This window comes from Thioalkalivibrio sp. ALJT, assembly GCF_000381825.1.
Lineage (GTDB): Bacteria > Pseudomonadota > Gammaproteobacteria > Ectothiorhodospirales > Ectothiorhodospiraceae > Thioalkalivibrio.
On sequence record NZ_KB907125.1, the window covers coordinates 114,753 to 172,423 of the forward strand.

The 57,671-nt window shown below is 66.5% G+C and carries 46 protein-coding genes, 1 tRNA gene and 2 pseudogenes (2 of these 49 cut by a window edge); 26 read left to right on the plus strand and 23 right to left on the minus strand.

Annotated features, from left to right (window positions below; translation table 11 throughout):
* The 5 genes and pseudogenes from G332_RS0107350 to G332_RS0107370 all read right to left on the minus strand — a co-directional run.
* A protein-coding gene (locus tag G332_RS0107350; protein WP_038059626.1) for a DNA translocase FtsK crosses the window boundary here: on the minus strand, positions 1-2,258 show its 5' portion. Its footprint begins 76 nt before the window's first position; only the first 2,258 of its 2,334 coding nucleotides appear in the window; its start codon is at positions 2,256-2,258; its stop codon lies off the left edge, out of view.
* Between the two features lie 60 nt (positions 2,259-2,318).
* Positions 2,319-3,074, minus strand: a complete 756-nt coding sequence (locus G332_RS0107355) for a DUF429 domain-containing protein (protein WP_019626351.1) — start codon at positions 3,072-3,074, stop codon at positions 2,319-2,321.
* Positions 3,071-3,918 (minus strand): annotated as a pseudogene (locus G332_RS12750) (methyltransferase domain-containing protein). The gene G332_RS0107355 and the pseudogene G332_RS12750 overlap by 4 nt, the downstream one beginning before the upstream one ends.
* A 45-nt stretch (positions 3,919-3,963) precedes the next feature.
* The gene (locus G332_RS0107365) at positions 3,964-5,508 is read right to left on the minus strand and encodes a BCCT family transporter (RefSeq protein ID WP_019626354.1); all 1,545 of its coding nucleotides are present in this window, start codon (positions 5,506-5,508) and stop codon (positions 3,964-3,966) included.
* A 24-nt stretch (positions 5,509-5,532) separates the two neighbouring features.
* The gene (locus G332_RS0107370) at positions 5,533-5,964 is read right to left on the minus strand and encodes a YbhB/YbcL family Raf kinase inhibitor-like protein (protein WP_019626355.1); all 432 of its coding nucleotides are present in this window, start codon (positions 5,962-5,964) and stop codon (positions 5,533-5,535) included.
* Positions 5,965-6,178: 214 nt separating this feature from the next.
* On the opposite strand from G332_RS0107370, the gene G332_RS0107375 reads away from it, so the two are divergent.
* The 3 genes from G332_RS0107375 to G332_RS0107385 are packed head-to-tail and all read left to right on the plus strand — an operon-like array spanning position 6,179 to position 10,383.
* A complete protein-coding gene (locus tag G332_RS0107375; protein ID WP_019626356.1) occupies positions 6,179-7,579 on the plus strand; it encodes an MBL fold metallo-hydrolase RNA specificity domain-containing protein in 1,401 nt (466 codons plus the stop codon).
* Positions 7,580-7,600: 21 nt separating this feature from the next.
* Positions 7,601-9,283, plus strand: a complete 1,683-nt coding sequence (locus tag G332_RS0107380) for a Na/Pi cotransporter family protein (RefSeq protein WP_019626357.1) — start codon at positions 7,601-7,603, stop codon at positions 9,281-9,283.
* Entirely contained in the window at positions 9,280-10,383 is a 1,104-nt protein-coding gene (locus G332_RS0107385; protein WP_019626358.1) for an RNA ligase, read from the plus strand. The genes G332_RS0107380 and G332_RS0107385 overlap by 4 nt, the downstream gene beginning before the upstream one ends.
* Before the next feature lie 88 nt (positions 10,384-10,471).
* Here G332_RS0107385 and G332_RS0107390 read toward each other — a convergent pair whose 3' ends face one another.
* Positions 10,472-11,071, minus strand: coding sequence for an RNA ligase partner protein (locus G332_RS0107390; protein WP_019626359.1), 600 nt, complete (start codon positions 11,069-11,071; stop codon positions 10,472-10,474).
* A gap of 128 nt (positions 11,072-11,199) precedes the next feature.
* Between G332_RS0107390 and G332_RS0107395 the strand changes: the two genes are divergently transcribed.
* Entirely contained in the window at positions 11,200-12,051 is an 852-nt protein-coding gene (locus tag G332_RS0107395) for an HDOD domain-containing protein (RefSeq protein WP_019626360.1), read from the plus strand.
* Between the two features lie 54 nt (positions 12,052-12,105).
* Positions 12,106-12,369, plus strand: a pseudogene (locus G332_RS13510) (BLUF domain-containing protein); the annotation flags it as partial.
* A gap of 65 nt (positions 12,370-12,434) precedes the next feature.
* Here the strand turns inward: G332_RS13510 and G332_RS0107405 are convergent.
* The 6 genes from G332_RS0107405 to guaB all read right to left on the minus strand — a co-directional run bounded on the left by G332_RS0107405 (position 12,435) and on the right by guaB (position 24,579).
* On the minus strand, positions 12,435-14,117 hold the full coding sequence (locus G332_RS0107405; protein ID WP_019626362.1) for a diguanylate cyclase: 1,683 nt from the start codon (positions 14,115-14,117) through the stop codon (positions 12,435-12,437).
* Positions 14,114-14,497, minus strand: coding sequence for a response regulator (locus tag G332_RS0107410; RefSeq protein WP_019626363.1), 384 nt, complete (start codon positions 14,495-14,497; stop codon positions 14,114-14,116). The genes G332_RS0107405 and G332_RS0107410 overlap by 4 nt, the downstream gene beginning before the upstream one ends.
* A 60-nt stretch (positions 14,498-14,557) precedes the next feature.
* Positions 14,558-17,596: an ABC transporter substrate-binding protein gene (locus G332_RS12760; RefSeq protein ID WP_081619777.1), complete on the minus strand. Its 3,039-nt coding sequence runs from the start codon at positions 17,594-17,596 to the stop codon at positions 14,558-14,560.
* A gap of 2 nt (positions 17,597-17,598) precedes the next feature.
* Positions 17,599-21,324: a PAS domain S-box protein gene (locus G332_RS0107420; RefSeq protein ID WP_081619782.1), complete on the minus strand. Its 3,726-nt coding sequence runs from the start codon at positions 21,322-21,324 to the stop codon at positions 17,599-17,601.
* Positions 21,325-21,477: 153 nt separating this feature from the next.
* On the minus strand, positions 21,478-23,055 hold the full coding sequence (gene guaA, locus G332_RS0107425; protein WP_019626366.1) for a glutamine-hydrolyzing GMP synthase: 1,578 nt from the start codon (positions 23,053-23,055) through the stop codon (positions 21,478-21,480).
* A 63-nt stretch (positions 23,056-23,118) separates the two neighbouring features.
* The gene (gene guaB / locus G332_RS0107430) at positions 23,119-24,579 is read right to left on the minus strand and encodes an IMP dehydrogenase (RefSeq protein ID WP_019626367.1); all 1,461 of its coding nucleotides are present in this window, start codon (positions 24,577-24,579) and stop codon (positions 23,119-23,121) included.
* A 191-nt stretch (positions 24,580-24,770) separates the two neighbouring features.
* Between guaB and G332_RS0107435 the strand changes: the two genes are divergently transcribed.
* Both G332_RS0107435 and xseA read left to right on the plus strand, forming a co-directional pair.
* Entirely contained in the window at positions 24,771-25,541 is a 771-nt protein-coding gene (locus G332_RS0107435; protein ID WP_019626368.1) for a DUF4197 domain-containing protein, read from the plus strand.
* A 7-nt stretch (positions 25,542-25,548) separates the two neighbouring features.
* Positions 25,549-26,958 (plus strand): exodeoxyribonuclease VII large subunit, encoded by a 1,410-nt coding sequence (xseA, locus tag G332_RS0107440; protein WP_019626369.1) that lies wholly within the window; start codon positions 25,549-25,551, stop codon positions 26,956-26,958.
* 304 nt (positions 26,959-27,262) lie between these two features.
* Here xseA and proB read toward each other — a convergent pair whose 3' ends face one another.
* The 4 genes from proB to rplU all read right to left on the minus strand — a co-directional run bounded on the left by proB (position 27,263) and on the right by rplU (position 30,448).
* Complete coding sequence (proB, locus tag G332_RS0107445) at positions 27,263-28,402, minus strand: glutamate 5-kinase (RefSeq protein WP_019626370.1); 1,140 nt, start codon at positions 28,400-28,402, stop codon at positions 27,263-27,265.
* Positions 28,396-29,469, minus strand: coding sequence for an Obg family GTPase CgtA (cgtA, locus tag G332_RS0107450; protein ID WP_019626371.1), 1,074 nt, complete (start codon positions 29,467-29,469; stop codon positions 28,396-28,398). Before cgtA ends, proB begins: the two co-directional genes overlap by 7 nt.
* A gap of 377 nt (positions 29,470-29,846) precedes the next feature.
* Positions 29,847-30,107: a 50S ribosomal protein L27 gene (rpmA, locus tag G332_RS0107455; RefSeq protein WP_018872320.1), complete on the minus strand. Its 261-nt coding sequence runs from the start codon at positions 30,105-30,107 to the stop codon at positions 29,847-29,849.
* 29 nt (positions 30,108-30,136) lie between these two features.
* Positions 30,137-30,448 (minus strand): 50S ribosomal protein L21, encoded by a 312-nt coding sequence (rplU, locus tag G332_RS0107460; RefSeq protein WP_017941885.1) that lies wholly within the window; start codon positions 30,446-30,448, stop codon positions 30,137-30,139.
* 242 nt (positions 30,449-30,690) lie between these two features.
* On the opposite strand from rplU, the gene ispB reads away from it, so the two are divergent.
* The 6 genes from ispB (at position 30,691) to G332_RS0107490 (ending at position 35,790) form a co-directional block, all read left to right on the plus strand.
* On the plus strand, positions 30,691-31,659 hold the full coding sequence (gene ispB / locus G332_RS0107465) for an octaprenyl diphosphate synthase (protein WP_019626372.1): 969 nt from the start codon (positions 30,691-30,693) through the stop codon (positions 31,657-31,659).
* Between the two features lie 101 nt (positions 31,660-31,760).
* A tRNA-Pro gene (locus G332_RS0107470) sits at positions 31,761-31,837 on the plus strand.
* A gap of 105 nt (positions 31,838-31,942) precedes the next feature.
* Positions 31,943-32,593 carry a guanylate kinase gene (gene gmk, locus G332_RS0107475; protein WP_019626373.1) on the plus strand — a complete coding sequence of 217 codons (651 nt, stop codon included), beginning with the start codon at positions 31,943-31,945 and terminating at the stop codon, positions 32,591-32,593.
* A 37-nt stretch (positions 32,594-32,630) separates the two neighbouring features.
* Positions 32,631-32,906: a DNA-directed RNA polymerase subunit omega gene (gene rpoZ / locus G332_RS0107480; protein WP_019626374.1), complete on the plus strand. Its 276-nt coding sequence runs from the start codon at positions 32,631-32,633 to the stop codon at positions 32,904-32,906.
* Between the two features lie 13 nt (positions 32,907-32,919).
* Positions 32,920-35,091 (plus strand): bifunctional GTP diphosphokinase/guanosine-3',5'-bis pyrophosphate 3'-pyrophosphohydrolase, encoded by a 2,172-nt coding sequence (gene spoT, locus G332_RS0107485; RefSeq protein ID WP_019626375.1) that lies wholly within the window; start codon positions 32,920-32,922, stop codon positions 35,089-35,091.
* 36 nt (positions 35,092-35,127) lie between these two features.
* Positions 35,128-35,790 carry a class I SAM-dependent methyltransferase gene (locus G332_RS0107490; RefSeq protein ID WP_019626376.1) on the plus strand — a complete coding sequence of 221 codons (663 nt, stop codon included), beginning with the start codon at positions 35,128-35,130 and terminating at the stop codon, positions 35,788-35,790.
* Between the two features lie 180 nt (positions 35,791-35,970).
* On the opposite strand, the gene G332_RS12765 is transcribed toward G332_RS0107490, so the two are convergent.
* Positions 35,971-36,363, minus strand: a complete 393-nt coding sequence (locus G332_RS12765) for a hypothetical protein (RefSeq protein ID WP_019626377.1) — start codon at positions 36,361-36,363, stop codon at positions 35,971-35,973.
* 318 nt (positions 36,364-36,681) lie between these two features.
* On the opposite strand from G332_RS12765, the gene G332_RS0107500 reads away from it, so the two are divergent.
* Positions 36,682-37,221, plus strand: a complete 540-nt coding sequence (locus G332_RS0107500) for a hypothetical protein (protein ID WP_019626378.1) — start codon at positions 36,682-36,684, stop codon at positions 37,219-37,221.
* Positions 37,221-37,736 carry a cytochrome c gene (locus G332_RS0107505; protein WP_019626379.1) on the plus strand — a complete coding sequence of 172 codons (516 nt, stop codon included), beginning with the start codon at positions 37,221-37,223 and terminating at the stop codon, positions 37,734-37,736. Before G332_RS0107500 ends, G332_RS0107505 begins: the two co-directional genes overlap by 1 nt.
* A 22-nt stretch (positions 37,737-37,758) precedes the next feature.
* On the opposite strand, the gene G332_RS0107510 is transcribed toward G332_RS0107505, so the two are convergent.
* Positions 37,759-40,509 carry a cation-transporting P-type ATPase gene (locus tag G332_RS0107510; protein WP_019626380.1) on the minus strand — a complete coding sequence of 917 codons (2,751 nt, stop codon included), beginning with the start codon at positions 40,507-40,509 and terminating at the stop codon, positions 37,759-37,761.
* 305 nt (positions 40,510-40,814) lie between these two features.
* Between G332_RS0107510 and G332_RS0107515 the strand changes: the two genes are divergently transcribed.
* On the plus strand, positions 40,815-41,129 hold the full coding sequence (locus G332_RS0107515) for a high-potential iron-sulfur protein (protein ID WP_019626381.1): 315 nt from the start codon (positions 40,815-40,817) through the stop codon (positions 41,127-41,129).
* A gap of 426 nt (positions 41,130-41,555) precedes the next feature.
* On the opposite strand, the gene G332_RS0107520 is transcribed toward G332_RS0107515, so the two are convergent.
* The gene (locus G332_RS0107520) at positions 41,556-42,284 is read right to left on the minus strand and encodes a hypothetical protein (protein WP_019626382.1); all 729 of its coding nucleotides are present in this window, start codon (positions 42,282-42,284) and stop codon (positions 41,556-41,558) included.
* A 64-nt stretch (positions 42,285-42,348) separates the two neighbouring features.
* On the opposite strand from G332_RS0107520, the gene G332_RS0107525 reads away from it, so the two are divergent.
* From G332_RS0107525 to G332_RS0107535, 3 genes are all read left to right on the plus strand, one after another.
* Entirely contained in the window at positions 42,349-42,990 is a 642-nt protein-coding gene (locus G332_RS0107525) for a TetR/AcrR family transcriptional regulator (RefSeq protein ID WP_019626383.1), read from the plus strand.
* Positions 42,980-43,540 carry a carboxymuconolactone decarboxylase family protein gene (locus G332_RS0107530; protein ID WP_019626384.1) on the plus strand — a complete coding sequence of 187 codons (561 nt, stop codon included), beginning with the start codon at positions 42,980-42,982 and terminating at the stop codon, positions 43,538-43,540. The genes G332_RS0107525 and G332_RS0107530 overlap by 11 nt, the downstream gene beginning before the upstream one ends.
* An 83-nt stretch (positions 43,541-43,623) precedes the next feature.
* Positions 43,624-44,094, plus strand: a complete 471-nt coding sequence (locus G332_RS0107535; RefSeq protein WP_019626385.1) for a DsrE/DsrF/DrsH-like family protein — start codon at positions 43,624-43,626, stop codon at positions 44,092-44,094.
* Between the two features lie 219 nt (positions 44,095-44,313).
* Here G332_RS0107535 and mltF read toward each other — a convergent pair whose 3' ends face one another.
* On the minus strand, positions 44,314-45,786 hold the full coding sequence (gene mltF, locus G332_RS0107540) for a membrane-bound lytic murein transglycosylase MltF (protein ID WP_081619778.1): 1,473 nt from the start codon (positions 45,784-45,786) through the stop codon (positions 44,314-44,316).
* 236 nt (positions 45,787-46,022) lie between these two features.
* Here mltF and G332_RS0107545 point away from each other — a divergent pair, with 236 nt between their 5' ends.
* The 3 genes from G332_RS0107545 (at position 46,023) to G332_RS0107555 (ending at position 48,131) form a co-directional block, all read left to right on the plus strand.
* On the plus strand, positions 46,023-46,274 hold the full coding sequence (locus G332_RS0107545; protein WP_019626387.1) for a GlsB/YeaQ/YmgE family stress response membrane protein: 252 nt from the start codon (positions 46,023-46,025) through the stop codon (positions 46,272-46,274).
* Positions 46,275-46,278: 4 nt separating this feature from the next.
* On the plus strand, positions 46,279-46,467 hold the full coding sequence (locus G332_RS0107550) for a DUF3185 family protein (protein WP_019626388.1): 189 nt from the start codon (positions 46,279-46,281) through the stop codon (positions 46,465-46,467).
* A gap of 365 nt (positions 46,468-46,832) precedes the next feature.
* Positions 46,833-48,131 carry an OmpP1/FadL family transporter gene (locus G332_RS0107555; RefSeq protein WP_019626389.1) on the plus strand — a complete coding sequence of 433 codons (1,299 nt, stop codon included), beginning with the start codon at positions 46,833-46,835 and terminating at the stop codon, positions 48,129-48,131.
* 46 nt (positions 48,132-48,177) lie between these two features.
* Here the strand turns inward: G332_RS0107555 and G332_RS0107560 are convergent, their stop codons facing one another.
* Positions 48,178-49,134 (minus strand): matrixin family metalloprotease, encoded by a 957-nt coding sequence (locus G332_RS0107560; protein ID WP_026340696.1) that lies wholly within the window; start codon positions 49,132-49,134, stop codon positions 48,178-48,180.
* Positions 49,135-49,313: 179 nt separating this feature from the next.
* Between G332_RS0107560 and G332_RS0107565 the strand changes: the two genes are divergently transcribed.
* On the plus strand, positions 49,314-49,739 hold the full coding sequence (locus G332_RS0107565) for a DUF3617 family protein (protein WP_019626391.1): 426 nt from the start codon (positions 49,314-49,316) through the stop codon (positions 49,737-49,739).
* A 190-nt stretch (positions 49,740-49,929) separates the two neighbouring features.
* Here the strand turns inward: G332_RS0107565 and G332_RS0107570 are convergent, their stop codons facing one another.
* Positions 49,930-50,529, minus strand: coding sequence for a DUF938 domain-containing protein (locus G332_RS0107570; protein WP_019626392.1), 600 nt, complete (start codon positions 50,527-50,529; stop codon positions 49,930-49,932).
* A 96-nt stretch (positions 50,530-50,625) separates the two neighbouring features.
* On the opposite strand from G332_RS0107570, the gene G332_RS0107575 reads away from it, so the two are divergent.
* Positions 50,626-51,468 carry a bifunctional nuclease domain-containing protein gene (locus tag G332_RS0107575; protein WP_026340697.1) on the plus strand — a complete coding sequence of 281 codons (843 nt, stop codon included), beginning with the start codon at positions 50,626-50,628 and terminating at the stop codon, positions 51,466-51,468.
* A gap of 36 nt (positions 51,469-51,504) precedes the next feature.
* Here G332_RS0107575 and pgi read toward each other — a convergent pair whose 3' ends face one another.
* Positions 51,505-53,178 carry a glucose-6-phosphate isomerase gene (gene pgi, locus G332_RS0107580; RefSeq protein ID WP_019626394.1) on the minus strand — a complete coding sequence of 558 codons (1,674 nt, stop codon included), beginning with the start codon at positions 53,176-53,178 and terminating at the stop codon, positions 51,505-51,507.
* Positions 53,179-53,331: 153 nt separating this feature from the next.
* Here pgi and glgA point away from each other — a divergent pair, with 153 nt between their 5' ends.
* Together glgA and ppc are read left to right on the plus strand one after the other, a co-directional pair.
* Positions 53,332-54,819, plus strand: coding sequence for a glycogen synthase GlgA (glgA, locus tag G332_RS0107585; RefSeq protein ID WP_026340698.1), 1,488 nt, complete (start codon positions 53,332-53,334; stop codon positions 54,817-54,819).
* 84 nt (positions 54,820-54,903) lie between these two features.
* Positions 54,904-57,671, plus strand: partial view of a phosphoenolpyruvate carboxylase gene (ppc, locus tag G332_RS0107590; RefSeq protein WP_019626396.1) — the 5' portion only. Its footprint extends 73 nt past the window's final position; only the first 2,768 of its 2,841 coding nucleotides appear in the window; the start codon lies at positions 54,904-54,906; the stop codon falls past the right edge of the window.

The following is a 57,671-nucleotide window of genomic DNA, read 5'->3' on the forward strand; positions in this document are numbered from 1 at the left end:
ATGTCCTCGACCATGCGGGCGGCCCGGTTGTAACCGATCTTGAGCCGGCGCTGGACAAACGAGATCGAGGCCTTGCGCGACTCGATGACCACCTGCACCGCCTGATCGTACAGTGGATCGGTCTCCGCCCCCGCCTCGCCCGGCGCCTCCAGGCCCGGGATCGCAGCGGCCCCGGCGTCCGGCTCGTCAAGGATCGCCTCGTTGTAATCCGGCTCGCCGGTGGATTTCAGGTATTCCACCACCTGGTGGACCTCGTGATCGGCCACGAAGGCGCCGTGCACGCGCTCCGGCATTGCCTTGCCCGGCGGCAGGTAGAGCATGTCCCCGTGTCCCAGCAGATGCTCCGCTCCCATCTGATCGAGGATGGTGCGCGAGTCCACGCGCGAGGAGACCTGGAAGGCGATACGGGTCGGGATATTGGCCTTGATCAGACCGGTGATCACATCCACCGACGGACGCTGAGTCGCCAGCACCAGGTGGATACCGGCCGCACGCGCCTTCTGCGCCAGACGCGCAATCAGCTCCTCCACCTTCTTGCCCACCACCATCATCATGTCGGCGAACTCGTCGACCACCACCACAATGAACGGCAACGGCTCCAGCTCCGGTGCCTCGGTCTCGGTCACCGCCTGCGCCGGGTCGAACAACGGGTCCTTCAACGGCTCGCCGGCGGCTTGCGCCTCCCGCACCTTCTTGTTGAAGCCGCCGATATTGCGCACGCCCATTGCCGACATCAGCTTGTAGCGCCGCTCCATCTCCGCCACCGCCCAGCGCAACGCGTTGGATGCATCCTTCATGTCGGTCACGACTTCGCACAAAAGGTGCGGGATGCCGTCGTAAACCGACAATTCCAGCATCTTCGGGTCGATCAGGATCAGACGCACCTCTTCCGGCGTCGACTTGTACAAGAGCGACAGCAGCATCGCGTTCACGCCCACCGACTTCCCGGAGCCCGTGGTACCCGCCACCAGCAGGTGCGGCATCCTTGCCAGATCCGCAATCACCGGCGACCCGCCGATATCCTTGCCCAGCGCCATGGTCAGCGGCGACTTGTTCGTATCGAACAGCTCCGAGCGCAGGATCTCCGAGAGCGCGACGATCTCGCGGTTCTCGTTCGGGATCTCCAGCCCCACGGTGGACTTGCCGGGAATGACCTCGACGATGCGGACCGCCATCACCGACAGCGAACGCGCCAGGTCGGTGGAGAGCCCGGAGATGCGCGAGGCCTTGACCCCCGCCGCCGGCTGCAACTCGAAACGCGTGATCACCGGCCCCGGCTGCACTGCGACCACCTCGACCTCCACGCCGAAGTCCTTCAGCTTCAGCTCGACCAGACGCGACAGCGCCTGCAGCGACTCCTCGGAGAAGCCGTCCGGCGGGGGCGGCGGCTCATCCAGCAGCCCCAGCGGCGGGTGCGGATCCGCTCCCGACCCTTCAGTGAACAACGGGACCTGGCGCTCCTTCTGAACGCGCGGGCTGGGGGCCGGTGCCTGGATACGCGGTTCCACGCGCGAGGGGGCCCGCTTTTCGGTGCGCTTGCGTTCCTTTTCCACCCGCGTCTCGCGCTCGATCCGCTCGCGCACGCCGATACGGCGATCCCGCGCCGAGTCTAGTGCCGTGCGGCCACGCTCCCAGCCCCGTACCGCCAGGCGGCCAAGCCGATCCATCAGCAGGAACCAGGACAGCCCCGTGAACAGCGTCACTGCCGCCAGGAACAACGCGAAAAGCACCAGCGTGCCGCCCACCAGGCTCAATCCGGCAACCGCCCAGCCCGCGAACAGGTCCCCTAGAATCCCGCCCGCATGCACCGGCATCGCGCCGGGCAGCAGGTGCAGCGCAGCCAGCGCAGCACCCGAGATCAGCGCCACCACCAGCGCCAGGCCGCGCACGGTCAGCTCCATCGGACTGGCGATCCGGGCCTCGCGGCGATGCCGGAACAGCCACCAGCCGATGCCGGCAACCGCCAGCGGGATCAGATAGGCCAGGTAGCCCAGCAGATGAAACACGATGTCGGCAAACCAGGCGCCGGTCGTACCACCCAGGTTACGCAGGACCTGACCGTCACCGGTGGTGGACCAGGCGGCATCGCCCGGGTGATAACTCACCAGGGCGACCAGCAGATAAAGCGCCAGCATGCCGAAGATCAGCAGCGCACCCTCGCGCAGCCCGCGCAGCAGCTGCCCGCTCAGGCTCGACGGTGCCACCGGCTCCGCCGCCTTCTTGCCCTTGCCCCCGGTCTTGGCCTTGCTTGCGGCCATGCGCTCCCCACTGGTCAGGCCCGCGCCGCGGGCAACTTGAATCATCGCGCAGTTTACCGGTTAAACCAGCGTTCGTGGGCGTGCCCGGCCCGGGCTGCGAACCGGTTCCGGGTCGGCGGACCAGATCCAGCCCTCGCGCGCGGCGATCGCGGCCTCGTCTGCCGTCGGCGCAACCGCCTGCCCGTCCAGAAAATCGGCCCCGGCGAGCACGCACAGCACGGCATCCAGCACATCGTCAGTGGCAGCATCCAGATCCGGCACGGGCGCCTCGAAGGCCCCCGGCAGCCGGGCTCGGACGTCGACCCGAGTCTCCCAGCCTCGGACCTTGCGCAAGGCGGCCGGATAGACCTCGATCGCGGACGAATCGGCAATCGGCCCGGCTACCCTGGGCAGCGGCAACGACTGTCCGCTGTGGTCGCGCAGCGCCTGCAGCAGATTGACCGCCGCCAGCGCGGTGCGCGCGATGAAATTCGCCCCCACCTCCAGTGGGCGTTTGCCAAGGCGCTCCCGGATCACCCGGTCCGTATGACGGTGGAACATTGCATCGGCGTGCGCCGCGATGCCCGCCCCGGCTTGGTGCCCGGCCAGCTCGCTTGCCAGGGCCGAGGGCCAGCCAAGCGGCGCATCCAGGCACAGCAGAACGGGTTCCGGCGTATCCATCCAGTCGCCCAGAATCACGACCGCCGGCTCGCTTGGATGCGCGCGCCGTGCCTGCTCCAAACGCAGGCCCCCGCCAGACCAGCGGGCCAGGGCCAGTCCCGTCTTGCGCGGCTGGGTCGCACAATCGACGCCGATGATGCGGACGGTGCCGCTCACGGCCGCCGCCCCCAGACCGCGAACACCGGATCGGCATGCTCCAGTCGCCCGGCATACGGGTCGTCCGGGGGCCGCGGCAGCCCACGCAGGGAGAAGGTCGCCAGATCCACGAAGCCGGCGCGCAGAAAGACATCCAGCACCAGCCCCATGCGCTCGAAGTCGTACAGCGGCTCCCAGGCCGCGATCGCCTGGGTCGGAAAGCAGCGATCGGAGAACGTGACCATGAACACCTCGTCCGGGCGCAGTACCGCGCGGAACACCGCCTCGGGCTGCGTCAGGTACTCAACCGACGCGGTACAGACCACGGCGTCGAAGCTCGCCGCCGCATACGGCAGTTCCGGGCGGAGGTTCAGGTCGTGCACCCGGGATGACGTCAGCCGAGGGTTGTCCGCCAGCTCCTCGGCGTTCATGCCCGGGCCCATCACGGCTTCCGGGCCTCGACCCGGAACAACTCGCGATCCCCGGCCTCGATCCCCGCATGACCGGCAAGGAACGCACGCGGGTAGAAACACCCCGCACGGGGCTCCAACCGGCGGTGCCGGCGCAGGCCCCGGTTAAACGCCGACGCCGGGAGTTCCAGCACACGGTCGGTCTCCTCATGCGGAACCAGGGCCGCAGCGGTCTCGCGGGAAGCCTCGTGCGCCGCCCCCGCGCCCAGCCCGCGCAGGCCGGCACCGAGACTGCCCGGCCAGCGGTCCCGTTCCGGCTCCAGCCACGGCAGGAACAGACATTCCCGGTGACGGGCCTCGGCACTCGCCCAGTCCAGCGTGAAGCCAACATCCACCGCCACCCCCTGCGTCGGTCGCGCTTCACTGTTATTCGGATCGGCGAATGGATCCCGCATGAACACCCTCCGGGAGCGATTCCCAAGGGAAACACTGAACGCAGCTCAACGCCAGGGCGGGTCTACGCCCTCGACGCGATACTCACGGCTCAACGCGCGCAGCAGGCTGAAGCAGCAGAAGACCAGGATGATCGCGACCGGCAGCCCGGCGGTCAGCGATCCGGTCTGCAGGCTGTCCAGCGCGCGCTCGCCGCCGACGATCAGCAGCGTCGCGGCCACCGCCCCCTCGGTAATCCCCCAGATCACCCGCTGGCGCTTCGGCGAGTGCTTCGAGCCGCGCGAGATCAGTGCATCCACCACGTAGGTGCCGGAGGCCGACGAGGTGATGAAGTAGGTCGCGATCAGCAGGGTCGCCACGCCGGAGGCGATCGTGGTCCAGGGCAGCTGGGCAAGGGTTGCGTACAGGGCCACGGTGGTATCCTCGGCGACCGCCGCAGCGATGCCCGCGCCGTCGTCGAATAGCTCCATGTGCAACGCGGTGCCGCCGAAGATCGCCATCCAGGCGAACACGAACAGGCTGGGCAGCGCGAGCACGCCGACGATGAACTCGCGGATGGTGCGCCCGCGCGAGATGCGCGCGATGAAGATGCCGACGAACGGCGACCAGGCGATCCACCACGCCCAGTAGAACATGGTCCAATCCTTCTGCCACTGCGAGCCGCCGATGGCGTCGGTGTGCAGGCTGAGCTGGATGATCTGCTGCAGATAGCCGCCGGTGGAGTCGAGGAAGAAGCGCAGGATGAACAATGTGGGCCCGGCGATCAGCACGAACAGCATGAAGCTGACCGCCAGCACCAGGTTGAACACGCTGACCCACTTCAGCCCGCGATCGAGCCCGGAGATCACCGACAGCACCGCCACCGCGGTGATCGCGGTGATGATGCCCACCTGCCACCAGTGCGAAACCGGCATATCGACCAGGACGTTGAGCCCGGTGTTCAGCTGCATCGCCCCGAAACCCAGCGAGGTGGCCAGCCCGAACAGGGTGCCGAACACCGCGAGGATGTCGATCACATGCCCGATCGGGCCGTAGATGCGATCCCCCAGCAGCGGGTAGAAGATCGAGCGGATGGTCAGCGGAAGGCGGTGACGGAAGCTGAAATAGGCCACGGACAGCCCCAGCACCACGTACACCGCCCAGGCGTGCAGCCCCCAGTGGAAGAAGGTGTAGACCATCGCCTGGCGTGCGGCCGCGTCGGTCTCGCCATCGCCGGTCGGCGGGTGCTGGTAGTGCAGGATCGGCTCGGCCACACTCCAGAACACGAGGCCAATCCCCATACCGGCGGAGAACAGCATCGCGAACCAGGCGGCAAAGCCGAACTCCGGCCGGTCGTCCGGCTGCCCCAGCCGGATCACGCCATAGCGGCTGAAACCCAGCCAGATCAGGAAGCCGAGGAAAAAGGTCACCACCAGCAGGTAGCCCCAGCCGAGATACTCGGTGATGAAGCCGTGGATGCTGGCGAACACCTCGCTGGCCGTGGCGGGGAAGATCACCCCGAAGGCGACGAACACCACCACCATGATCGCGGAGGCGGTGAACACCGTCGGGTTCACCGTGGCGAAGAAGGCCTCCGGGCGATAGTGGCTCATGCCGCGGCCTCCCCGCGGGCCGGATCAGCCCGGCGCATCGGGATCCGTGCCCTCGTCGGCGGAGCACAGCGCCCCGGTGAGATCCGCCTGGTCCAGTACGTGCCCCTCGGCCGAGGCATCGAACTGGCTGCGGGTCGCCCCCGCCTCCAGCTCCAGGTCGGCATCCAGCGCCAGCAGGCGGAAGCGGTAGTGATGACACCCCTCCGGCGGCACCGGGCCGAGATAGCCAACCTTGCCAAAGGCATCCATCCCCACACGCCCCTCGCGGGGCAGGTGCAGGGCATCCACACAATGCGTATCCGGTGGCAGGTTCCAGACCAGCCAGTGTGTAACCGCCCCCAGCGGCGAGTCCAGGTCCTCCAGGATCAGCGCAAGGCTGCGCGCGCCCGCCGGCACCTCGCGGATCTCCAGCGGCGGAAGCTCGTTGGCGTCCCGCGCCGAGACCTCGATCGGCATCCGTTCTCCATCGGCAAACGCCGGACTGCTCAATCGCATGGCCCGCATCCTCCTCCATTACCTGATGACAGGCTGGCTCGCGGTGGCAGGCGGGTCAACCCGCCCCGGTCCCGGAAACCCCGGGCCAGACAGCCCGGGCGAACTCTGTTCGGCATATCCATCAATCCGGTTTTCGCTTGCCCATTACACCTGCGTCAGGCATACACTTCAGCGTATGGCACAACTGACCTTTCAGGGGGCGACCGGCGAGGTCACCGGATCGCGTTATCTCCTCGAGACCGACGACGCCCGCATTTTGCTGGAATGCGGCATGCACCAGGGCAACAGCGATGCGGACGCGGCGAACCGCGCACCGCTCGCCGAACTGGCGGAAAGCCTCGACGCGGTGGTGCTGTCGCACGGCCACCTCGACCACTCGGGGCTCCTGCCCAAGCTGGTGCGCGACGGGTACCGCGGTCCGATCTACTGCACGCCGGGCACCGAGGAGCTGCTCGAGATCATGCTCGAGGATGCCGCGTTCGTGATGAGCAAGGACATCGAGTGGGAGAACAAGTGGCGCCGGCGTGCGGACAAGCCGCTGGTGGAGCCGGTCTACGACATCGATGATGTCGCCACCACCCTCGGGCTGTGCGAGGCCGTGCCCTACGGCCAGGCGCGCAAGATCGCGGGCGGAATCGGCCTGACCTTCCGCGATGCCGGGCACATCCTCGGTTCCGCGATCGTGGATCTGATCGTGCCCTCCGGCGGGCGCGACCGTCACCTGGTGTTCTCGGGCGATCTCGGCAATGACGACGCCGTGCTGATGCACGAGCCCGCGCGCCCGGAACACGCCGACCACGTGCTGCTGGAAAGCACCTACGGCGACCGCGACCACCGCCCGATGGAAGAAACGGTCGAGGAGTTCGCGCAGGTGCTGGCCGAGGCCGACGAGAGCGGCGGCAACGTGCTGATCCCGGCCTTTGCGGTCGGTCGCACCCAGGAGATCCTCTACCACCTGAGCATGCTGCACCACGCCGGGCGCCTGCCCCAGCAAAAGGTCTTCCTCGACAGCCCGATGGCGATCAAGGTCACCGAGCTGTACGCCCGCCTGCGCCGCACGCTGGACCCGGAGGACATGGACCGGCTGCACCAGGCCGCGAACGGGGACCCGGCTGCGTACCTGCCCGGGCTGCAGGTCTGCCGCTCGGTGGAAGAGTCCATGGCGATCAACCGCATCACCGGCGGCGCGATCATCATCGCCGGCTCCGGCATGTGCAATGGCGGGCGCATCCGCCACCACATGAAGTACAACCTGTGGCGGCGCGAGGCCCATCTGGTGATCGTCGGCTTCCAGGCCGCCGGCACCCTGGGGCGGCGCCTGGTCGACGGCGCCGAACGGGTCAAACTGCTGGGCGACGAGGTCGCGGTGAATGCCAGGCTCCACACCCTGGGCGGCTTTTCCGCCCATGCCGGGCGCAGCCAGCTGCTCGACTGGGCACGCGGATTTCAGGACCAGCCGGTGTTCCATCTGGTCCACGGCGAGCCGGAGGCGCGCGAGGCCCTGGCCGCCGGGCTGCGCGACGAGCTGGGGGCCGAGGCGCATGTGCCGGCCTTCGGTGAGACCATCACCCTGTAACGCCGAACCCCCACAGCCGCGATGCCGGAGGCCGAAGCCGTCAGCACCTATGCCCTGATCGCCGGCTTCCTCGGCGGTCTCGGGCTGTTCCTGCTCGGGATGACGCTGCTGACCGACGGCCTGAAGACCGCTGGCGGCAAGGCCCTGCAACATATCCTGGGGCAGTGGACCCGCACCCGGCCGCGCGCCCTCGCCTCGGGCATGGGCGTGACCGCGCTGGTGCAGTCCTCCAGCGCGGTCACGGTCGCCACCATCGGCTTCGCCAACGCCGGCCTGCTGACGCTGGGCCAGTCGGTCTGGGTAATCTTCGGCTCCAACGTCGGCACCACCATGACCGGCTGGCTGGTCGCGCTGATCGGCTTCAATATCCGTATCGAGGCCTTCGCCCTGCCGGCGATCGGCATCGGCGCCCTGCTCTACCTGTTCATGAAGGCCGCGCGGCCGCGCTATCTGGGCCTGGCCCTGGCCGGCTTCGGCCTGCTGTTCTTCGGGATCGACGTGCTGCGCGAGGCCTTCGAGGGGCTCAGCGCGACCTTCGACCTGGGCGCCCTGGCCCGCCCCGGCTTCCTCGGGCTGGTCATCATGGTCGGGATCGGCGCGTTGCTGACCGTACTGATGCAGAGCTCTTCGGCCTCCATGGCCATGGCCCTGACCGCCACGATGAGCGGCGCGGTCCCGCTGGAAGCGGCCGCCGCGGCCGTGATCGGCGCCAACCTCGGCACCACCATCAAGGCGCTGCTGGTGGTGATCGGCGCGACCCCGAACGCCAAGCGCGTCGCGGCCGCCCATGTAATCTTCAACGGCCTGACCGCGATCGTCGCCCTGCTGATCCTGCCCTGGTTCCTGGCCGCGATCGCCTGGATCTGGGGCAGCACTGGCGAGGCCCCGGCCCCGGCGGTGCTGCTGGCGCTGTTCCACACGGCATTCAACCTGCTCGGGGTGGCCCTGATGGTGCCGGTCGCCCCGCCGATGATCCGCTGGCTGCAGACTCGCTTTCGCACCATCGAGGAAGACATCGCCCGGCCGCGGTACCTGGACCGCAGCAGCTCCGGGGTCCCGGATCTCGCCCTGCAGTCACTGATTCAGGAAACCGAGCGCCTGGCCGACATCGGCTATTCGATGGCCCGCGCGGCGCTGCAGACCGCACCACCGGCCGCCGGCACCCTGGACCGCAGGCGCCTGGCCACGGAACAACTGACGCGCGCCATCGCAGAATTCGCGGCGTACACGGCCCACCACCCGATGCCGGAACAGGTCGGCCATGGCATCGCCGAGGCCGTGCGCATCGCCCGCTATCATCGCGAGATCGCCATCCTGGCCGACGACATCGCCGAGCTGCGCCGGCAGTCCAGCGGCGAGGAGCGGCCGATCGTGACCGAACAGCGCCGCGCCTGGCAGGAGCAGGCGGTCCGCGCGCTGGACCTGTGCAACCTGGAAGCAGACGATGGCACCCACAATGGCCATCAACTGGCCGCCACCGAGGCCGTGGAGACGGTGGAGACCGCCTACGCCGAACTGAAGGCAGCCCTGCTGCGCGAAGGTACCTTCGGTTCAATGAGCATGGCCGAGATGGAACGCCAGCTCCGGATCATCAGTATGGCACGGCGTCTGGTGAGCCAGGCCGCCAAGGCCCGCCATCACACCGAGGCCCTGAAGGCCCGGATCCGCGGGCTGCGCAAGACACTGGAAGCGGAGAGTGCATGATCGACCACGAGACCCTGCAGGACGCCATCACCGCGCACCGGGCCGAGGCCCTGACCTTCGACGGGCTCGAATACGCCCGGCTGCTGGAGCCGGTCAACCACTACCCGCGCGGTTCGGTCGTATTGCCGGATGGCGCAGTGGTGCCGGGCTACCCGTCGATCGGGCGCATCCAGTCACTGGAGGCCGGCCTGCCACGGCAGTTCGAGCAGCCGTTCTGGGCAGAGGAGAAGATCGACGGCTTCAACGTGCGCATCCTGCGCCGGGATGGCCGAGTCTGCGCCTTCAGTCGGGGCGGCTTTGTGTGCGCCTTCAGCACCGACCGGGTGCCCGATTTCGTGGACCTCGGGGTGTTCGACGCCGAGTCCGACCTGGTGCTGTGCGCGGAGATCGCCGGACCGGATACCCCCTATCTGGAAGGTTCTACGCCGCGCGTCGCACAGGATGTCGGCCTGTTCGTGTTTGACCTGATGCGGCTTGGCCGCCCCGGATTCGTGCCACAGGACGAGAAATTCGCCCTGATGCAGCGCCACCAGCTACCCCCGGCACCCCTGCACGGACGCTTCACGCCCGCGGACAGCGCAGCCCTCGGGCAGCTGATCCGGCAACTGGATGCGGAAGGGGCCGAGGGGCTGGTACTGAAGACCGCGGACGGCCAGCACCGCGCCAAGTACGTGGCCGGGGGCTCCTGCATCAACGACATCCGCGTGTGCTCCGAGCAGCTGCTGGACCTGCCGCCGGAATACTTCACCAACCGCCTGACCCGCCTGGCGGTGTTCCTCGCGGAGCACCCGCCCAGCGAACGTGCCGCCGTGGAACGGGAACTGGGCGAAGCCCTGCTGTCCGGGCTGGCGACCGCGGTGGACAAGAGCCGGCGCGAGGGGCGCGTCGGCCATACCTACCGCTGCCGCTTCCGCGAGCGCGCGGGGGCACAGCGCTTTATCGACCACATGCAGGCAACCGGCGGGCGCCACGTGCGCTTCCTGCCGAACACCCCGCGGCAGGAAGAGAGCGGCTACTGGCTGCTGGAGTTCGAGCGCCTGTTCGATCGCATCACCGGCACCCTGGCCTCGGCCCTGGCGGGTGACCGGCAATACGACTGAGCCCTTCGCCTGCAAGCAGGCTCCTGCAAAGCAGGACCTGTAGGAGCCTGCTTGCAGGCGAACACGGGAAAGGCCCCGACTTGCGGCCTCAGGCGCTGCCCTGACCGGGGATCCCCGACTCGGAGAGATTCTCCATCACCTGGCGCAGGTAGTCGGCGGTGACCAGCTTGATGCCCATGCGATTGCCCAGCTTGCGCATGCCCTCGTCGGCGCTGGCCAGCTCGGCATCCAGCTCCATCGCCAGCAGCACGGCATCGACGTCCTCGCGCGAGTCCACCAGGCCCTTGCGCATCGCCTCACGAAAACGCTCACGCAGCTGCGTGATCAATTCCGGGCGCAGCGAATCGGCCGCCCCCGCCTGGCGGGTATGCTCCTCGGCGATGCGCAGGCCACGGTCAATGCGGGTGCGCACCTCGTCGATGAACTCGTAGAGGATGTCGCTTGGCAGGGTCAGGGCGAAGCGCCGCGGCGAGCGCACCCACACCACCGTCTCGAAGTCCGCGGCCAGGGTCTGGAGGTCGCGCATGCCGCGAAACTCGTCATAGACCGAAAGCGGCATGTAGAACTCGGCGGGACAGTGCCGAGCCAGGGTGAGAAAGGTCCGCAGGATATCCTCCGGGTCCTCGCCAAACTGTCCGGCCACATGCGGGTTGGTGAAGACGCTGGTATCGAGCACGAAACGGCGCATGGATGACCTCCTGTCGACTCGCTTCATCTTCGGCAGGGCCGGCCGGCCCGTCAACCAGCATGGCGCGGACGGGCCAGCGACGTATGGCATAATCAGCGCCTCTACGCCGCCCCGGACAGGGAACGCCCTTGGCCACTCGAACGGAAGTTGAACAGTTTCTGGACCGACTGCGTCAGGACCTCGAACGCCAACACATCGAGATCCCGACCCTGCCCGACGTGTCGGTGCAGGCACTGTTCATTACACAGGACGCGTCCAGCTCCATTATCGACCTGGTCAAACTGGTCTCGCGTGACACCGCACTTGCCGCACGGCTGATCCGGCATGCGAACAGCCCGGCCTATCGCGGGCTGTCGCACTGCTCGACCATTCGTTCGGCGGTGACGCGCCTGGGCATGGAACGCACACGCCAGACCATCATGGCCCTGTCGATGAAGACGGTCTTTCAGAGCGGCAACGAGACCATCCGCGAGCGCATGGAGGCTCTGTGGAACCACAGTCTGGAGGTGGCCATCATCAGCTACCTGCTGGCCCGCCGCCACCCCCATCTGGACCCGGATACCGCGCTGCTTGCGGGCCTGGTCCACGACATCGGCATGATCCCGATCCTGCGCCGCGCGGAGAAGACACCCGAGATCTACGAGGACCCGCGTGCCCTGCAAGCGGCGGCGGATGCTGCGCATGTCGCGATCGGCCGCGCGATGCTGAAGAGCTGGAACTTCGAGCCCGAGATCATCCGGGCCGTCAGCGAACACGAAAACCTCGACCGCCAGCCGGAGAGAGGCGCGCCGGTGAACTACTGCGACATCCTGCAGGCCGCGAACATCGAGAGCCACAACGCCACGCAGCATCGCCTGGCCCACATCGACCGCAGCTCGGTCGCCTCCATCCGCCGTCTGGCGGCCAAGTCCGACACCACCCGCCTGAACTGGGAAGACGACGCGATCGGCCTGGAACACGTCAACCAGATGATTGAATGAACCCCGCGGGGCTGGGGCGATCTTCTTTCTTATCGTCCCGGAACGGGCGCCCGCATGCCCGCCATTCTCCAGCTGCTCTACGCCTCGCGCATCACCTTCCGCGAGAACGCCTCCAGCCAGGACATCGAGCCCGAAGTCCGCCGCATCCTGATGCAGTCACGCCAGAACGAACCGCGCAGCGGGGTTGTCGGCGCGCTCTATTACGGGGATGGCGACTTCTTCCAGTGTCTGGAGGGCGAGCCCGAGGCCGTACGCGACACCCTGGAGCGGATCCTGCGTGACGATCGCCACGAGGAGGTCCGGATATTGCGCGAGCAACCGCCAGGGAAACACTGATTCATGTACACGCTCGCGCTCGAGTGTGCACATTGATCAGAGTTTCCTTAAGACGCGGGCGCCGGGAACGCCTGCTGGATTTGATCGCGCCCACCCCGCTTGGCCCGGTAGAGCGCCTCGTCGGCGGCGACCAGTAGATTGGTACCATCCTCCTCGGGATAGTCAGCCGAACACACCATGCCGATCGAGATCGTGCAACCGAAGCGCTCGTCCCGATGGTTGAAATTCAGAGCAGCGAAGTTGCGGCGGATATCCTCGAGCACCCGCCGGGCATTCTCCGCGTCGCATTCCGGCAGCACCGCGACAAACTCCTCCCCGCCATAGCGGCCGATGATGTCGGACTGGCGCAGGCGCTGCCGCAGCAGGGTCGCGGTCGACATAATCACCACATCTCCCACGGCATGCCCGTAAAAATCGTTGACCCTCTTGAAGTGGTCGATGTCGAGCATCGCAAGCGTAACGGGTTGCCCGATCCGGCGGGCGCGCAACACCTCCCGACTGGCGGCCTCCTTGATGCTGGCGTGCTTGAGCAGTCCGGTCAGACTGTCCTTGCTGATCCGCTCCTCCAGCTGGCGTGCGCGCGCGATCCGCGAACGGGCGGCTGCCACCAGTTGCACGTCGGAAATCGGCTTGGTCAGAAAGTCGTCCGCGCCCCGACCCATGGCCTCGATCTGGCGCTCGATATCGGTTTCCGCGGACAGATACACAATCGGCAGATGGGTACAGGCCTCGTGCTGGCGGATCACCCCCGCCAGGTCTGTGCCCGCGTATTCGGGCATGTACAGATCCATCAGAACCAATTCCGGCCGGAACGCGGCGATCGTATCCATGATGTTGCGCGGCGCGTCCAGTACACGGGCTTCCATCCCGGCCGCGGTCAGTACCAGCCGCATATGCTCGGCGAGGTCGGCGTCGTCGTCCACGATCAGCACTCGCTGCGCAGGTGCATGGCGCTCATCGAAGATCTGCGAGATGCGGCTCACGAGCCGGGGTACATCCAGCGGTTTCAGGAAATACCCCTGCGCGCCCAGCTGCACCGCGCGCACACGCGACGGAAAGTCATCCTTGTCGGAGAGAAAGATCAACGGGCACCCCAGCGCTTTCAACTCGGGGCAGTCCACCAGCCTTGCGGTTGCATTTTCACGGCCTTCGTCCAGCATCACGTCGATCAGCAGCAGATCCGGCTGCTCACCCTCCACCGCACGTTTGAGCGCATCAATGCCGTCGAATACCCGAACCTCATAGTTGAAGGACTGGAGCTGCGGCCCGAGCTGGCCGGCCAGTTCCGCATCGTCTTCGACCAGCCATACTTTCTGGACACTGTCCGCAGTGCGTGGAGCCTCCGGGAGCACACCCGCATCCGATTGTTCCGAGGGCTCCATCGATTGGGCGGGTACGGTGCAGTAGAGTCCTGCGATCTCGTCCGCCAGCCACTGACGACTCGCAGCATCCAGTGCCAGCGCCTTCGCTCCAAGCCAGCTGCCGATCCGCTGCTCCAGCACACGCGCGGCGGCACTCAACTCCGCACAGCCGAAACTGCCCCCGCTGCCGGCCAGCTTGTGCAGACGCTGTTGCAGTTCGTCCAGCACCGCGCGGTCCTGCTCCTTCCCGGCCAACCGGCCCTGCAAAGCACTCAGTGCAGCCAGATCATCCGGCAGTTGTTGCAGATACCGAGCACGCAGTTGTGCCAGACGGTCCTTCAAGGCCTGCTCGGCACCAGCACTTGTCATGCAACCCCCTGCCAGATCCGCCGTACCTCGTCGGAAAGCGTCATGGGGTCGAACGGTTTGGCGATCACGTCACGCGCCCCCAGCGACTTGTAGTGTGCGATCTCGGAGGGCTGCACCTTGGCGGTCATGAACGCCACCGGCACCTCGGCCAGTGCCGGAATGCCACGCAAGGCCTCCAGGGTCGTTGGGCCATCCATCCCCGGCATCATCACATCCAGCAGGATCAGGTCCGGCGCAAAGGCCTCGGCATCGCGTACCGCCTCCTCACCCGAGGCGCAGGTCTTCACGGCATAACCACCCACCGTCTCCAGGGCCAGCGCGGCAATTGCCTGAATATCCGGCTCGTCTTCGACATAGAGAATGCGCTGCAACTCGGACATTTTCGAATCCCCTGGGGTGGACCGCTACAGGTCCGTGGCGTGCCGGCCGTAGCCGCACCCTCATTCTGAACTGGATGGATAACCATCCGTGTCGCGGGCAAGCGGCAACTCGAACCAGAATGTCGCTCCCACACCCTCCACGGAGTCGAAGCCTATACGCCCGCCCATATGTTCTACCAGTTCCCGGCTAATCGCGAGGCCGAGCCCGGTCCCGCCCTTCGTTCGGCTGTCGGAGCCATCCGCCTGTGCGAATTTCCCGAAAATCTGCTCGCGGAAGTTGTCCGGTACACCTGGCCCGTCATCCGCCACACTGACCCGGACGCCTTCAGTCGGTTCATTCAACGCCTGCACCGAAACCCGCACGCTGCCCCCCGGGGGCGAGAACTTCACTGCGTTCGACAGAAGATTGGCGAGCACCTGCAACAGGCGCTGGTCATCGACCCGAACCGTAACCCCGGGCGCGCCACTCTCGAGCACCAGCTGGACCTGGTGCTGTTCGGCATAACCCCGATAGCTCTCGAGCGCCTGTTCGAGTAGCGGCTCGAGCGGCTCCGCACGCATATCGAAGTGCAGCTTGCCCGCCGCGATTTTCTCCATATCGAGCAGATCGTTGATCAATAGCGTCAGCCGCTGGCTGTTGCGCTGGGCAATCGTGACCATTTCGCCGACCTTCTCCGGCAATGCACCAAGCGCGCCGCTGGCCACCATCCCAAGGGCCCCCGAGATCGACGTCAGTGGCGTACGCAGTTCGTGGCTCACCGTGGAGACGAACTCGTTCTTCATGCGCTCCACCCGCTTGCGTTCGGTGATATCGCGCACAACCCCCACATAGAGAGGCTCGCCGTGTTGCCTGACCTCCGATACAGAAACTTCCATCGGGAACACGGTTCCATCCTTGCGGCGCCCCTGCAGTTCCCTGCTGGTGCCAATCACCCGCCGGTTCCCCGTGGCCTGATAATGACGCAGGTAAAAGTCATGGCTCTCACGATCAGGCCCGGTCATCAACACGCTTACATTGCGACCGGCAACCTCACGGGGCGTATACCCGAAGATGCGACTTGCACCCGGATTGAACGACTGGATCAACCCATCGCGATCGATCGTGATGATCCCGTCCACGATGTTATCGATGATCGTCTGCGTGCGAAGCGCCTGCTCCGCCAGGGCTCGCTCCGCCTCCATACGCTCGGTAACGTCTTCGTTCACGCCAATCGCCCGCACGACAATACCGGCTGCGTCGGTTATCGCCTGTGCCATGGCGCGAATATGACGTGTCGCCCCATCGCCCCGGAGAATTCGGAACGTGAACTCGCGGGGTGTCCCGGGGCGTTCAAGGATCGTTTCGAGGCTAGCTTCTGCGTGCTCCACGTCTTCGGGCAGCAAGGCGCGCCTCCAGTCATCGGCATGGTGACCAAAATCGCGGGGTAACACGCCGTAAAGACGGAACATCCCGGAATCCCAGTCAAGCCGCCCACTGGTCAGGTTCAAATCCCATACACCCAGATGCGCCGCCTCGGTCGCCAGCGTCAACTGCTGGGTGGCATCCCGGAAGCGCTGCTCGCTCTCGCGCAATTTGCGTTCAGCCTGCTTGCGGTCGGTTATGTCGGTGTAGACGGCAAGCCAGACCTCACCCTGCACCGGGTGGGTGAAGGTACTGAATGAAGCCATACAGTAGAGTTCGGTGCCATTCTGGTGCCGCTGTCGCAGCTCCCCTTCCCAGGCGCCATGTTGCAGAATGCTGGCGGCGACATCCTGCAGCCGACTGGCGCCAGATTCGCGATCAGGCGGGCCGAGCTGCTGCCACGGCGTGTTGACCAGTCCGCCACGCTCGTATCCAAACATCTTCTCGGCGCCGGCATTGGCATAGATGACGGTCTGGCTGCCCGAATCGATCAGCAACACCCCGCCGTACATCTGCTCGAGCATCCGCGCCTGCAGACGAATGTCGTCCTCCAGGGTGGCGTGACTGCTGATTTTCTGGTGACGGTAGCGCTCGGGAATCACCGGGGGCTGTAGTTCGAATGCCTGGATGATGTCGAAGACACCCTCGCGGTTGCATCGCGTCAGATAGCAGTTGACCGCGGCATGCTGGGTCTCCGGGTCCATCACCACGCTGCCCTGTGGCGCCGTCACGCGGACGGTCTTGAGTGCGTCGACCAGCGCCTCGGAATCGATACTGCCGGCGGCATTGGCTGCGGCGGCAAACGCCTTCACACAGACATAAGCGCCTTCGCTGAAGTTGGTGAGGGTGCCATTGCCGTGCGGCCAGATGCCATTGACACCTGGCATCTGTGCCAGCCGCTCCATGAAATTACGATTGGCATCGCTGTCCACGCTCATGAAATAGGTGTTGCTGGAGTACAGGCCCTCACGCACCTGTGGCGGCAGCTTGCTCGCCATCATCTCGTCGTAGTGCCCCATAACCACTGCAATACCCGACTTGAGTCCACGCTCGGAAAAGCGCGTAAGCAGGTTGATCTGGTCGGCGCCGGCAAAGTACGGCACAAAGACGTCCGGAGCAGCCGCCGCAACAACGTCGAGCAGGCGATCGATCTCCTCTACGGCCACGCCGATGTCGCGGTATTCCTCACCCAGTGATTCACCGCCGCACTTCGCCAACGCGTCCCTGGCGGCTGCAATGGAGCCGCGGGGCCATTCGTAGTTGTTGCCGGCAAAGAAAAACCGCGGGCCGTACTGCTCCCGCATGTAGGGGATCATGCGGTCGATCTGCTGATTGGGCAGGGCGGCGAAGTGGAAGAAATAGCGGCTATCGATACTGCCTTCGTGGAAGGAAAAATTGAGCTGCGGAACCCGGTTCGGTTCGGCCACGCGATAGGCAACGGCGATACGGGAGTTGGACAGCAGGTTGCCAATGATGGCGGCGCAGCCATGCTGCTTGACCAGTTTTTCCGCTGCGGCGACCGCGCTCTCCGGCAAACTGCCGTCATCCTCGACCACAAGCTCCAGTGGCCGGCCCAGCACACCGCCCTGTTCGTTGATCTCGGCACAGGCGATCTCTGCGGCGCGGAGGATCTCCGTTCCGTATATGCTGACCAGGCCGGTCAGTGGCGGCATCAGGCCGAGCCTTACGCTCTCCATATTCACTGGGCACCCCCATGCTTGCCCCGGCCCTGCCCGGTCAGTGGCAGTTTGAACCAGAAAGTCGCCCCCGCGTCCGGCACGGAGTCGAACCCGACCTCGCCGCCCATGCGCTCCACCAGTTCCCGGGTGATCGCCAGCCCCAGGCCGCTACCGCCCTTCTGGCGGGTGTCGGAGGCATCGGCCTGGGAAAACTTCTGGAAGATGCGTTCGCGGAACGCCTCCGGGATCCCGGGTCCGTGATCGATCACCGAGACGCGCACCCGGGCGCCGTCACGCTCCACCGCCACCCGCACCTCGCCACCCTCCGGCGAGAACTTGGCTGCGTTGGAGAGCAGATTGGCCAGCACCTGCTGCAGGCGGTCGGCATCCACCTCGACCCGGACCCCGTCGTCCTCCGCATCCAGCATCAGGTGCACCCCGTACGGGTCGGCGTAGCTCTGGTTGCTGCGCACCGCCTGCTCCAGCAACGGGAACAGCGGCTGCTCTTGCATCTCGAAGCGCATCTTGCCGGCCACCAGCTTTTCCATGTCCAGCAGGTCGTTGATCAGCAGCCCCAGGCGCTTGCTGTTCTTGTGGGCAATCTCCAGCATCTCCTGCACCCGCTCCGGCAACGCCCCTGCCGCCCCGCCCGTCAGCAGGCCCAGGGCCCCGGAGATGGACGTGAGCGGCGTGCGCAGCTCGTGGCTGACGGTGGAGATGAACTCGTTTTTCATGCGCTCGATGCGCTTGCGCTCGGAGATATCCTCGATAATGGACCAGATCAGTTTGCGACCGGACTTGTCGTGCACGACCATGCCGTTGAGCAGTACGGGATACCGGGTGCCATCCTTGCGGATGTATTCCTTCTCGTAGGGGCCGTAACGGCCCGTCTGTTCCATGCTCTCCAGTTGCTGCGCTTCCTGCGCTGCGTACTCCCGGGGCGTGACATCCCAGTAGCTGAGTGCAACGAACTCCTCGCGGGTATAACCGGTCGGGCGCAACAGGGCCGCGTTGAGATCCACAAACGCCCCGGTCGCGTAATCGTTCAGCGCGATCCCCACCGGTGAGAGCTCGAACAGCCCCCGCAGGCGGGCCTCGCTGTCCGCGACGGCCAGCTCGGCCTCCTTTTCATCCGTGATATCCCGAATATATCCGTGCCACAGCGTACTGCCGTCGTCGAGGGGCTCGGGCGAGGCGTGACCCTGCACCCACCCCACGCGACCATCATCCCGCAGGGTGCGATACTCGCAATGCCAGTTGCTCAGTTCCCGCCGCGACCGTTCGATGGACTGCGCCACCCGATCCCGGTCCTTCGGGTGCAGACGGCGGAACACCGCGCTGGCATCCTCGCGTGCCGCCTCTGCGCTGATGCCGTAGATATCCCGGATGCCGGGGCTGCTGTACGGGAAGGCCACGCGGCCGTCCGGCCACTGCCGATACTGATACACCATACCCGGGACCAGTGAGGTCAGCTTCTTCAACTGCTCGTGCGACTGTTCCCGCTCCAGGCTCGCGGCCACCCAGCGCCCCAACAGACGCACGAACATGCGTTCACCCTCGCTGAACGCGGCCGGTCTGGGGTGCGCCGACGAAAAGTTCAGGGTGCCAAAGCGCTGTCCCTCAACCTCCAGCACGACACCGATGTAGGCTTCCAGGCCGAAGTCCGCGTAACACGGGTGGCCCTGGTGCTCGGACGCGCCCATGTGCTCGATCGTCAACAGGTCGTTGTGTGCAAGGGTCAGCGCACAGTAGGTACGCCCGAGCGCAAAGCGCTGACCACGCTCAAGGGGGGCACCAGCCGGCGCGACGAACGCCCGCACCGTATAGTCGTCGCCGCGGATCCGGCTGACGATGCCCAGTTCCAGCCCCAGAAAGTCGGCCCCCGTTTGTAGCGCGCGCTCGAGCTGGTCATCGAGGTCCAGGGCCACCAGGGATGCAATCTCGTTGAGCGCCGCGAACGCGTCCAGCTGGCGTTGATGCTGTTCACGATGGTCCCGTTCCCGAGTCACATCGAGGATGAAGCCGTCGAGGTAGCGTACTCGACCATCCGGATCACGAATGGCGGAGCCCCGTTCCTGGGCCCAGCGGATACTGCCGTCACAATGCCGAATACGGTATTCAACGGACCAGTCGTTGCCGGCGCTCAAGGCCTGCTCCACCGCATCCTCGAGTCGTGCCCGGTCATCCGCGTGGATCACGCTGGCGTAACTGCGCACGGCATTGTCGATGAAGTCGCTGGCAGGATAGCCCGACAGCGGATCCACCTGGTCGCTCATGTAGAGCATGGTCCAGTCCGAATCCGGCAGGCAGCGATAGGTGATTCCGGGGATATTGTCGACCAGCGAGCGGAACTGTTGCTCGCTCTCGCGGATCCGTTCGGCATCCTCGCGTTCCCGGGTCACATCGGACTCGATCGCGATGAACCCCTGCAACATCCCCTGCTCGTCGCGCAATGGAGTGCAGTCGATCCGCACCCAGTACGGATGGCCGTCGATGTGATAGTTCAACAGATCTTCAACGAATGGTTCGCCGCGCGCCAGCGCCCCACCGATCCGGGCTACCGCCTCCGGATCGGTCCCGACACCCTGCAACAGTTCACCCGGCTTGCGGCCAAGCATTGCGTCCAGGGTATAGCCACTCAAGCGGGTAAAGCCGTCGTTGATCCACTCAACCCGGCCATCGGCGTTGGTAATGATCACGCCATTGGTCGTCTCGCTCGCCACCCGGGACAGCCGCACCCGCTCCAACTCGCCCGCCCGGTAACGACGACGAGTGCGAGCCGCATCCACCAACTGCCCCAGCGTGGCGAGCAGCGGCTGGAGAAACTCCACCAGTTCCGGGTCGTAGCCACCCGGACGGTTGGCGATCCCCAGCACGGCGATCCGCTCGCCCCCGTGCTCGATGGGTATCCCCAGAAAGGCCTTGAGCGGCGGATGTCCTTCGGGCAAGCCCCCGCTGCGCGGGTCTCCGGCGGGGTCATTGGCAATCACCGGCCCCGCGCCGGTCAGGGCCGCGCCGAACAGGGTCTCCAGGTTGTGAAACTCCGACCCCTGGGGTGCGTTGGCCGCGTAGATGGCGCGGGTCGCGTCATCCCAGGCGATATTGGTGATGGCACTGGTCTTGAGGTAAGGCGAACCTTCAGGCGTGTGCAGTACCTCTCCGATAAAGCCGTATTCGCTGTGGGTCAGCTCGAGGATATCCGCCAGCAGTCCGTCAAAGACCTGCCCACGGTCCTGATCGGCATCGCGAATGAACGCCGACTGCGCACGGGTAATCACCTCGCCAAGCTGCCGCAGATCGGTCAGCGCATTGCCAAGCGCCCGTTGCTCGGTGGAATCGATTTCCGCCTCGACCGCATCGGCGAGGTCACGCAGGGAGCGTCGCTCGTCCTCGCTCAACTGCCGCGGCCGGCCGTCGATCAGGCAAAGCGTCCCGATCCGGTAACCGTCGGCGGTTGTCAGTGGCGCACCGGCGTAGAACCGGATCTGCGGCTCCCCGGTCACCAGTGGGTTGTCGGCAAACCGGGCGTCCGCGCGCGCATCGGGAATCTCGAAGATATCGCCCCCGAGAATCGTATGCCCGCAAAAGGAGACATCACGCCCGGTCTCCGCCACCTCGAGACCCTGCCGCGACTTGAACCACTGCCGGTCCTCGTCCACCAGCGAAACCAGCGCGATGGACACCCCGAACATCCGCCGCGCCAGACGCGTCAGTCGGTCGAACCGCTCCTCAGCCGCGGTATCCAGCAGCCCTCGAGTCCGCAGCGCTCGCAGCCGCTCTTTTTCGTCGCCGGGGCAGGGAGGCGTTTTCAACAGAATTGGACCACGCACGACTCGGGGATACCCGATACTGCCACGTCCGGCTTTCTGCCCCAACCAGGGAGACGCCGTCCAGGAGGACTATTCCCACTCGATGGTGGCGGGGGGCTTGCCGGAGATGTCGTAGGTCACGCGCGAGATGCCGGGGATCTCGTTGATGATCCGGCGCGAGACGTGATCGAGGAAGTCGTATGGCAGGTGCGCCCAGCGCGCGGTCATGAAGTCGATGGTCTCCACCGCGCGCAGCGCGACCACGTAGTCGTAGCGCCGGCCGTCGCCCATCACCCCGACCGACTTCACCGGCAGGAACACCGCAAACGCCTGCGAGGTCTTGTCGTACAGATCCGCCTTGCGCAGCTCCTCGATGAAGATCGCATCGGCCCGGCGCAGCAGATCGGCGTATTCCTTTTTCACGGCGCCGAGGATGCGCACGCCCAGACCCGGCCCCGGGAACGGGTGGCGGTAGACCATCTCGGTGGGCAGGCCCAGCTCCACGCCGATCTTGCGCACCTCGTCCTTGAACAGCTCGCGCAGCGGCTCGACCAGACCGAGTTTCATGTTCTCCGGCAGGCCGCCCACGTTGTGGTGCGACTTGATCACATGCGCCTTGCCGGTCTTGGAGTCGGCCGACTCGATCACGTCCGGGTAGATCGTGCCCTGGGCCAGCCACTGCACGTTGTTCAGCTTCGCGGCCTCCTCGTCGAACACGTCGATGAACAGCCCGCCGATGACCTTGCGCTTGGCCTCCGGGTCCGCGATGCCGGCCAGCGCGCTCATGAAGCGGTCCTCGGCATCCACGCGGATCACGTTCACGCCCATGTGGCGGGCGAAGGTGGCCATCACCTGGTCACCCTCGCCCTCGCGCAGCAGCCCGGTGTCCACGAACACGCAGGTGAGCTGGTCGCCGATCGCCTTGTGCAGCAGCGCCCCGACCACCGAGGAATCCACCCCGCCGGACAGGCCCAGCACCACGTGGTCGTCCCCGACCTGCTCGCGCACCCGCGCAGCCATGTCGTCGATGATGTTGTCGGCGGTCCACAGCGCCTCGCAGCCACAGATCTCGTGCAGGAAGCGTTCGATGATGCGCTGGCCCTGGGTCGTGTGCGTGACCTCGGGGTGGAACTGCACGCCGTAGAAGCCGCGCTCCGGGTCGGCCATGCCGGCGATCGGCGCGGAATCGGTGGAGGCCATCAGGCGAAAGCCCTGCGGCAGCTCGGTCACGTGGTCGCCATGCGACATCCACACGTCCAGAAGGCCGTAACCCTCCGGTGTGGTGTGATCCTCGATGTCACGCAACAGCGGGGTGTGGCCGCGGGCGCGCACCTGGGCATAGCCGAATTCGCGGCGCTCGGACGGTTCGACCCGGCCGCCCAACTGCGCGGCCATGGTCTGCATGCCGTAGCAGATCCCCAGCACCGGCACGCCCAGCTCGAACACGGTGTCCTCGGCGCGCGGCGGCTGGTCGATATTCACCGACTCCGGGCCGCCGGACAGGATGATGCCGGTGGGATTGAACGCGCGGATGTCCGCCGCCGGCATATCCCAGGCATGCACCTCGGAGTAGACCCCGGCCTCGCGCACGCGGCGGGCGATCAGCTGGGTGTACTGGGAGCCGAAGTCCAGCACCAGAATGCGGTGGGCGTGAAGATCCTGGGTCATGAGGTCATCCGGTTTCCCGGCCGGGGCAGGCCGGGGTGCTTACGGGGACTGGGCGAGGCCCGGTCAGTCCATGCGGTAGTTCGGGGCTTCCTTGGTGATCGAGACGTCGTGCACATGGCTCTCGCGCATGCCCGCGGCGGTCACGCGGACGAAGTGCGGCTTGGTCCGCATCGCTTCGATGTTGTGCGCGCCAACGTACCCCATGGACGAACGCAGCCCGCCCATCAGCTGGTAGATGATCGCGACGATCGAGCCCTTGTACGGCACGCGGCCCTCGATGCCTTCGGGCACGAACTTGTCGGCCGAGGCATTCGGATCCTGGAAGTAGCGATCCGAGGAGCCCTGCTGCATCGCACCCAGCGAGCCCATGCCGCGATAGATCTTGTAGGAGCGGCCCTGGTAGAGCTCGACCTCGCCCGGGGCCTCCTCGGTCCCGGCGAACATCGAACCCAGCATCACGCAGTCCGCGCCCGCGGCGATCGCCTTGGCCAGATCCCCGGAGAAACGTACGCCACCGTCGGCGATCAGCGGCACGCCGGTGCCCTGAAGCGCCTCGGCCACATCCGAGATCGCGGTGATCTGCGGCACGCCCACACCGGCCACAATGCGGGTGGTGCAGATCGAGCCCGGCCCGATCCCCACCTTCACGCCATCCGCCCCGGCCGCAACCAGGTCCTTCGCGGCGGCGGCGGTGGCGATGTTGCCGCCGACCACCTGCACGTCCGGGTAGTGCTTCTTCACCCAGGCAACGCGGTCGAGCACGCCCTGGGAATGGCCGTGCGCGGTGTCCACCACCAGCACGTCCACCCCGGCCTCGACCAGCGCGGCCACGCGCTCGTCCGTGCCATCGCCCACGCCGACCGCCGCACCCACGCGCAGGCGGCCACGCTCGTCCTTGGAGGCATTCGGATGCTCGGTGGATTTCTGGATGTCCTTGACCGTGATCATCCCGCGCAGCTGGAAGTCGTCGTTGACCACCAGCACCTTCTCGATACGGTGCTTGTGCAGCAGTTCCAGCACCATCTCTCGGTCGGCCCCCTCGGGCACGGTCACCAGCCGGTCGCGCGGGGTCATGATCTCGGTGACCGGGGCCTCCATACGGTTCTCGAAGCGCAGGTCACGGGAGGTCACGATGCCGACCAGGTTGTTGCCATCCACCACCGGCACACCGGAGATGTGGTTGGCATCGGTCAGTTTCACCACCTGACCGATGGTCGCATCCGGTCCAATGGTGATCGGCTCGCTGATGACGCCGCTTTCGTACTTCTTGACCTGCCGGACCTCGGCCGCCTGGGCCTCGATGGACATGTTCTTGTGCACGATTCCCAGCCCGCCCTCCTGGGCCATCGCAATCGCCAGACGCGCCTCGGTGACCGTGTCCATTGCGGCCGACACCACCGGAGCGGACAACGAGATGCCACGGGTGATCTTCGTGGTCAGGTCGACATCGCGTGGCACGACATTCGAATGCCCCGGGATCAGCAGTACATCATCAAACGTAAGGGCTTCACCGACGATCCGCATGTACCACTCCAGGCCGGGCCCGCCGGTAGACAGGAGAGGATGTCCCGGGGGCGGATAAATAGCTCCCCAGTATAGGATTCGGGCCCTGCCTCGACAAGCCAGCGCACGCGTGCGAGGGCCCGCGCGGAGACGGCCGCACGGCGGCCCTGATAGGATGCCGACTCACCCGCAACCCCGTCAGTCGAGAACCCATGCCCGAGCGCGCGCCCCAGGCCGGCATCACTCGCCGGCGCATGCTGGCCCTGATGCTGATACCCCCCCTCGGTCTCGTCTCCGGCAGTGCCCGGGCGGAATGGTGGCGTTCCGGTCATGACATGTTTCGTGCACTGCTCGCACGCCCCCCGAGACTCTCGGGGCTGTCCACTGCGGAACTGATCGAGGCGGTACACGAGGCCCTGGTGATCGCCACCCATTCGGCCTCCGAGGCGCTCAGCCGACGCAACGGCTTCTACGGCAACCCGGATGTGCGGATCCCGCTGCCCGAGGTACTGGCCACCACCCGTCGCTCCCTCGGTCGCCTGGGCATGGAGGCGCCGCTGAGCACCCTGGAGCTGCGCATCAACCATGCCGCCGAGGGCGCCGTGCGGCATGCACGCGGGCCCCTCATCCGGGCCATCTTCGAGCTGGACCTGGAGCACGCCCGCGACCTCCTGCTCGGTGACAAGGACGCCGCCACCCGACATCTGGAGCAGGCGATGCGTCCACAGCTGACCGAGGCCATGCGGGAACCGGTCACTGCCAGCCTGGATGCGGTCGAAGCCCTGAGCTCGTACCGCACTCTGGAATCGCAGATGCGTGATATCCCCTTCCTCGCCAACGTCCGCCTGGACCTGGTCGGACATGTGCTGGAGCACACCATGAACGGTCTGTTCCACGCGATGGCCGAAGAGGAAGCGCGCCTGCGGGTCGACCCCATCGGCCGCGGCACGGATGTCTTCCAGCGCGTCTTTTCCCGACTCTGAGGAGCGCATGAACAACGCCCCGGTCTTTTCCGTTACCGAACTCAACCAGTGCGCCGACGGCCTGCTGCGCGACGGCCTCGGCCGCCTGCGCGTGGAGGGTGAAATCTCCAACCTGCGCCAGTACGCCTCCGGCCACCAGTACTTCTCGCTGAAAGATGCGGACAGCTCGGTCAGCTGCGTACTGTTTCGTGGCAACGCCCGCAACGCCGCGCGCTTTGCCAATGGCGACGCCGTACAAATCCAGGGTCGCGCCGGGGTCTACGCGGCGCGTGGCCAGTTCCAGGTCATCGTCGAGGCCCTGCAACCGGCGGGCGAAGGCCAGCTCCTGGCGGCCTTCCAGCGCCTGAAGGCAAAGCTCGCCGCCGAGGGCCTGTTCGAGCCCGAGAGGAAACGCCCCCTTCCCGCCTGGACCCACCGTCTCGGCGTGATCACCTCCAACCAGGGCGATGTGCGACACGATATCGAACGCACCCTGGCACGGCGCTTCCCGCTGCTGTTGCCCTTCACCCTCTACCCCACTGCAGTGCAAGGCGCACAGGCCGCCGGCCAGATCGTCGCGGCGCTGGAGCAGGCTGTCCGCGAGGGCCGTGTGGACGTCATCATCCTGGCCCGCGGCGGCGGTTCACTGGAGGATCTGCAGGCCTTCAACGAGGAGAGCGTCGCACGCGCGATCGCCGCCTGCCCCATCCCGGTCGTCACCGGCGTAGGGCACGAGACCGACACCACCATCGCCGACTTCGTCGCCGATCTGCGCGCCTCCACACCAACGGCCGCAGCGGAGGCCGTCAGCCCGGATGCCGCCACCCTGCGCCACCAGCTGGCGCGCGCCCGCGAACGCCTCGCCGGCCTGCTCGGCCAGCGCATTGACCGGCTGCAGCAGGCCCTCGCGGCACTGCACGCGCGCCTGGAACGGCGCCATCCGCGCCAGCTGCTGGAGCGCGACGCCCAGCGTCTGGACGATCAGCGCGAGCGCCTGACTCGCGCCTGGTCACGCATAGAGGAACGCGCCCGGTCGCGACTGCAGCACATCCAGCTCCGGCTCGCCGGCGCCGCGCCCGGCAATCGCCTCGCCGCGGCCCGCATGCGTCTCGATCACCTGCACCAGCGCCTGACACGGGTGCGCCCCGACCACGACATCGCCCGGCAACGTGAGGACCTGGCGCGGCTGCGACGGCAACTGGAGGACACCACCCGGCAGGCAGTGGCCAGCCGCCAGCGCCAGCTGGATGCCAGCGCCCGCCAGTTGCGTTCACTGGACCCGGAGGCGGTACTGGAACGCGGCTATGCGATCCTGCAAACCCCCGAGGGCGACGTCCTGCGCCGCGCCGACCAGACCGCCCCCGGCCAGCACCTGCGCGCGCGCCTGGCGCGCGGCCACCTGGATCTGGACGTCACCGGCACTCACGCCGACGATTGAAGCCCGCGGCCTCCTGGTCTTGAACCACAAAGGGTGCAGAGAAAATCGCGCGCAACAGGAAGACGGAGAGCGCGCGAAGGGGTCAGGAGGGACGGCCCAGGGTCGGCCGCTACAAGGCCAGCCCCGCCGGAGCGCAGCGGAGAGCCGGGACTTCCTGCGTCACGCACACCCCACCATCATGCCGCCTCCACCGCCGAGAACCCGGATACCTGTTCAGCCCCCCCCAACGCCGCAGGGGCGTGCTTGCACGCTCCTGCAGCCGTGGTATCGAAGGCCCACGCAGGACAGCGGTACCCGGCGTTGATCAGGAGAGCAGGACGAGGTTGTCCCGGTGGATCAGTTCCGGCTCCAGCAAGTAGCCCAGCTCCGCTTCGATGCGGTCGGCGCGCTGGCCGCGGATGCGCTGGATCTCGCTGGCCCCGTAGTTGGTGAGCCCGCGCGCCACCGCGACCCCATCCGGGTCCAGGCAGGTCACCATCTCGCCGCGGCGGAAATCGCCCTCGACCCCGACCACCCCCACCGGCAGCAGGCTGCTGCCCGACTCGCGCAGCACCCGCGCGGCCCCGGCATCCAGCTGCAACTGTCCGCGCGAGTGCAGCTGATCCGCCAGCCAGCGTTTGCGCGCGGCCAGTGGCTCGCGGTCCGGCTTCAGCCAGGTCCCCAGAGGCTCGCCCTTGAGCACCCGCCCCATCACCTGCGCCTCGCGCCCGGAGGCGATCACGGTATGCGTACCGGAGCGCGCCGCGCGTTCGGCGGCCAGCAGCTTGGTCGCCATGCCGCCGCGCCCCAGACGCCCGAAGTCAGTGGCCACGTAGCGGTGCAGCTGGGCATCCGAGGCCCGTCCTTCGGCGATCAGGCGAGCGTCCGCATGTTTGCGCGGATCGCGGTCGAACAAGCCATCCTGGTCGGTCAGGATCAGCAGCAGGTCGGCCACCACCAGGTTGGCGACCAGCGCTGCCAGGGTGTCGTTGTCCCCCAGCCGGATCTCCTCGTAGGCGACGGTGTCGTTCTCGTTAACCACCGGGATCGTGCCCATCTCCAGCAGTGCCTGCATGGTGCTGCGGGCATTCAGGTAGCGCGAGCGGTCCGCCAGGTCGTCATGGGTCAGCAGGACCTGCGCGGCGTGCAGACCATGGCTGGCGAACTCGCGCTCGTAGGCCTGCACCAGCCCCATCTGCCCGACCGCCGCGGCCGCCTGCACGTGGTGCAGCTGATGCGGCCGTTCGGTCATGCCCAGCCGCCGCATGCCCTCGGCCACCGCGCCACTGGAGACCAGGATGACCTCCAGGCCACGCCGACGCAGCGCGGCAATCTGGTGCGCCCAGGACTCCAGCGCCGGGCGGTCGAGCCCGGCCCCGTCCGCGGTGATCAGCGCACTGCCGATCTTGACCACCACTCGCTGGATGCCGGGGAGGCTGCGCACGGCGTCTGCGGTCGCTACCACGAGGCATCCTCCGGATCCGCGGCCAGCCCACGGCGGGCGGCCTCGGCCTTGCTCTGCGCGGTCTCCTCGATATGTCGCATCACGGCCTGGAGCAGCGCATCCATGCCGTCCCCGGTCGCCGCCGAGATAACGAACACCGGATGCACATCGCCCTGGTCCGCCCTGACGCGCTCGACCAGGGCCTCCAGGTCCTCGGGGTCCAGCAATTCCTTCTTGTTCAGTACGATCCAGCGCGGCAGGGAGGCCAACTGGTCGCTATGATGTTCCAGCTCGGTGACCGCAGTGTGCAGGTCCGCCAGCGGATCCGCCTCCGGGTCGGGCGGGGCCACATCCACCACGTGCAGCAGCAGGCGGGTACGCGCCAGGTGCTTGAGAAAACGCGTGCCCAGACCCGCGCCCTCGGCGGCGCCCTCGATCAGCCCCGGAATGTCGGCGATCACGAAGCTCTGGTTGACGCCGATGCGCACCACGCCCAGCTGCGGAATCAGCGTGGTGAAGGGATAGTCGGCAATCTTCGGCCGCGCCGCCGAGGCGCGTGCCAGCAGCGTGGACTTGCCGGCATTCGGCAGCCCCAGCAGCCCGACATCCGCCAGCACCATCAGCTCCAGCGACAGCTTGCGCAGCTCGCCCGGTGTGCCCGGCTTGCTCTGCCGCGGCGCCTGGTTGGTGGACGACTTGTAGCGGGTGTTGCCGAGCCCGTGAAAACCGCCCTGGGCGACCAGCAGCCGCTGGCCCTCTTGGGTGACGTCGCCCAGGATTTCGCCCGTCTCGGCATCCCGCACCTGGGTCCCGACCGGCACCGCGATCTCCAGGTCCTCTCCGGAGGCACCGGTGCGCTGGCGCCCCATGCCGTTCTCGCCACGCTGGGCATCGAAGCGGCGCTGATAGCGGAAATCGGCCAGGGTGTTCAGTCCTTCGTCACCGACCAGCCACACCGAGCCGCCATCGCCGCCGTCACCCCCGTCCGGGCCGCCGAACGGGATATATTTCTCGCGGCGAAAACTGACACAGCCGTTGCCGCCGTCACCGGCCTTCACCGTAATGGTGGCCTCGTCGATGAACTTCATTGCTTGCTTCCCGCAGTACAGAACAAAAAAAGCCCCGAAGAACGGGGCTTTTCGCGATCGCTTCGCTAGGGAGACGCTGATTGAATCGCACGTCCGCGCTCGAGTCGCTTTTGCGTGCGAACAAGGCGCGGTGACTGCCGTGCAGTCACTCTGCACAAGGGAACCGCAACGCAGTGCGCGCGCAAAAGCGGCCGAGCCCCTGCCTTCAATGGCTTGTGGGGTTGGTGCCCCCCCGATTCTGAATGAATATGGCCCGATCCTGCGTTGCGCCGCTTGCGGGTAGAACCACTACCCGCTGCACGACGCGCCTTGTCTCGGAAAACAGGGGGCACCAACGCGGACGTGCGATTCAATCAGCGTCTCCCTAGCCGGCCGGCTTACTGCTGCGGCTGGACGCTCACGAAACGACGGTTGTGCTTGCCACCCACCTTGAAGACGACCTGGCCGTCCACCTTGGCGAACAGCGTGTGGTCCTTGCCACAACCCACGCCCTCGCCGGGATGATACTGCGTCCCGCGCTGACGAACGAGGATGTTGCCAGCGCGCACGACCTGACCGCCAAAGCGCTTCACGCCCAGGCGTTTGCTTTCGGAATCGCGCCCGTTGCGGGTACTCCCGCCTGCCTTCTTATGTGCCATGGTTCAGCTCTCCTGAATGCCTGCGCCGATCAGCCGGCGATGCCGGTGATGCGCACGGTGGTGTAGTGCTGGCGGTGCCCCATCTGCTTCTGGGAATGCTTGCGCCGCCGGAATTTCATGATGTGGACCTTCTTGGCACGGCCATGGTCTTCGACCTTGGCGGTGACCTTGCCACCGTCCACCAGCGGGGCCCCGACGCGGACATCGTCACCCGCACCGACCATCAGCACCTGGTCGAATTCGACCTCGGAACCGGCCTCGGCCTCGAGCTTTTCGATGCGAATCACGTCGCCTTCGGCGACGCGGTACTGTTTACCACCTGTTGCGATGATCGCGTACATTTCCCTGGGACTCCGTTGCGATACCTTGTGTGGACCAGCCGGAACTGAAAGCCGGTCTCGCGAAAGGGCGAAAATGCTAGCAGCGGTTCTCGCCCGGGTCAATGCTCGGGCAATCGGGCGCATGGCATCCATGCGCGCCCCGCCAACCCTCCGGCACGCACCACGAACTTGTACATTGACCCGCCTTTCCCTAGCATTCGTTCGCTCTCACGACCACCTAACGAGCGCGCTAGCCAACCCCCATGCCCATTGACGCGATCCGAGAACTGACGGCCGACGACATGCAGGCCGTCGACCAGTGCATCCGCGAACGCCTCAGTTCGCCGGTCGTGCTGATCAACCAGCTCGGTCACTACATTATTCACTCGGGCGGCAAGCGCCTGCGGCCCCTGCTGGTCACCCTGTCGGCCCGGGCCTGTCAGGTTGAGGGCCGCGACCCCATCACCCTGGCCGCAGTGGTCGAGTTCATCCATACCGCCACCCTGCTGCACGACGACGTGGTCGATGCCTCCGAACTGCGGCGCGGAAACGAGACCGCCAACCACATATTCGGCAACGAGGCCGCGGTGCTGGTGGGCGACTTCCTCTATTCGCGCGCGTTCGAGATGATGGTCGAGGTCGGCTCGATGCGGGTCATGGAGATCCTCTCGCACGCGACCAACGTGATCGCGGAGGGCGAGGTGATGCAGCTGATGAACTGTCATGATGCCGACGTCGACGAGGCCCGCTACATGCATGTGATCCAGTCCAAGACGGCCAAGTTGTTCGAGGCCGCCTGCCAGCTGGGCGCCATCCTCGGGCAACGCTCGATGCGGGAGGAAGAGGCGCTGGCCCGCTACGGCATGCACCTGGGCACCGCGTTTCAGCTGATCGACGACGTGCTCGACTATTCATCCAGCGACGACGTTACCGGCAAGCGCATGGGCGACGATCTCGCCGAAGGCAAGCCCACCCTGCCGCTGATCCACGCCCGGCGCGTCGGCAACCCGGACCAGCAGGAGACAGTCCGCCAGGCGATCGAAAACGGCGGCCGCGAGCAGGTGGACGCGGTGCTGCAGGTCGTACACGCCACCGACGGCCTTGCTTACACCCGCGCCCGCGCCGAGACCGAGACCGCCGCCGCCATCGAGGCCATCGATCACCTGCCCGACTCTCCCCAGCGCCAGGCACTGATCGATCTCGCGCGCTTCGCGGTCGGGCGCGATCACTGACTGGATCGGCTCGTGGCCCGGCCCTCGCAACATGCCGACAGGTTTTACGCCCGGGGGCATGGACATGCCGGCAATGGCCCGGCATAATAGCGGGCTCGGTTCGGAGTGTAGCTCAGCTTGGTAGAGCACTGCCTTCGGGAGGCAGGGGTCGAAGGTTCGAATCCTTTCACTCCGACCAACCTTCTTCTTTGACCCTGGAAGTTTCGGCCCACGGCCCCGCAAACGGCACCGTCGGCCCGAAACCCGCCAGTCTCGATCACACCCAGGTCCTGCGGACACGTCCATGACCGCCATAGCCCCTGCCGCTCGCGGCTCGCTCTATATCGTCTCCGCCCCCTCCGGAGCCGGCAAGACCAGCCTGGTCACGGCCCTGCTGGAGTCGGTGAATTCCGTAGAAGTCTCGGTCTCGCATACGACGCGCAAACCGCGCGCCAGCGAGGTAGACGGTCAGCACTACCACTTCGTCTCCGCCGAGACCTTCCTGGGCATGATCGAGGACGGCCAGTTACTGGAACACGCCAAGGTGTTCGACAACTTCTACGGCACGGCCCATGCCAGCGTGGATGCACGCCTGGATGCCGGGGTCGACGTGATCCTGGAAATCGACTGGCAGGGCGCGCGTCAGGTGCGCGCCGCCGTTCCGGATGCCCACTCGATCTTCATCCTGCCGCCCTCGCGGGACGAACTGGAACGCCGACTGCGGGGGCGCGGCCAGGATGAGGAAGCCGTAATCCAGCGGCGCCTGCGCGACGCAGAATCCGACTGCACGCATTTCCGCGAATACGACTACACCGTCGTCAACGCCGACTTTGACCAGGCCGTGCGCGACCTGGCCTGCATCTTCCGCAGCAACCGTCTGCGCACCGTGGAGCAGGAGCACCGATCCGCATCCACCCTGGGCAACCTGTTGGCGCTGGAACCGGGGTCGGCGTAACATCAACAGCTCAAGAATTTACTGACCGGAGTATCCGATGGCACGCGTCACCGTCGAGGACTGCCTCGAAAACGTCGAAAACCGCTTCCAGCTGGTGCTGATGGCCGCCCGCCGGGCCCGTCACATCGCCCACGGCAAGGAACCGCGCGTACCCGAGGACAATGACAAGCCCACGGTGATCGCCCTGCGCGAAATCGCCGCCGGCGCGGTCGGTGTCGAAGTGTTCGATGAGCACGACGAGCGTCCCCAGAACCAGATGCTGGATTTCAGCACCATCCGCCATCTGGAACAGCTCGAAGCCGACGAACGCTAGGGGTTCTCGTTTCATGGCCGCTGGGCAGCCAGCCGCGCCCGGGGCCGCCTCCTCGGCAGCGGGCACCTCGACCCGTTTTCTGATCAGCGATCTGTGCTCGGAGCTCGAGGCCTATCTCGAGCCCAACGAGGTCGAGGAAGTCTATCGCGCCTACCTCCTGGGCGCGGAGTCCCACGAAGGGCAGACCCGCAAGACCGGCGAACCCTACATCTATCACCCCCTGGCCGTGGCCCGCACCATGGCCGAGATGCGGATGGATCACCAGGCGATCTGTGCTGCCATCCTGCATGACGTGATGGAGGACACCGCCACCAGCAAGGACCGCATCCACGCCGAGTTCGGCGAGGAGGTGGCCGAACTGGTGGACGGCGTCTCCAAGCTCACCCACCTGCAGTTCCAGTCCAAGGCCGAGGCGCAGGCGGAGAACTTCCGCAAGATGATGCTGGCGATCACCCGCGATATCCGGGTGATCCTGATCAAGCTGGCCGACCGTCTGCACAACATGCGCACTCTGGGCGTGATGCGCCCGGACAAGCGCCGCCGCATCGCCAAGGAAACCCTGGAGATCTACGCGCCGATCGCCCAGCGCCTGGGGATGAACGCGATCCGCCGCGAGCTGGAGCAGCTCGGCTTTTCCGCCAAGCACCCCTGGCGCGCCGCGGTCCTGGAGCAGGCCGTGCAACGGGCCGGCGGCAACCGGCGCGAACCAATGAAGAACATCGAGCAGGCCATCTGCTCGCGCATGGAGGCGGCCGGGATCATCGGTCGCATCTCCGGGCGCGAAAAGAGCCTGTACAGCATCTACCGCAAGATGCGCGAAAAGCACCACTCGTTCGAGGACGTGTTCGATGTCTTCGCCATCCGCATCATCGTCGACGATGTCGACACCTGCTATCGCTCGCTGGGGGTGGTGCACAACCTGTACAAGCCGGTCCCGGGGCGCTTCAAGGACTACATCGCGATCCCCAAGTCCAACGGCTACCAGTCGCTGCACACCATCCTGTTCGGTCCCCAGGGCATCCCGATCGAGATCCAGATCCGCTCCACCGAAATGGATCGCGTGGCCGAAAGCGGCATCGCCGCCCACTGGCAGTACAAGGCCGGGGGCGAATCCACCCGCACGGCACAGAGCCGCGCACGCGAATGGCTGCAGGATGTCCTCGAGATCCAGAAGAGCGTAGGCAACTCCATCGAGTTCCTGGAGAACGTGAAGGTCGACCTGTTCCCGGACGAGGTCTACACCTTCACGCCCGGTGGCGACATCCTGGTGCTGCCACGCGACGCCACTCCGGTCGACTTTGCCTATGCCGTGCACTCGGATGTCGGCAACCGCTGCGTGGCGGCCAAGATCGACCGCCAGCTGGCACCGTTGTCCACGCGCCTGCAAAGCGGGCAGACAGTCGAGATCGTCACCGCCTCTGGCGCGCGCCCCAACCCGGCATGGCTGTCCTTTGTGGTCACCGGCAAGGCGCGTACCGGCATCCGCCACTGCCTGAAGTCGATGCAGTCGGAGGAGGCCCGCACCCTGGGCGAACGCCTGCTGGACAAGGCCCTGGAATCCCTGGGCGCCCGCCTGTCCCAGATCTCCCCTGCCCGTCTGGACCAGATGCTGGACGCGATGCAACTGGAAGACCTCGACGCCCTGCTGATTGACATCGGTCTGGGCAACCGCATGGCCTCCCTGGTGGCGCGGCAAATGGTCGGCACGGAGGGCCCCGAAGCCACGGCGGCGACAACGACGACCCTGGCGGTCAAGGGCACCGAGGGGCTGGTGCTGAGTTACGCCCGCTGCTGCCACCCGATCCCGGGCGACCCGATCATTGGCCAGCTCAGTGCCGGACGCGGGCTGGTGGTCCATCGCGAGAGCTGCCGCAACGTCCTGCACGACAGTCGCGAGCGCGCCGACCGCACGATCGCTCTCGAGTGGTCGCACGAACCGCAACTGCAGTTCACGGCGGCCGTGCGCACGCGTACCGCCAACCGTCGCGGGGCCCTGGCGGACATGGCCGCGGTCATCGCTGATCACGGCTCCAACATCGAACATATCTCCTTCAACGAGCAGGACGGCCACTCCACGGCCATGACCTTCCTGCTGACGGTGCGCGACCGCCAGCACCTGGCCCAGATCATGCGCGGCCTGCGCCGCCTGAGCGACGTCCTGCGCATCTCGCGTCAGCGCGGCTGACGCGTCTGCCCAACCCCCAGAAACCGGGAGCGCCTGATGTCCAATCGTTCCATCGGCCTCGATGGGCCGCTGTACCACTACCTCCTGGAGCACTCGCTGCGCGAGCCGGACGTGCTCGCCGATCTGCGTGCCGAGACCGCGAAGCTGCCCGAGGCCAACATGCAGATCGCGCCCGAACAGGGCCAGTTCATGGCACTGCTGGCGCGGCTCATGGGGGCCAGGCGTTACCTGGAGATTGGCACCTTCACCGGCTACAGTGCACTGGCCGTCGCGCTGGCCCTGCCCGAAGACGGCGAGGTCGTCACCCTGGACAACAGCGCGCAATGGACCGCCACGGCCCGGCGCTACTGGGAACGCGCCGGAGTCAGCGGCCGCATCCGGCTCGAGCCGGGGGCGGCGCGCGACTCGCTACAGGCCCTGGAGCAGCGCGGCGAGACCGGCCGCTTCGACCTGGCCTTCATCGACGCCGACAAGACCGGCTACCCCGACTACTTCGAACACTGCCTGCGACTGGTCCGCGCCGGCGGCCTGATCCTGGTCGACAATACCCTGTGGCATGGCACCGTCGCCGACCCGGACGACGAGCGCGAGGACACCCGCGCGATCCGCGCCTTCAACAATGCCCTGCACCACGACGAACGCATCGACCTCTCGCTGGCCCCCATCGGCGACGGCCTGACCCTCGCCCGGCGCCGCTGAGCCGGCCACAAGTCCCGCGGGGGTCGACCAGGGGTCAAGGGTGGTCTTCGGAAGACGGGAAGATGGCACCGGGGCGCCCGGGAACTTCAACATCTCGCTCGAACCGATCTTCTTTCGTTCTCCCGGCCTGCCCGTGAACCGCATTCGCGGCACAAAGATCACCACGGGCACCGCGAGACGTTACAAGCAAAGGCCGCTTTCGCCGAGGCCGCGGCGGCAGATGGCACGACGCTCGATCGCAACGACCACCCACCCCGCTTCCGTCGCGTCCAGCTCCAGGCGAAATTCATAGGCGCTCACGGCATCATCGCGCAGCCCGGTCAGTCGCAGCTCCGCTCGTTCCGGGCGCGGCTGATCAATCACCAGCCCGGAGTAGTCCACCGCCAGCCCTGAGGCCCACCGGGTAGATGCGAGCCACCCCAGCACCGCGGCACCGGGCGTTGCCGCGGGCGCAAGCGTCGGCACCGCCTGCGATGCGAAAGCCGTGGGCGCCGGCTCCCGGTCCGCCGGCACATCCGCCGCCTCCGGCGCTCCGGACTGCACGGCACAGCCCGCCAGCAACACCATGAGCATCCCCCACTGCAACACCACCCCGCATCGAGCCATCACGTGCCATACCTCGCAAAAACCGTATTGCAACGAACATAGCCCGAACATTTCGTGAATTGCACGCGCCCTCGCGGGTCTCCTGGCCACAGAGGGATTCACCTCGGCCAGCCGCATGGACGGCTGTGGCGCCACTGCGGCAAACAACCCCCCGTGCGCCCCGTATGCTGCACGATCCTTACGCACACGAATGCAGGATTCGGGATCGCGAAGCCCGAAACCTACTACCATGCTCAAAACCCATGTATCGGCCTGTCGCCGACCGACGCCACGGAGAACCTCATCATGAACGCGTTCACGCTACGTCCCTTCCTGCTGACCGGACTTTGTACCCTCCTGCTGGCCGCCAGTCCCCTGCACGGCGGCGCTGTCTACGCCCCGGCAGCCAAGGACCCCACCGCCGCGGAGATGGAAGAACTGCGCAAATCCTGGGCCGAGACCCGCGAAGAGCTCGAACAGGAAGGTCAGGATGGCGACACGGAAACCGGCTCGCGTACGCGCGAGACCCTGGACGCAATGGACCAGAAACTGGGCCACTTGCGCGAGCAAATCCGCGAAGGCTGGGACGACCTGAGCGAGGGCACCCGCGCACGGCGCGAACGCGCCTACGACGGCCTGGTGGAAGAACGCGACCGCCTGGCCGAATGGTCCGGCGATATGCGCTCACGTTCCTCGGAAGCCTGGGGTGGTGTTCGTGAGGGGGCCCGGGAGGCCTGGGGCGGCGTGCGCGATGGCTCGCGCAAGGCCTGGGATTCGGTGCGGGACGCCTTCCGCGATGATGACGCATCCGCCGACACGGACCGCCCGGCGCAGGACCCGGAGTAATGGCGGGTTACCCCCGGAGCTACTTCAAGTTCGCGGCAGCATTGTCACTGGCGCTGACCGCTGCCGGACTCACCGGCTGCGACGGCCTCGTAGGCACCGGGACACCCGAGCACCACCAGCGCACAACCGAACCGGAGATCCTGCAGCGCGGCGAACGCCTGTATCAGCTGCATTGTGCCGCCTGCCACGGAGACCAGCGCGAGGGCGCCGAGAACTGGCGTCAGCGGAACCCCGACGGCACCTTCCCTCCCCCGCCGCTGGACGGCAGCGCCCACACCTGGCATCACCCCTACTGGCAGCTCAGCGACATGATCCGCTACGGCGCCGAGGCCCGTGGCGGGACCATGCCGAGCTTCGAAGACACCCTGTCCGAGGGTGATACGGAGGCCATCATTGCCTGGCTGCAATCGCACTGGCCGGACGCGATCTTCGAGGCCTGGGTACGCTACGACCGCAACCACCCGACCCGGGAGGACTGGGAACGGGACATGGGCGAACCCTGGGTGACGCACTAGGGGCTCACGGATCGCTATCGGCCTAAACGGCCTGCGGCGCCACCCCTCGGCGCCGCGCCAGCACCTGGCGCACGACCAGCTTCTCCAGCTCCACAATCACGAACACCGCCAGTCCGAAGGTCAGGATGCGGCCCCAGTCCTCCAGCCCGATGGCCGTAGTCCCGAACAGCGCGTGCATCACCGGTAGATAGGTGAACGCCAGCTGCAGCAGTACCAGCACCCCGATCGCCAGCCACATCGCCCGCGAGCGAAACAGCTCGCCGCCCGGCAGCACCGGCTGATGAATCAGGCGCAGGTTCAACAGGTAGAAGGCCTGCCCTGCGACCAGGGTATTGATCGCAACCGTGCGCGCGACCTCGTCGGCCACACCGGCCACGGTCTCCATGTAGACAAAATGCCCGAACGTACCGGCCCATAGCAGCAGCGCCACGAACGGGATCCTCCAGAGCAGGAAGCCGGACAGCAGCGGGGTATCCGGGGCCCGTGGTGGCCGCTGCATCACCCCCGGTTCGGCCTTCTCGAAGGCCAGCGCCATCGCCAGGGTCACGGAGGTCACCATGTTCACCCACAGCACCTGCACCGGCGTCAGCGGCAACGCCAGCCCCATCAGGATCGCCATCATGATGGTCAGCGACTGCCCGGCGTTGGTCGGCAGCATGTGCAGGATGGCCTTGCGGATATTGTCGTAGACGGTGCGCCCCTCCTCCACCGCGTGCGCAATGGAAGCGAAGTTGTCATCGGCCAGTACCATTTCCGACGCCTCCTTCGCGGCCTCCGTACCCTTGCCGCCCATGGCCACACCGACATCCGCGCGCTTCAGCGCCGGGGCATCGTTCACCCCGTCGCCGGTCATCGCCACGATGCGCCCGCCCTGTTGCAGGGCCTGCACCAGCCTCAGCTTGTGTTCCGGCGACGTCCGCGCGAAGACATCCGTTTGCTCCGTCACCCGCGCCAGGGAACCCGCGTCCAGGGCATCCAGCTCATGACCGGTGCGGGCCTCGGCGTCGCGGCCCAGACCGAGTTGCTCGCCGATGGCCCGCGCAGTCGCCAGGTGATCACCGGTGATCATCTTCACTTCGATCCCCGCCGCACGACAGCGGGTCACCGCACGGATCGCCTCGTCGCGCGGCGGATCAATAATCCCGAGCAATGCAAGCAGGGTAAAACCGCCGGCCTCGACATCATCAAAGCGCAGCTCGCAATGATCGGATTCGGTGTCACGCACGGCCACGGCCAGCAGGCGCTGACCGCGGGCCGCCACGGCCTCCATGGCGGCGTGCCAGCGCTCGCCATCCAGCGCCTCGCGGGTCTCGCCATCCACCTGCTGCTCGCTGCAAAGTTCCAGCACGCGCTCGGGCGCGCCCTTCAGCAGGATCCGCGCATGGCCCTCGTGGTCGTGATGCAGTGTCGCCATGTAGCGATGATCCGACTCGAACGGGATCACGTCGGTGCGCGGCAGGCGTTCGCCTTCCAGGCGCGGATCCATCCCGGCCTTGCACGCCAGGGTGATCAGCGCACCTTCGGTGGGGTCCCCCTCCATGACCCAGTCGTCGCCCTTCTGGTAGAGCCGGGCGTCATTGCACAGGAGCCCCGTCCGCAGCACTTCGCGCAGCAGCGGGTCCTCGTCCGGGTCGATATCCCGCTCGCCCTCGGAGAACTGGCCCTGCGGCGCATAGCCCACGCCACTGACCAGAATCTCGCGGGTCGCCGTGCACACGGTCTGCGCCGTCATCTCGTTCCGGGTGAGCGTACCGGTCTTGTCGGAGCAGATAGCCGACACCGAACCCAGGGTCTCCACCGCCGGCAAGCGGCGAATGATCGCATTGCGCCGTGCCATCTTCTGGACCCCGATGGCCAGCGCGATCGTCATGATTGCGGGGAGCCCCTCGGGGATCGTGGACACCGCCAGGCTCGCGGCTGCGAGGAACATCTCGTCCAGCGGATAACTCCGCACCCAGTACCCGAAGGCAAAGGTCGCCGCCGCGATCACCACGATCACGCCCGCCAGCCAGTGGCCGAACTGTGCCATCTGGCGGACCAGGGGTGTCTCCAGCCCCTCAACCTCGCCGAGCATGGTGGAGATGCGTCCGATCTCGGTATGCTCGCCAGTGGCCACGACGACGCCCGCACCACGACCAAAGGCCACCAGCGTCCCGGAGAAGCCCATGCTGCAGCGATCCCCGAGGTCGGCCCCCTGTTCCACCGGAGCGGTGCGCTTTTCCACTGCCACCGATTCGCCGGTCAGGACCGCCTCTTCCAGGCGCAGGTTCTTGGTCTCGAACAGGCGCAGATCGGCCGGCACCCGATCACCGGCCTGCAAGTGCACAATATCGCCGGGTACCAGTTGATCGGCCGCAATCTCGCGGCGTTCACCGCCGCGCGTCACGACCGCGCGCGGCGAAAGCATCTTGCGGATCGCGTCCAGTGCCTTCTCCGCCTTGCCCTCCTGCACAAAGCCGATCAGCGTGTTGATCAGCACGACCGCCAGGATGACGCCGGTATCCACCCAGTGCTCAAGCAGGGCCGTGCCCACGGCCGCCACCAGCAGGATGTAGATCAGGACATTGTGAAAATGCCGCAGAAAACGGCGCAGAACACTGGCGCGCTCGGGCGGGGTCAACTGGTTGGGGCCGTAGCGCTTCAGCCGCGCCTCGGCCTCATCCAAGGCAAGCCCGTCGCGCGCGACGCCCCAATGCGACAGGGCCTCCTCGGCACTCTGGCTGTGCCAGGACGGGGCTGCAGACGGGTCCACGGGTTCCGGGGCATCAGACATCGGCGCAGGTCGGGGCTGCTACGGGGCTTTTATCGTCGCCTGCCCGCCGCAGGGCCACAAGCCCCGCGGCCGAATAGCCCCACACGGTGCTGACGCCGGTCTCATGCCTGACTGCCGAACGAGACCCGGTGCCGGCCAGCCCCGCCGCGAACACAGCCCCGGTCATCCATTCACCACAAATGAGTGTCTTCTCAACGGAACCCACAGCGAGTTGAGCCCTCGAACGGGGTGATCCCGCCTGTAGCGGGTGACCAAGCAGGGAGAAAACGCCAACAATCCTTAACTTCCCAGCAAACGGAGGACCCATGTCCAATACGCCGAATGCCAATCGTCGCAAGTTCCTGCGCCAGGCCTCTGCCGCCGTGGCGGCCATCCCGGTCGTCAGTCTGGTCGGAATGCCTGCAGCCAGCGCCGCGGAGCAGGCCGAGGATGGTCACGCCCATCATTACGTCAATGATGCGGCCGACTCCGACCACCCGGATTATGCCGCAGGCGAGAAGTGCAAGAACTGCGCCTTCTGGGGCGGCGGTGACGCCCAGTGGGGCCAGTGCTTCCACGCCGAGTTCCAGGGCGTTCAGGTGAACGCCGACGGCTGGTGCGACGCATACGTCGGATCCTGATACCGTCGTAACCGTCCGGCCCGGCCCCGGGCCGGACGCCTCACGGAAATCCCGGATGAAAGTGCACACTCGCAGCGGAGACCCGGGTCTTCCGAAACCTGGCGCGGTGCGCCGCCGGTAGCGGTTCTACCCGCCCGTTTCTGATGGATTCGGGGCGCAACGCAGGCTCGGGCCATATTCATTCAGAATCGGGGGGGCACCAACCCCACAAGCAATGAAAGCAGGGGCTCGGCCGCCCATTTTTGAGCAACAACGGGCGTGGGAACGGCGTTGCGGCTCCTTTGTGCAGAATGACTGCACGGCCGTCACCGCGCATTAAACGCACGCAAAAGCGACTCGATCGCGGACGCGCGATTCAATCAGCGTCTCCCGAGGAGTCGGGACACCAATCCCTCAACCGGTTGCAAGCGGAGGTCCAGCCGCCCGTCAGGCGGTAATCGACAGACACGCGTCACGGCCAACCTCCGGTGCCTCGAAACGGAAACTCACCGCCGCCGGAGCCACCCGAAACACACCGCGGGCCCGACTCCATCCGTGTTCGCGCACTCGCGCATCAACCTGCTGGAATAACGCCTGCAGCGCCCGCGCGGTTGCGGCTCGATTGGCGTAGTCCAGGCCGTGCCGTTCCCAGGCCTCGCGTGCACCCGGGGCCAGCCGCCAGCCGGCCGTCACGAACCCCGCAAGCCACAATGCACGCAGGACGCCATCGCCCCATTGTTCACGCAGCCGGACCATGCCCACACGCGCATTCGGGGCTGCCTCTACCGCTGTTACCAGGGACGCAGGCAAAAGCTTGCGCCAGTCGTCACTCTCGAAGGCGCCCGGCAGCAGGTCCTCATCGATGATTTGCACGAAGTCCGGCACTGGATCGGAGCCGGTGCGCTCAGCCAGCTGAATCAGTGCCCCTGCCTCGTCGACGTAGCCGGACAGCGCGAAACCACAGAGGTGGTGGTCCACGATATCGTGCACAAATACCGAGGTCGGGATGCGATCACCGGTAAACGGGGTTGCCGCGATCACATCCACGCCACGCCCGGGCAGATCCAGCTTCCAGCCCCTCACGCCAAAGCCATCTTCCCAGGAGTCCGCATACTCCACCGGAATGGATACACCCTGGGCCTCGATGGTTGCGTCGCGCGCGAGCGTTCGGGGCATGGTCGCACTCCCGTGCCATGGCATGTTCTTGCAGTTTACCGACCGGTCAACTAATTTCAAACCCATGAAGACAAAGAACACCAGTAACCACCGCTCCGACAGCCACCAGGGCCTGCTGAACGCCGCGCGCGAACTGATCGTCGGACGCAGCTACAGCGCCGTCGGGATCGCCGAGATCTGTCAACACGCGGGGGTTCGTAAGGGCAGCCTGTATCACTTCTTCCCCGGCAAGGAGGCACTCGCCCTGGCGATGCTGGATGCCCTGTACGCGGACTTCGAGCAAGAGGTGCTGATTCCGAGCCTGTCCGGCGGCAACGGCCTGCAGGCCCGAATCGATGCATTCATCCAGGCGATCCATGCCTTCGAAGCACGCATGCAGGCCGAATCCGGGCGAGTGCCCGGTTGCCCCTTCGGCAATCTGGCCGTGGAGATGGGCACCGTCAATCCCACCCTGCGCCAGGCCATTCGGGGGCATCTGGACGCCATCACCAGCCATTTCCGTTCTGTCCTGGACGAAGCCGTGCGTAACGGCGAACTGCCCGCCGGCACCGACACTGACGCACTGGCCGAACAGTGGCTGGCACTGATGGAAGGCATCCTCGTAATGGCCAAGGCCGACCAGGACCCGGCGACGGTCCTGCGTCTGGGTCCCGCGCTTGGCGTACTCCTGACTCCATCACGCCCGGAGGTACCTCATGAGCCATGAACATTTCCCCCTGCACGACGCCAGCAGCGCCCCGGGGGCACAACGCGCCTTCGACCGGGCCGAACAGACCTTCGGCATGGTCCCCAATCTGATCCGCAAGATGGCCAGCGCCCCGACTCTGGCCGAGGCCTACCTGGCGCTCAACGACCTGCTGCAGAAGACGTCGCTGAGCCCCACCGAACAGGGCGTCCTGCTGCTGACCGTCAGCCGTTACCACGAATGCGACTACTGCATGGCTGCCCACAGCATGGCCGGCCGCATGACCGGCGTACCCGACGACGTGATCGCCGCGCTGCGCGAGGACCGCGTGATCGAGGACCCCAAACTGGAGGCCCTGCGCCAATTCGCCCGCGCCATGCTCGAGCAGCGCGGCTGGGTCGACGAACCCACCCAGCAGGCCTTCCTGGACGCCGGCCATACCCCCGGACAGATGCTGGAGGTAATCCTCGCGATCGGCCTTAAAACGCTGTCCAACTACACCAACCACATCGCCGGCACCCCGGTCGACGAACCGATGGCCGGCGAGCACTGGAGTGCACCGAACACATAAGGGCCCTGCGGATACGCAACGGCAAACCGCCCTACGCAAACCGCGCCCTTCAATACCCGTTACGACGGGAGGAGACCATCACGATGAGTGATCACAAGAAAATGGCCATTATTGCCACCAAGGGCAGCCTGGACTGGGGCTATCCCCCGTTCATCCTGGCCTCCACCGCGGCGGCACTGGGCTATGACTGCGAGGTATTCTTCACCTTTTATGGCCTTCAATTGCTGCGCAAGAAGCTGGACCTGCAGGTGACGTCGCTGGGCAATCCGGGTATGCCGATGCCGATGCCCATGCCGGTGATGCTGCAGACCCTGCCGGGCATGCAGAAGATGATGACCGTGATGATGAAGAAGAAGATGGCGGCGAAGGGGGTGTCCGACCTGGCCGACCTGCGCGAACTGTGCCAGGAGGCGGAGGTGCGCCTGATTGCCTGCCAGATGACGGTGGACCTGTTCGACATGGATACCACCGAGTTTATTGACGGGATCGACTACGCGGGGGCTGCCGCGTTCTTCGAGTTCGCCGGCGAATCTGACATCTGCCTGTTTATCTGAGGCGTCCCTCCCGGGCGTCGCAAAGGGGATCGAGACAGCACCCCTGCCCCCGCGAGCCGAAATTCGGACGTCTGCTCGCGGGAACCGCCCCGGCACGCGCCGCAACAACCGGCTGCCGATCCAGCCCGGATGTACGCGCCTGAATGACGGCTCGGCTGGCACCAGACTGACACCGGGCACTGGATGCACGAATCGCTGGCAACGGCCGCCGGCCCGGGATCAGTCGCGCCTGAGCACGATCCGGTCGGACGGGGTTTCATCCTCGGCAACGAAGGCCGGGCGGATCACATCGCGGTAGTTGCGGATGCGCTTCACGAAGTACACCGGCTGATAACCCCGCGCGTAACCAAAGCGCAGATCCTTGTGGTAGCGCTCTTCGGTCAACAGCGGCAGCGTCTCGCGCATGTCCACCCAGCGGTCCGGGTCACGCCCCAGCTCGCGTGCCAGCCGGCGCGCGTCCAGCAGGTGACCACGGCCAATATTGTAGGCCGCCAGCGCCAGGTAGGTGCGGTCGGGTTCCTCAATATCATCGGGCAACAGGGCGTGCTGACGCTGCAAATAGCGTGCGCCGCCTTCAATGCTCTGGGCCGGGTCGAGCCGGTTCACCCCCAGAGACTCGGCGGTGCGCTGCGTCAGCATCATCATGCCGCGCACGCCGGTGGGACTGCGCGCTTCCGGATCCCAGTGCGACTCCTGATAGGCAAGCGCCGCCAGCAGGTCGGCCGGCAGATTGGTGCGTTCGGCCGCCTTTTCAAAGTACGGCTGGAATTGCGGCAGCCGGTCCTCGATGCGCCGGTTCAGGGCGCGCAGATCGACGAAGTCGAACTGGTCAATGTAGGCGTAATAGCGCTCGTCAACGAGGGCGCGCAGCTCCTGCCCCGCGTCGCTCTGCATCCAGTCACGGGCCCGTTCTGCCAGCGCATCCTGGCCCGACTGCACATACCAGCCAAGCGCCCGCGGTGCCGACAGATCAAAGGCGATCTCCAAGTGCGGAAAGGATCGTCGGTTGTACTGCACGATGTGCGAGTCCGCGACCGTACACTCGACCTCCTGCCGTGCCACACGGGCCAGCAGCCGTTCGGTGCCGATCGCCTCCTCCCGGAACTCGGGAACATGGGACTGTAACGCCTGCAGGGTCTCGGTATAGCTGCTCTCTGCGGAAACCACGAGCTCAACATCGCCCAGGTCCTCCACCGCACGCGGCACGCCATCGAAATCACGGTGGCACACCACCTGCTCGGTGACTTCCATGTAATCCGGCCCGCGCCGGAAGCGCCGATCGCGGGAGTCGAGATGGGTCAGTCCGGCAGCCGCCATGTGTGCCGCGCCGTCTTCGAGCACCTCCAGCACCTCGGATACGGAGTCCGCAAACACCCATTCCACCTCCCAGTCCTGAGCCCGCGCAAAGCCCTCAACCAGATCGTGTTCGGTACCAGCGGTCTCCAGATGTTGATCGTAATACCAGCTGGTGGGGGCATTGCGTGTGACCACACGCAGGGTGCCGGACGCCTCAATCGCCGCCAGGGCGGCCTCCGCCGCGGCACGGCTGGTCGTCTCCGACTGTCCTTCTCCGGGGCTGCAACCCGCTAACAACACCAGCCAGGCAGCGGGCAGCCAGGGCCGTATACCCCGGTACCGGGTCAACAACGAGCACTCCCCGGGCGGACGAAGGCACGAGCGGACAGTGGTCATGGCGGCTTCCCTGCTGTTATGCGGTTACGCTGGTCGCGAACATGACGTGATGACGGCTTTGTTAAAGCCCATTAAACCCCTTCGTGGGACCCGGGTAGTACGAAATGGTTCTCGAAAGAGGTGCAGTACCAGCGGTCACGTGCGGCCAGCCGGCACCGTGCGCACCCGGCGGAGTTCAACCAACGCGACCCGCCCCGCGGACTCCAAACCACACATCCAGCAAGGAGCGCAACAACATGACTGTCGAATCCATCCTCGGTTTGCTACTGATTGGCGGCATCGCCGGCTGGCTAGCGGGATTACTGGTTCATGGCATGGGCCAGGGCATCCTGCTCAACATCGTGGTCGGGGTGATCGGCGCCTTTCTTGGCGGCGCCCTGTTTGCCCAACTGGGCGTCCCGGTCGGCGGACTGGTCGGGAATCTGGCGGCCGCCACCGTGGGCGCCGTGCTCCTGCTCGGCCTGCTTCGCCTGATCCACAAGGCCTGAAGCCATGCTGCAGATCCTCGGCATCATCCTGCTGGTAGGCGGCCTGATCAGCGCCCTGGTGGGCGTGCAAGATGCCTTTGGCCTGCGCGAACGTGCCGCGCGCCTGATCCTGGGTCGCTTTACCCGCCGTACCCTGGGCATGCTGGTCGGCGGCGTCCTGGCCGCGCTGATCGGCCTGCTCCTGGTGGTCTGACCGTAAAGCGTGGCGCGCCTGGCATCATCCATCCGGAATCGGTAGTGTCCGTCGCCGGGTACACCGTACCGGGGGACCCGAGATTCATGGATAAACGCGCACTGATGAGTCCCGGCTTGCGGGCACCCGGTGCGGCTTGCGGCGGGTGGCAGTTATGCCCGCCGGTTCCGGATGCATTCGGGGCACAACGCGGACCCGGGCCACCGGGACCATAAGATGATTGCATGAAGCGGCCCGGCCGCCTTTACGGCCCCCTCGTGCAGCCTGAGGCCACGGGCAGGCACCGCATATCAATGCACCCGGAGCCGCCTGCGCATCCACGAATCCGTATTTCCCGAAAACAAGACCAATCAAGGGGAGACCGCATGACCATGATGCCTTCGCACCGTCTGGCGCTTGCCGCCGCCGTCAGCACCGCACTCTTCGCTGCACCCACGACCCTGCTGGCCGCGGGCTTTTACCTGCAGGAACAGGGGGTCTCCGGTCTCGGCCGCGCCTATGCCGGAGAGGCCGCCATCGCCTCCGATGCCAGCACCATCTACTTCAACCCGGCCGGCATGACCCGCCTGGAACGCAACGAGGTGCAGGCGGGCGTGTATCTGCTGGTGCCCAGGGCCGAGGTCCGGCGCAGCAACTCCACCATCAACGGGGCCCCGTACGAGGGCCGCGACGGCAACAACCCCTACGACCCCACTCCGATCCCCAACCTGTACTGGGCGGAGCAGTACTCCGAACGCGTCTGGCTGGGCTTTGGCCTCAGCGCACCCTTCGGCCTGAAGAATGAATACAACGATGACTTCTTCGCCCGCTACGACTCACTGGAATCCGACCTGCAGGTGCTGAACCTGCAGCCCAGCATCGCCTTCGACCTGACCGACCGCATCTCCATCGGCGGCGGTCTCGACCTGCAATACGCCGACGCGACCCTGCGCAGCGCCATCCCCGGCGGCTTCCCGCCCACGCCCGCCAGCGATGGCGAGTTCAAACTCGAGGGCGACAACTGGGATATCGGCTTCAACATCGGGATGCTGTTCGATCTCGGCGATGACACCCGCCTCGGCATCCATTACCGCGACGGCATCACCCACACCCTGAGCGGCACGGCGACCATCACCGAGCCCGCGGGCGGGCCTGTCTCCGTGCTGCCCGGGCAGGCCGACCTGAAGCTCCCCGATATCGCCTCCATCGGCATCCGCCACCGCTTCAATGACCGCTGGACCGGCCTGGCCCAGTACACCTGGTTCAACTGGTCCAACTTCGACGAGATCCGCATCCAGCTGCCGCAGGGCAACGAACAGGTACTGGAACAGAACTACCGCAACAGCCATGCCCTGGCCCTCGGGGCCGAGTACGAACTGGACCCGCGCTGGACCCTGCGCGGCGGCCTCCAGTTTGATCAGACCCCGACCCGGACTGACGGCCGCAGCACCCGCACCCCGGATGGTGACCGTATCTGGTTCTCCCTGGGCGCCACTTACGCCCGCAGCGATCAATTCAGCTTCGATCTGGGTTACAGCTACATCCACATCGGCAGCGAGGACCTGGACGTCACCCGGGGCTTCGATTCCAACCAGGATGGCCAGGCCGATACCCTTGTGAACATGCAGGGCACCACTTCCGGCGACGTGCACGTGCTGGGGGCCGCTCTGCGCTACCACTTTTAGGGAGACGCTGAGTTAATCCGCCGCCGTTCCCCCACGGCCCTGGCTCTCAACCCTCCAGATCAACCCCGCAGGCCGCCGCCAGCGCGCGGCGGTCGGCGGCACTCAGATCGCGCCGACCGGCGTTGGCCTCCCCCAGTAGTGCATGCATCACGGCCGCCGGGTCATTCACGTGGTCGATACCCAGGGCATGCCCCAGCTCATGCGCCAGTGTCAGCCGCAGCGCGTCCGGGTCGCTGGCCCTGAACACGGTGATGGAGCGAGCCACACCCTGCTGTTGATAGACCGCCATATCGAAGTGACCGGTCTCGCCCACCTCGCGATTCAACGCCGCAACCCGGTCGTTGAATGCGGTGATCTCTTGTTCCAGCTCACGGATGTCGCGGTTGAGTCCGTCACGCCGGTGTTCCAGCGTGCGGCGACGCTGTTCCAGATCGGCGCGCGCGGCGTCCAGGGTCTGTCGCTGACGCTGCAGCCGCTCGCGATTGCCGGCGCTCGGTTCCATACGCCCGGCATTCCAGGCGGCCACCGCCTGCTCGTGCTCACGCTGGCGCGCCCGAACCCCTTCCAGTTGGCGCTGGTAGCCCGCGGCATCCGCCGCCAGGGCCGAATGGCGCTGGTCCAGGGCCTCCTCACGCGCAGCGATCTGCTGCTGCAGCCGGTCCAGTTCCGCCCGCAGCCGATCCCGCCGCTCGGCGGAGGCCTGGCGCTCGTCGAACACCAGCCGCACCGGCATGCCCTGCCCTTCGCGCTGGCGGAAAAGTGTCGCGGGCGTCTCCCCATCCCACATGCGAACAGCCGCATCCAGGGCCGCCTGCACCGCATCGCGCTCCAGGCCGAAGCGCGTATCAACAGCCTCCAGGTGCAGGGTCACGGGGATCTCGCAGCGAGAGGCAGGTGACGACCCTTGCCCCGCCGAACCGCCCGATAACGCCCCCTCCTGCCACAGCACACCGCCCATCGCGAGCACCCCGAGCCCCCCTGCCAGCCATAACGGTACCGCCATGCCGTATCCTCCAGGTTCGCCCCTCACGCCAGGGGAGCACGGATGAATGTACACGCTCGCGACAAGCGCCCACACCCGACGGGCTCCTGCCAGGCGGCCGCCGTCCGCGCCCCCATTTGCCCCGCCCCTCCGGGACAGGCACCATTGGCGGACATCCTTATGACTTCCCGGAGACTGCCATGCTGCGCCTGCTTCTCGCCGCCCTCCCGCTTGTTGCCCTGCCACTGGCCGCCCAGGCCGAGACCCCGAACCTCCAGCCCGGTCTCTGGGAAAACCATACCACCATGACCATGGAAGGCATGGGCAACATGCCCGACCAGACCGAGACCACCACCGAGTGCATCACCCAGGAAGAAATCGACATGGGTGAAAACATCATCGAGGCACCGGAGGGCTGCACCCTGGACCAGATGGACATGAGCGCCGAACGCATGGACTACACCATGAGCTGCCCCGGCCCGCAGGGCAACCAGATGCAGATGCACGGCAACATGCGTTTCCTGGGTGGCCGCGCCGAGGGTGAAATGACCAGTGAAATGGACACCCCGATGGGAACGGTCAACGTACGCGTCGAAATGCGCGGTGAGCGCGTTGGCGACTGCTGAACTGCGCTTTCGCCACGCGCTCGTATCGGCGCCAGAAAGATGAGAAGACTGGAAGACAGATCTATGGGCGGGCCGGGTCAGGCTGTGGCCCACCCTCCCGTTCCTTCCGGACTTCCCGTCTTCCTGCAGACCCGTTCTTTTATGCGTCAGTGGTTGCCGTAAGGCCGTAAAAGGCCTGGCCAGGCGCCTTTCATGGGCAGCGCCAGAGGAGGATCTGGTTATTGGCGGGCAGGTCGATCACGGACTCGGATTCGAGGCCGGCGGCCGCCGCGAGGGCATCCAGATCAGCGCGGTCGCGCACCCCCATACCCGGGTCCTGGGCGCGCAGCATCTGATCGAAACGGGCGTTGGACGCGGCGGTATGGGCCCCGTCATGGGCAAACGGACCGTACAACGCAAAGCGGCCACCCGGCGCCAGTACCCGCCCGACGCCCGCAAACAGGGCCTCTACCGCCGGCCAGTGCATAATATGCACGGTGTTGGCACTGTAGGCGTACTCGAAGCGGCCTTCCGGCCAGACATCCCGCAACACATCCAGCGCCCTGGGCGGGTGCAGGTTGGACCGTGCCGCATCCCGCCGCCAGGCCTCCACCCCGGGCAGGTTTTCCGCCACATCACTGGGGTACCAGTCCAGATGCGGCAGCGACGCGGCAAAATGCACCGCGTGCTGTCCGGTCCCGGCCCCGATCTCCAGCACCCGGCCGGGGGCACGAAAACGTTCCCTCAGCACGGTCAGGATGGGGTCACGGTTCTGTTCGGCGGCAGGCGCAAAGGGCTTTTCGGACGGCATCGCGACACAATCCTCGGCAAGGTAACGGGGGTATTCTGGACGCCCTGAAGCGGGGCTGCCATGATCGAGTGACACTTCTGCCCGGCCGCCGCAATGATGTCCCGCCACCGGTTCCTGCTTCCCGTCCTGCTCCTGCTCCTGTCCGTCGCCGGCGACGCCCTGGCGCGCGAGATGGCAACGGATCCGGATCGCCTGCTGCCGGTAGAACTGGCAACGGTCGGTGTGGACGCCAGCAGCGGCACCCCGATCGCACTGCTGCGTAACCCGGAATCCGACGAGGTCGTCCCCATCGTCATCGGGACCGACCAGGCCCGCGCCATCCTGCTGGCGATGCATGAAGTCCCGCTGTCGCGGCCGCAGACCCACGACCTCATCATAGACCTGCTGGAACGCCTGGATGCCCGTCTGGAGCGGGTGATCGTCGATGGCCTCGAAAACGGTACCTACCTCGGCTGGCTGGAAGTCCGGGTAGCGGGCGAGACCGAGCCCCGGCGCATCGACACCCGTCCCAGCGACGGCCTGGCGCTGGCAGTGCGCAGCGGTGCAGCCATTCATGTGGCCCCAGAGATCCTCGAGGCCGAAGTCCCGTTCGACTACACCCCGCCGGGCCAAGACGAGGTCGTAACTGCTCTCGGGATTACCGTCGTGGAGGCCCGCGAGGACCTGCGCGAGGCCCTGCAACTGCCGGATGCCCCGGGCGTCCTGGTCAGCCGCGCCCGCGGGCGGGCAGCGGCTTCCGGCCTGAGGAACGGGGCCCTGATCCTGGAAGTGAATGGCCAGAGCCCGACCACGCCGATGGATTTCCTCACGGCGGTATCCGCCACAGCCGACGCAGACGAGGTCCATATCCGCTACTGGCTGGATGGCGAGACGCACACGCTCACCCTGCCCACCGATGTCCCCGAATTCGAGGAATCCGACGACGCCCTTGCCGTCTGAACCTCCCGCCTGTGCCGTCGGGACCGCGCGACGGGTTCAGTCGTCGCGCGGCAGGCGGGGGCGCAACCATTCGAGGGTGGCGTTCGTGGCCGGGTCATGCGTCGCGGACCCGGCCCCAGCCTCGGCACTCAGGTCAGCGAGTACCTGGCCCGCAAGCTGCTTGCCCAGCTCTACCCCCCACTGATCAAAGGCATTGATGCCCCAGAGGCTCGCGAGCACGTAGATCTTGTGCTCGAACAGCGCAATCAGGGCTCCGAGCGTGGCCGGGTCCAGGCGTTCGAGCAATATCAGGGTACTGGGGCGATTCCCGGGGAAGCTGCGGTGTGCGGCCAGGGCGTCGATCACCGCAGGCGGTTGCCCGGCCGCCGCCATCTCCGCACGCACCTCGGACGGTGTCCGCCCCAGCGCCAGTGCCTCGGCCTGGGCCACCAGGTTGGCAATCAGCAACGGGTGTTGCGCGGGCAGGTCGTGCTCCGGCCGGGCGACGCCGATGAACTCGGCCGGGATGAAACGCGTGCCCTGGTGCAGAAGCTGGAAAAAGGCGTGCTGGCCATCGGTACCGACCGCGCCCCAGACCACTGCCCCGGTCGTAGCCGCAACCGGCTGACCATCCAGGTCCACCCGTTTGCCCAGGCTCTCCATCTCCGCCTGTTGCAGGTAGGGCGGCAGCAGTGCCAGGCGTTCGTCATAGGGCAGCACGGCGCGAGACTGCGCACCCAGCAGGTTCTGGTTCCACAGATCCACCAGCGCCATGCGCACCGCCGCGTTCTGCGCGATCGGGGTACGGCGAACATGCTCATCCAGCGCGTGGGCGCCGCCAAGGAAGGCGCGAAAACCGTCCATGCCCAGCAGCAGCGCCACCGGCAGCCCGATCACGGACCACACCGAATAGCGCCCGCCGACCCAGTCCCAGAAACCGAACATGTTGTCCGGGTCGATCCCGAACTCGACCACGCGTTCGCGCGCGGTGGACACCGCCACAAAGTGCTGCGCCACGGCCTGCGCATCCGGCGCATGACGCAGCAGCCAGGCCCGCGCCGCGCGCGCGTTGGTCAGGGTCTCGAGGGTGCCGAAGGTCTTCGAGGCAATGATAAACAGCGTGGTCTCGGGATCGGCCTCGCGCAGCACCGCTGACAGCGCCGCCCCATCGACATTGGAGACGAAGTCCACCACCAGCGGCCTGCCCTCGGCAGTCGCCTGCGCATGCGGCGCGAGTGCCCGACAGACCATGCGTGGCCCGAGATCGGAACCACCGATCCCGATGTTGACCACGCGCCGGATCGCGCGTCCGCTGTAACCACGGTGGCGACCGTCATGCACCTGCTGCACGAAGGCCTCCATGCGGTCCAGCTCGGCATGCACCCGGGGCACCACATCCTCCCCGTCGACCGGGCACTGCGCAGCACGCGGCAGGCGCAGTGCCGTGTGCAGCGCGGCCCGCCCCTCGGTGGTATTGACCCGTTCGCCCGCGAACAGGGCCTGCAGGGCCTCGGGGACCGCGCATTCAGCGGCATGCGTATACAGGGTGTCCCAGGCCGGGCCGTCCAGACGCTGGCGGGACCAGTCCAGACGCAGCCCCGCCACTTCCTGCACATCACGCCGGATCCGGTCCGCATCGCGCGCGAACAGTTCACGCAGGGTCTCCTGCTCCAGCCGCCGTGCCTCGGCCTGCAAGGCCCCGTCGACCGCCGCGTACGCTCCCGCCTTCATCCTGACCCTCCATAAAGAAACCCTGATTGATTCACACGCTCGCGCCGGACCATAACTGCTGCATACCGGGTCCCAGAGTGCCGCCACCGCTGCTGGGTTACAATCCTTGCGAGTCCAGCCGGCATGGCCGGTTCCGTCACCGGGGATTTTTGCATGCGCATCCTGTTCGCCAGCAGCGAGGCCTATGGCCTGACCAAGACCGGCGGCCTCGCCGACGTCAGTGCCAGCCTGCCGGTCGCCCTGCGCCGGCGGCGGCAGGACGTGCGCCTCGTCCTCCCCGGGTATCCCGAGGCCTGTCAGAAGCTGGTGAATCCGACCCCGCGGCCCGGGCCGGACGACGCCCCCTGGCAAATCCTGGAAGGCTACCTGCCCGGCAGCCGCTTGCCGGTGTACCTGATCGACTGGCCGGAATACTTCCAGCGTGCGGGCAACCCCTACAGCGCCAGCAACGGCATGGACTGGCCGGACAACGCCCAGCGCTTTGCCGGGTTCGCACACGCCATCGTGGCCCTGGCACGCAACCAGGCCGGTCTCGACTGGACCCCGGAGCTGGTGCACCTGAACGACTGGCAGACCGGCCTGGTGCCACTGCTGCTGGATCCGGAACGCACCGGGGTCGAACGCCCGCGCACCCTGTTCACGATCCATAACCTGGCCTATCAGGGCCTGTTCCCTGCGACCACACTGCAGGAACTGCAACTGCCCGCTCAGCTATGGCACCCCGACGGCCTCGAGTTTCATCAGCAGCTGTCCTTCATGAAGGCGGCCCTGGTATTCGCCGATGCCATCACCACCGTGTCGCCGACCTACGCCCGGGAAATCCAGCAGGCCGAACACGGCATGGGCCTGGACGGCGTGCTGCGGTCGCGCAGCGCGGACCTGCACGGCATCCTCAACGGTGTCGACTATCGCGACTGGGACCCGGCGCGCGACCGGCATATCGCGGCGCGCTACAGTGCCGATGATCTGACCGGCAAGGCCGCCAACAAGGCCGCGCTGCAGACCCGACTGGGCCTGGACCCGGCCCCGGACATCCCGCTCCTGGGACATGTCGGGCGCATGGTCGAACAAAAGGGCGTCGATCTACTGCACGCCGCCTGTACCCCCCTGCTGGAGGCCGGGCGCATCCAGCTCGCCCTGGTCGGTTCCGGACAGAAGGATCTGGAACACGCAACCGGCGCCCTGGCACGTGCCTATCCGGGCCGGGTCGGCGTGCACATCGGCTACGACGAACCACTGGCCCACCAGATCGAGGCCGGCGCCGACCTGTTCCTGATGCCGTCACGCTTCGAGCCCTGCGGCCTGAATCAGATGTACAGCCTGCGTTACGGCACCCCGCCCGTGGTGCACGCGACCGGGGGCCTGGCGGACACCGTCGTGGATGCCACGCCCGAGCACCTGGCCGCCGGCAGCGCCACCGGCTTCAGCTTCACCCCGGACAGCGTGGCCGCCCTCGGCAGCGCGCTGGAGCGCGCACTCGCGCTCTACACAGATCGTGCAGACGGCACCTGGGAGCAGCTACTGCGAACCGGCATGGCCCGCGATTTCGGCTGGAGCGCAAGCGCAGATGCCTACCTTGAGCTGTACCGCCAATGGGTGCCGTCCCGGCGTCAGCGTGCAAAGGCCTCATCTGCGTTATAATACCGCGCTTTTCGCGACTTCCCGATTCTCCCAACCGGCACGCCCAGGCCGCGGCACGCGTCGTCCTGCGCGCACAGGCCCGATATGACTCGAAGCGATCAACACGACCGATTCCTCCCGAAAGACAAGGAACTGCGCGCCCGCGTACGCCTGTTCGGGGAACTCCTGGGCAACGTGATCCACAAGCTGGAAGGCCAGCTCGTGTTCGACGCGGTGGAAAAGCTGCGTCGCGGCTTTGTCAGCCTGCGCAAGAACGAGGACCCGGAGCTGCGCCATCAGCTGATGGCGGATATCACGCACTTCGACGTATCCCTCACCGAACGCGTCATTCGCGCCTTCAGCATCTACTTCAGCCTGGTCAATATCGCCGAGGAAGATCTGTTCTACCGCTGGCGGCGCGCCCAGGTCTCCAGTGGCGAACCCCTGTGGACCGGCTCTTTCGACCAGACCCTGCGGGAACTGCATGACGAAGGCGTGACCGCCGCGGAGCTGGAGCATCTGCTGAGCGAGATGCACTACCAGCCGGTCTTCACCGCGCACCCGACCGAGGCCCGCCGCCGAACGACGATGGAGAACCAGCGCCGGCTCTTCGAGACTGCCGACCGCCTGAATCAGCCAGGACTGGGCGAGGAGGAGCGGCGCCTGATCACCGAGGAGCTGGAGACCCAGATCCAGATCCTCTGGCGCACCAACGAGGTGCGGGTAAGAAAGCCGCAGGTACAGGACGAGATCAAATACGGCCTGTTTTATTTCGAAGAAAGCCTGTTCGAGGCCATCCCGCAGTCCTACCGCTTCCTGGAGAAGGCCATACGCCGCATCTACGGCGTCAACCCCGATGGCAGCCTGCCGGTGCGGATACCGGCCTTCCTGCATTTCGGTTCCTGGATCGGTGGCGACCGCGACGGCAACCCGAACGTAACCCCGGAGGTCACCGAACTGGCCTGCCGCCTGGCGATGGAACAGGTACTGCGCGAGTACATCAAGCGCGTAAATCACCTGCGCAACGTGCTCACCCATTCGGCCTTCATGTGCCAGCCGTCACAGGCCTTCCTCGACAGTCTGGAGACCGACAGCACCATCGCCAATGCAGTCTTCCAGGGGGCATCCAATCGCTTCGAGAGCGAACCCTATCGGCGCAAGCTTTACATCATGCGCTACCGCCTGACCGAGACCCTGGACACCGTGGTCCGACGGGTGCGCGGTGAGGCCGCCGTGCTGCCCACCAACAGCGCCTACGCCGATGCCGAGACCTTCCTGCAGGATCTCAAGCTGATCCGCGACTCGCTGATCAGCCACGGCGACCGCAATATCGCCAGCGGCGCGCTGACCGACCTGATCCGCCTGGTCGAGACCTTCGGCTTCCACCTGCACCATCTGGACGTGCGTCAGGAATCCACCGTCCACAGTGACGCCATCACCGAACTGATGGGACAGCTGGCACCGGACACGGACTACGCCGCACTGGACGAGCCCGCCCGCCAGCAGGCGCTGAGCGACCTGGTCGCGGCAGACAGCCTGCCGGCACTGGACCGGGAAGCCCTGGGCGAAAGCACCCGCGAGACGCTGCGCGTGTTCGACGTCATCCGGGGCATGCGCCGCGAGGTCGGTCCGAACGGCATCGGCACCTACGTCATCTCCATGACCCATGCCGCCTCGCATGTTCTCGAGGTGTTGCTGCTGGGGCGCCTGGCGGGCCTGGCCGGAACGGATGAGGACGGCAAGCCCTTCTGCCATCTGCGCATCTCCCCGCTGTTCGAGACCATCGAGGACCTGCTGCATGTCGAGGACGTGTTGCAGGGCCTGCTGTCCAACCCCGTGTACGCGCGTCTGCTGGCCGCTTCCGGCAACGTCCAGGACGTAATGCTCGGCTACTCCGATTCCTGCAAGGACGGCGGCATCCTCGCCTCCTCCTGGAACCTCTACGAGGCGCAGAAGAAGATCGTCGGCATCACCGATCACTTCGGCGTACGCTGCCAGCTGTTCCACGGTCGCGGCGGCACCGTCGGCCGCGGCGGCGGCCCGACCCACGACTCCATCCTCGCCCAGCCGCCCGCCACCGTGCAGGGTCGGATCAAGTTCACCGAACAGGGCGAAGTCCTGTCGTACAAGTACTCCAACGTCGAAACCGCGGTGTACGAACTGGGCATGGGCGCCACCGGCGTGATGCTCGCCTCGCGCAGTCTGATCCGGCCACCGCGACAGGACCGCGACGACTACCGCGCAACCATGCAGGAACTCGCGCAAGGCGGCGAGAACGCCTACCGCGGTCTGATCGACCAGACCCAGGGCGTACTCGACTACTTCTACGAGATCACCCCGGTGCAGGAGATCGGTTTCCTGAACATCGGCTCGCGCCCCTCGCACCGCCGCAAGACCGACCGCTCCAAGAGCTCGATCCGCGCGATCCCCTGGGTATTCGGCTGGGCCCAGGCCCGTCACACCCTGCCCGCCTGGTACGGCATCGGTTCCACCCTGGAACAATGGCGGGGCGACGACCCCGAACGCCTGGCCCAGCTGCAGCAGATGTACCAGGAGTGGCCGTTCTTCCGTTCATTGCTGTCCAACTGCCAGATGGCCCTGACCAAGGCCGACATGCGCACCGCCGCGGAATACGCCCGCCTGTGCAGTGATCCGGAGCTTGCCGAACGCATCTACACGCTGGTGCGCGAGGAACACAGCCGCACCGTAAACGAAGTACTGCGGGTGGCCCAGCTCGACGCCCTGATGGACGAAACCCCCCTGCTGGCTCGCTCCCTGCAGCGGCGCAACCCGTACCTGGACCCGCTCAACAACATCCAGATCCACCTGCTGCGCGAGTCCCGCCAGTTCGATGCCCAAGCGGATGACGACGC

Excerpts from the sequence above, each read along its gene's own strand:
- G332_RS0107365 (WP_019626354.1), bottom strand. The coding sequence starts at position 5,508 with ATGAGCCACTATCGCCCGGAGGCCTTCTTCGCCACGGTGAACCCGACG.
- G332_RS0107370 (WP_019626355.1), bottom strand. The coding sequence starts at position 5,964 with ATGCCGATCGAGGTCTCGGCGCGGGACGCCAACGAGCTTCCGCCGCTG.
- G332_RS0107375 (WP_019626356.1), top strand. The coding sequence starts at position 6,179 with ATGGCACAACTGACCTTTCAGGGGGCGACCGGCGAGGTCACCGGATCG.
- G332_RS0107380 (WP_019626357.1), top strand. The coding sequence starts at position 7,601 with ATGCCGGAGGCCGAAGCCGTCAGCACCTATGCCCTGATCGCCGGCTTC.
- G332_RS0107385 (WP_019626358.1), top strand. The coding sequence starts at position 9,280 with ATGATCGACCACGAGACCCTGCAGGACGCCATCACCGCGCACCGGGCC.
- G332_RS0107390 (WP_019626359.1), bottom strand. The coding sequence starts at position 11,071 with ATGCGCCGTTTCGTGCTCGATACCAGCGTCTTCACCAACCCGCATGTG.
- G332_RS0107405 (WP_019626362.1), bottom strand. The coding sequence starts at position 14,117 with ATGACAAGTGCTGGTGCCGAGCAGGCCTTGAAGGACCGTCTGGCACAA.
- G332_RS0107410 (WP_019626363.1), bottom strand. The coding sequence starts at position 14,497 with ATGTCCGAGTTGCAGCGCATTCTCTATGTCGAAGACGAGCCGGATATT.
- G332_RS12760 (WP_081619777.1), bottom strand. The coding sequence starts at position 17,596 with ATGGAGAGCGTAAGGCTCGGCCTGATGCCGCCACTGACCGGCCTGGTC.
- guaA (WP_019626366.1), bottom strand. The coding sequence starts at position 23,055 with ATGACCCAGGATCTTCACGCCCACCGCATTCTGGTGCTGGACTTCGGC.
- guaB (WP_019626367.1), bottom strand. The coding sequence starts at position 24,579 with ATGCGGATCGTCGGTGAAGCCCTTACGTTTGATGATGTACTGCTGATC.
- G332_RS0107435 (WP_019626368.1), top strand. The coding sequence starts at position 24,771 with ATGCCCGAGCGCGCGCCCCAGGCCGGCATCACTCGCCGGCGCATGCTG.
- xseA (WP_019626369.1), top strand. The coding sequence starts at position 25,549 with ATGAACAACGCCCCGGTCTTTTCCGTTACCGAACTCAACCAGTGCGCC.
- cgtA (WP_019626371.1), bottom strand. The coding sequence starts at position 29,469 with ATGAAGTTCATCGACGAGGCCACCATTACGGTGAAGGCCGGTGACGGC.
- rpmA (WP_018872320.1), bottom strand. The coding sequence starts at position 30,107 with ATGGCACATAAGAAGGCAGGCGGGAGTACCCGCAACGGGCGCGATTCC.
- rplU (WP_017941885.1), bottom strand. The coding sequence starts at position 30,448 with ATGTACGCGATCATCGCAACAGGTGGTAAACAGTACCGCGTCGCCGAA.
- ispB (WP_019626372.1), top strand. The coding sequence starts at position 30,691 with ATGCCCATTGACGCGATCCGAGAACTGACGGCCGACGACATGCAGGCC.
- gmk (WP_019626373.1), top strand. The coding sequence starts at position 31,943 with ATGACCGCCATAGCCCCTGCCGCTCGCGGCTCGCTCTATATCGTCTCC.
- rpoZ (WP_019626374.1), top strand. The coding sequence starts at position 32,631 with ATGGCACGCGTCACCGTCGAGGACTGCCTCGAAAACGTCGAAAACCGC.
- spoT (WP_019626375.1), top strand. The coding sequence starts at position 32,920 with ATGGCCGCTGGGCAGCCAGCCGCGCCCGGGGCCGCCTCCTCGGCAGCG.
- G332_RS0107490 (WP_019626376.1), top strand. The coding sequence starts at position 35,128 with ATGTCCAATCGTTCCATCGGCCTCGATGGGCCGCTGTACCACTACCTC.
- G332_RS12765 (WP_019626377.1), bottom strand. The coding sequence starts at position 36,363 with ATGCTCATGGTGTTGCTGGCGGGCTGTGCCGTGCAGTCCGGAGCGCCG.
- G332_RS0107500 (WP_019626378.1), top strand. The coding sequence starts at position 36,682 with ATGAACGCGTTCACGCTACGTCCCTTCCTGCTGACCGGACTTTGTACC.
- G332_RS0107505 (WP_019626379.1), top strand. The coding sequence starts at position 37,221 with ATGGCGGGTTACCCCCGGAGCTACTTCAAGTTCGCGGCAGCATTGTCA.
- G332_RS0107510 (WP_019626380.1), bottom strand. The coding sequence starts at position 40,509 with ATGTCTGATGCCCCGGAACCCGTGGACCCGTCTGCAGCCCCGTCCTGG.
- G332_RS0107515 (WP_019626381.1), top strand. The coding sequence starts at position 40,815 with ATGTCCAATACGCCGAATGCCAATCGTCGCAAGTTCCTGCGCCAGGCC.
- G332_RS0107520 (WP_019626382.1), bottom strand. The coding sequence starts at position 42,284 with ATGCCCCGAACGCTCGCGCGCGACGCAACCATCGAGGCCCAGGGTGTA.
- G332_RS0107525 (WP_019626383.1), top strand. The coding sequence starts at position 42,349 with ATGAAGACAAAGAACACCAGTAACCACCGCTCCGACAGCCACCAGGGC.
- G332_RS0107530 (WP_019626384.1), top strand. The coding sequence starts at position 42,980 with ATGAGCCATGAACATTTCCCCCTGCACGACGCCAGCAGCGCCCCGGGG.
- G332_RS0107535 (WP_019626385.1), top strand. The coding sequence starts at position 43,624 with ATGAGTGATCACAAGAAAATGGCCATTATTGCCACCAAGGGCAGCCTG.
- mltF (WP_081619778.1), bottom strand. The coding sequence starts at position 45,786 with ATGACCACTGTCCGCTCGTGCCTTCGTCCGCCCGGGGAGTGCTCGTTG.
- G332_RS0107545 (WP_019626387.1), top strand. The coding sequence starts at position 46,023 with ATGACTGTCGAATCCATCCTCGGTTTGCTACTGATTGGCGGCATCGCC.
- G332_RS0107550 (WP_019626388.1), top strand. The coding sequence starts at position 46,279 with ATGCTGCAGATCCTCGGCATCATCCTGCTGGTAGGCGGCCTGATCAGC.
- G332_RS0107555 (WP_019626389.1), top strand. The coding sequence starts at position 46,833 with ATGACCATGATGCCTTCGCACCGTCTGGCGCTTGCCGCCGCCGTCAGC.
- G332_RS0107560 (WP_026340696.1), bottom strand. The coding sequence starts at position 49,134 with ATGGCGGTACCGTTATGGCTGGCAGGGGGGCTCGGGGTGCTCGCGATG.
- G332_RS0107565 (WP_019626391.1), top strand. The coding sequence starts at position 49,314 with ATGCTGCGCCTGCTTCTCGCCGCCCTCCCGCTTGTTGCCCTGCCACTG.
- G332_RS0107570 (WP_019626392.1), bottom strand. The coding sequence starts at position 50,529 with ATGCCGTCCGAAAAGCCCTTTGCGCCTGCCGCCGAACAGAACCGTGAC.
- G332_RS0107575 (WP_026340697.1), top strand. The coding sequence starts at position 50,626 with ATGTCCCGCCACCGGTTCCTGCTTCCCGTCCTGCTCCTGCTCCTGTCC.
- pgi (WP_019626394.1), bottom strand. The coding sequence starts at position 53,178 with ATGAAGGCGGGAGCGTACGCGGCGGTCGACGGGGCCTTGCAGGCCGAG.
- glgA (WP_026340698.1), top strand. The coding sequence starts at position 53,332 with ATGCGCATCCTGTTCGCCAGCAGCGAGGCCTATGGCCTGACCAAGACC.